Raw genomic sequence first — 57,671 nt, forward strand, 5'->3', positions numbered from 1 at the left:
ACACACAACACACCCCCCACAACCCCGGGCGCGTTACCTGCGCACCTAACCCCCCCCCCCCCCCCCCCACAACTGCGACCTACTTGGGTGCACGGGTGCTACTTCTGCGGTGGGAGAACCAGGGCGCCCGACTTGTCCGTGGACAAGGCAAGTGACGAGACATAGCGGGGTTCGCCGTCGGGCCCGTCCTGGGCCGACCGCAGCATGTCCGGACGCTCGAACTCGACGCCGGTGACGTGGCAGAGCAGCTTGTGGTCACTGGGGTTGCCGTCGGCGTCGAACATCGGGAGGTCGATGCCGTCATCAGTCCGGCGCAGGTAGTAGCGGCCCTTCGTCGCCAGGGCCAGGACAGGGGGCAGGACCAGCGCCAAACCCACCGCGAAGATCGGCGAGTACGGCTGGACGGCCGCACCGAAGGCCCCGAAGAACACAGCGATGGAGACGCCCGCTGAAACCAGCATGGACACGAAGCCCACGGGATTGACCGCGTGGAGCATGCCGCGGCGGAACTCGGGGACCTTGGGCGAAATCTTCAAGAGGTACTTGTTGATGGCAATGTCCGAGGCCACCGTGACCACCCAGGCCATGGCGCAGTTGGCGTAGAAGCCGAGGATGGTGTTGAGGAACTCGAACATGTTCGACTCCATGAGGATCAGTGCGATGACCAGGTTCACCACCACGAACACCATGCGGCCCGGGTACGTCTTGGTGATGCGGGTGAACGAGTTGGTCCACGCGAGTGATCCGGAGTAGGCGTTGGTCACGTTGATCTTGATCTGCGAAATGACCACCAACACCACCGCGAGCGTCATGGCCAGCCATGCGGGCATCATCTCCTGGTACACACCGAGGAACTGGTGAACGGGCTCGTTGGCGTGGACGGAGGCTGCAGGGTCCAGGGTGGCGATGAGGTAGATCGCGATAAACAAGCCAACGATCTGCTTGATGGCGCCAAACAGTACCCACCCTGGCCCGGCGAGGATCACGGCACGCCACCAGGCACCCTTGTTGTCAGCGGTCTTGGGCGGCATGAAGCGGAGGTAGTCGATCTGTTCGGCGATCTGTGCCATGAGGGACAGGCACACACCGGCGGCAAGCATCACGGAGGCGAGGTTGGGCCCGCCGTCGCCGGAAGCACCGGTGTAGGCAAAGAAGGAATCGATGCTCTCCGGGTGGGAGATAACAAGGTAGCCAACCGGGACCACCATCAGGAGCAGCCACAGGGGCGTGGTCCATACCTGGAGGGTGGCGAGCGTCTTCATCCCGTAGATCACCAGCGGAATGATGATGATGGTGGAAATGGCGTAGCCCAACCACTGCGGTACGCCCAGGCCGAGCTCCAGCCCCTGGGCCATGATGGAACCCTCAAGGGCGAAGAAAATAAAAGTGAAGGTCGCGAAAATAACGTTGGTCACCACGGAGCCGTAGTAGCCGAACCCGGATCCCCGGGTGATGAGGTCCAAGTCGATGTTGTACCGCGCTGCGTAGTACGCGAGCGGGAAACCCGTGGCGAAGATGATGACTGCCGCCACGATGATGCCGAGGATCGCGTTCACCGTGCCGTAGGCGATGCCGATGTTGGCGCCGATGGAGAAGTCGGCCAGGTAGGCGATGCCGCCCAGCGCACTCGTCGCCACCACTCCGGCGCTCCACTTGCGGTAGGAACGCGGGGCGAACCTCAGCGTGTAATCTTCCAGGCTCTCTTTGGCCGCGCTCATCGCGTCGGCGTTGGCCTCCGCGGTTCGCTGGCTGTGGGTCAGGACGTCGCTCATCCTTGCTCACTTTCTTCGTGGGGTCCCCGGGTGCGGGTGATGGAATGGACCGGACGCGATCCCGGGGGTCAATGTCCACGAATCTAGTCATGCAGCGGGTCAATTTGGTCACGTGCGTGTTTCACCGCTGTAACTTCTGCACCAGCTGTCACGGCCGTCCGGCACGTGCCATCACGGCCGTCCGGCACGTGCCATCCCGGCCGTCCGGCACCAGCCGCCACGCGCGACCAGCCCCACACCCGCTCCAAAAACCACCACACCGCTTTGTGAACACCCCACAAAATCGAGCTCCCGGGTGCCGGATACCGTCTAGACCATGACCACCGAAAAGACCACCGAAGCAGCCCGGGAATCCACTGATTACGCCATCCTTAACCTCGCGAGGGAGCAGGTCCTGGAACGCGGCGAGGGCCTGAGCGAGGACCAGCTTGTAGGGATCCTCCAACTCCCGGACGAGGCCATTCCCGCCGCCCTGCAGCTGGCCCACGAGGTTCGGCTCAAGCACTGCGGCGAGGACGTGGAGGTGGAGGGCATCATTTCCATCAAGACCGGCGGCTGCCCCGAGGATTGCCATTTCTGCAGCCAATCCGGCCTGTTCGACTCCCCCGTCCGTGGCGTGTGGCTGGACATCCCCGAGCTGGTCAAGGCCGCCAAGGAAACAGCTGCGACCGGAGCCACGGAGTTCTGCATCGTTGCGGCGGTCCGTGGTCCCGACATCAAGCTCATGAACCAGATCAAGTTCGCGATCGACCGCATCCACGAGGAAGTGGACATCAACATCGCCTGCTCACTGGGCATGCTCACCCAGCGCCAAGTGGAGCAGCTGGCCAGCTGGGGCGTACACCGCTACAACCACAACCTTGAAACGGCCCGCAGCTACTTTCCCGAGGTGGTCACCACGCACAGCTACGAGGAGCGCCTGGAAACCTGCGCCATGGTCAAGGCCGCGGGCATGGAACTGTGCTGCGGTGCCCTGATCGGCATGGGCGAATCCTTGGAACAGCGCGCGGAGTTGGCCGCCCAACTCGCCGCACTGGAACCGCACGAAGTCCCGCTGAACTTCCTCAACCCCCGCCCCGGCACTCCGCTGGAAAACCAAGGGATCATGGACGGCAAGGACGCCCTCCGGGCCATCGCGGCGTTCCGTCTGGCCATGCCCCGCACGGTCCTGCGGTACGCCGGTGGCCGCGAGCTCACCCTTGGCGACCTGGGCACCCGCGAAGGCCTGCTCGGCGGGATCAACGCGGTGATCGTGGGCAACTACCTCACCACCCTGGGCCGCCCGGCCAATGCCGACCTCAACCTCCTGGTGGAGCTCAACATGCCCATCAAGGAACTCCAGAAATCACTATGACCGCCCATGCCAGCTTTTGCGGCCACTGCGGCGGTGGGACGGGCACCCCGGGCGAGGGTCCGACGTCGGACGCGCACCACAGCTGCCAACAGCAGTTGGCGCTTGAACCGCCCAGGTACTGTGCCCACTGCCGCCGCCGCATGAAGGTCCAGGTGACGCCGTTGGGGTGGAGCGCCGAGTGCTCCCGGCACGGACTGGTGGCACAGTGAGTTCGCTGATTGAACGCGACCGGGCCAGCCTGTGGCATCCTTACGCGCCAGCCTCGGGGCAGTTGCCCTTGTGGGAGGTGGAGGCGGCCGACGGCGTGGCGCTGCGGCTCCGCGACGAGGACGGCCGCGTGCATGAGGTGCTTGATGCGATGTCCTCGTGGTGGTCCGTGATCCACGGATACCGGCACCCCGTATTGGATGAGGCCGTGCAACGCCAAACGTCGGCGTTCAGCCATGTGATGTTCGGCGGACTGACCCACCGGCCGGCAGTGGAATTGGCGGAGAAACTCGTCGCCATGGCGCCCGGCGAAGAACTCCAGCGCGTGTTCCTGGCCGATTCCGGCTCCATCTCGGTGGAAGTGGCTTTGAAGCTGGCGGTTCAGTTCCAGACGGCGTCGGGTCGCCCCCGCAGGCAACGGTTCCTGACCGTCCGCGGCGGATACCATGGCGACACGTTCGCGGCCATGGGGGTGTGCGATCCGGTGGACGGGATGCATTCAGCGTTCCCGGGACTGTTGGCGGCCAATATCTTCGCACCGCGACCACCCGCTGCGGCCACAGCCACGCCCGAGGATGTCGCGAACTGGCGGGCCTCGGTGGACGAGCTGGCCCGCCGGCATTCGGATGAACTAGCCGCGATCATCGTCGAGCCGGTCCTCCAAGGAGCCGGCGGCATGTTCGCCTACCCTCCGGAGTGCGTCCGGATCCTGCGCGAACTCGCTAGCCAGCACGGCCTCCTCCTCATCCTCGACGAGATCGCAACGGGCTTCGGGCGCACCGGCGAGTTGTTCGCGGCCGCACACGCCGGCGTGGTTCCGGACATCCTGTGCGTCGGGAAGGCCCTCACGGGCGGATACCTCACTTTGGCGGCGACCCTGTGTACGGGCGAGGTTGCCCGCACGGTTTCCCGAGGTGTTGCCGGCGCGCTCCTGCACGGCCCCACGTTCATGGCCAACCCGCTGGCCTGCGCAGTGGCCAACGCCAGCCTTGGCCTGCTGGATGACGGCCGGTGGCGCACGGACGTGGCCCGCGTTGGTGCGGGACTCGACGCTGGGCTGGCCCCTGCGTCAAAGCTCGACGCCGTCACGGACGTCCGCACCATCGGCGCCGTCGGTGTCATCGAATTGAGGGACGCGGTGGACGTCGCCGCCGTGACGCGGGCCGCCGTCGAGCGTGGCGTCTGGGTCCGGCCGTTCCGGAACCTTGTCTATGCGATGCCGCCCTACATCAGCTCCGCCTCCCAGGTAGCCACCATGGCCGCCGGGATGGTTGCAGCTGTGGCGGCCGCGGACCGGACGGTGGCGGCATGAGCACGTCCATGACCCGCTGGCTGGAGGAGCAGGCCCACGTCCGCGAGCGCAGGGGCGTGGTGCGGTCGCTGGCCGTTCGTGCGCCCGGCGGACGGGCCATCGACCTCGCAAGCAACGACTACCTGGGACTGGCCCGTGATCCGCGCTTGGTGGACGCCGCGTGTGAGGCTGCGCGCCGTTGGGGCACGGGAGCCACGTCTTCGCGGCTTGTTGCCGGCACCACGGAGCTGCATCAAGAGTTGGAGCACGCGTTGGCCGGGTTGGTTGGGGCTGAGGCCGCGTTGGTGTTTTCGTCCGGCTACCTCGCCAATGTCGGCGTGACCACGGCACTTGGTGGGCCTGGGACCCTGATTGTGGCGGACGAGCACTGCCATGCATCGCTGATCGACGGCTTCCGGCTGAGCCGCTCAGAGCTCGCGACCTTCAGGCACAACGACGTCGGCGATGCTGCCCGCGTGCTGCGTGGCCGCTCGCAGCCGCGGGCGCTGATCGCCGTCGAATCGGTCTACAGCGTGGGTGGCGACGCGGCTCCCCTGGCGGAACTGCTTGCCGTCGCGGAAGAGCAGGACGCCGTGCTGCTGGTCGACGAAGCCCACAGCCTGGGTGTGTCCGGAACGGCAGCCCACACGGGGCACGGTGCCATCGCCGGAACGCCCCTCGCAGGCCACGCCCATGTTGTGGTCACAGCCACCCTGTCCAAGGCGCTCGGCAGCCAGGGCGGGGCGGTGCTGGGTTCATCGTTGCTGCGGGAGCACCTGGTGAACCGGGCCCGAAGCTTCATTTTCGATACCGCGTTGGCCCCGCCTGCGGCGGCAGCGGCGCTGGCCGCCGTCGGAATCATCAGGCAGGAGCCTTGGCGCGCCGATGCCGTCCACCGGAACGCGGCGAGGCTCGCCACGGGCTTTGGCCCGGTCCGCGCCGCGGGTGCCGTGCAATCCCTGGCCATGCCGTCTCCGGAAGCGGCGCTCGCCGCGAGCCAAGCCGCGGCATCCGCTGGGGTTCGCGTTGGCTGTTTCCGTCCTCCTTCGGTCCCCGATGGCGTCTCCCGCCTGCGGCTGACGGCCCGCGCCAACCTCACGCCTGTTGACCTTGACCACGCTTGCGCAGTGCTGCGCGACCTCCTGGAGAGCACACCATGACCCTTCCAAGCATCATCCTCGTGACCGGCACGGATACCGGAGTCGGCAAGACCATGACGACGGCGGCACTCGCGTCAGCCTTGCAGGCGCAGGGACGCTCGGTGTCCGTGTACAAACCGTGCCAAAGCGGCAGTGCAGTGGGCGATTCGGACGTCGCCGAGGTAGTGCGGCTGGCCGGTCCGCTGACAGCCGAGGCGGGCGTGGTGTTGGGCGAACCCATGGCTCCCGTGCCGGCCGCAGCCGTGGATGGCGTGGCGCTGCCCCCGCTGGCGGAGCACGCCGAACGGATCCTGGGCCTGGCCTCCGGGCATGACCACGTCCTGGTGGAAGGCGCCGGCGGCTTGCTGGTGGAGTTGGACCACGACGGCGGGACCCTGCCTTCGCTTGGTACCGTCCTTGGCAGCGGGGCCGGCTATGTGGTGGTTGCCCGGCCGTCTTTGGGAACGTTGAACCACACGGCCCTCACGCTGGAGGCGCTGGAACGCCGCAAGCTGCAGGTGGCCGGAGTGGTCCTCGGGAGTTGGCCGGAGAAACCGGGCTCCGTTGAACTCAGCAACCGGGAAACCCTGGCTTCCTGGCCGGTCCCGTTCCTGGGTGCGCTGCAGGAAAACGCCGCTGCGCTGGATCCCGTGGAGTTCCGCGAGCGCGCAGGCTCATGGTTCGAAGGGACCGCGGCATGAGCCCGGTGGCCACCTGCCCGTACACGGTGGTGCGTGATCCAGACGCCGTCCGCGAGGTCCTCCACAGGCCGGACGATTTCAGCCCGGCCAACGCCTTGTTGGCTGCCACTCCCCTCAGCGGGCAAGCCCTGCGGGTCCTGCAGAAGGCCCGGTTCGCGTTGCCGCCCGTCCTGGCGAGCAATGCCACGGCCTCCCATGGTGGAATCCGGAAGCTGGTGGCCGGCTTCTTCACGCCCGCCAAGGTTTCTGCGATGGAGCCGCGTATCCGCGGGCTGGCACGGGAATCCGCCACCGCGGCTTCCCGTAGCCTCGCTGATCATGGCGCCGTGGACCTGGTACAGGCTGTGGCGGCACTCCCTCCCGCCATCGTCATGCTGGAGATGCTGGGGCTGCCCGTCCGTGACCTCCCCCGGCTGAAGGCGTGGAGCGTGGATTCACTGGAACTCTTCTGGGGCTGGCCGGACCCTGAGCGGCAACTGGAGCTGGCGCACAGTGCCGCAGAGTTCTACGCGTGGCTGCGTGAGTTGGTCCTGGAGGGCGTGGCCCAGCCCGGGCCATCGAACCTCTTCAAGGCGTTGGCTGATCACGGGCTCGGGACCGAGGAGATCTGCTCCCTTGGGTATTTCCTGCTCATCGCCGGCCAGGAAACCACCACGCAGCTGATCAGCACCACACTCTTTCGCCTCCTGGAGGGTTCCCGGGGCATGACGTGGGAGGAGGCGTCGTCCGGCATCAAAGCGCGGGACATGGTGCGCCACATCCTGGCCACGGAGTCCTCGGTGCCCACGTGGAGGCGTGTTGCCAGCCGGGACACGGAGCTTGGCGGCGAAGCCATCAGGGCAGGCGAAGAGATCCTGGTGGAACTGACCGGCAACCACGGGTTTCCGTGGGCCGGCGATCGTTCCGGCACCGGCGACAGCACGAGCGCCGGCGACGGCGGAGGGCGGCCCGGACCCACCCCGTACGGCTTGGCGTTTGGCTCCGGAATCCACCGCTGCCTTGGTGCGAAACTCGCTGAACTGGAGGCCGCCGTCGTCGTTCAGGAAACAGCAGCAGCGCTCAAGGGGGCCCGGCTGCATGACCCGGCCCCGGAGTGGCTCCGGCTGCTGTCCTTCCAGGCGCCCCGAACAGTGACAGTAGTAGGCGCACGAACAGCAGACGCTGCCTCACCGCCTGGGTAGGGTGGACTTATGGGCCAAAGCCGTGACCTGCTGACGCCCGAACAGCGCAGCCGCAACATGTCCAGGATCCGGGGCAAGAACACCAAACCGGAGCTGCTGGTCCGCAGCCTCCTGCATGCCAAGGGCTACCGGTACCGGCTCCATGGGCAGGCCGGCGCCGGCAAACTGCCGGGACGCCCTGACCTGGTGTTCGCCGCGCGCCACAAGGTCATTTTCGTCAACGGGTGCTTCTGGCATTTCCACAACTGCAAGGTGGGCCTTCATGCTCCCGCGGCCAACGCCGAGTTCTGGGAAGCCAAGCGCAGCCGCACGCGGGAGCGCGATTCCCTGCAACGGGAACAGTTGCATGCTGCCGGCTGGGAAGTCCTGACGGTGTGGGAATGCGAACTGAAGGACCGTTCAGCGCTCGAGGAGAGGCTGACGGAATTCCTGGAGAAGGGCTAGGGGGAAGGGGACGCCGAGCCGCCCTGATCTGATTGGGCGTGGGCGGACTGCTCCCACAGTGCGAAGGCGGACGTACCACCGATTCCCAGCAGCACGGTCAAGCAAAAGACGATGATGACCATCAGCCCCGGCGAAGGCCGAACACTGCTTTCCATGCTGTTTTCCTTCCCTGAGTCCATGCCCCGAATCCCCCTGGTCCGCGATCATTCGACTGGTGATTATTACTGTCCGGCAGTCCCATCAAGACTGCCTCTGGGTCCGCTCAAGATTGGATCAAGCTTTGGCGTTGCGGCACTTGCGCTGTTCCGGCGGTCCTACTGTTGAATCGTGAATCCATTGTTTGGAGGCGGGAGGAGTCTGGTGTCCGAGTACGACGAATGCACAGACTCGCTGGTGGACCGCACCGTCCTCACCGAACTCCAGGCTGAACTGGGCGGAGACCAGTCAATCGTCACCGCCTTCGTCCGCAATTACGTCGCCATGCTGCCGTGGAGGGTGGCCCGGCTCCACCATGCCTTGGACAACCTGGATCTGGACGACGCCATGGACGCGGTGCTGAGCCTGAAGACGTCCAGCCAGATGGTGGGGGCCGTCTGCCTGCAGAGGCTGGCCACGGAGTTTGAAGTCAGCGTGCGGCTCCTGCCCAACGGCGACCATCTGGGACAACTGAACCCCCTGGTGGAAGAGATCGATGCCTTCGTTTTCGGCACCATTTGCCAGTTGCAATCACCACTTTCCTAAAAATCTTCACCTTAGTGAAGAGAAAATCGTTGACTGCGTAAAAATCTTCACTATAGTTGTGTGAGTCAGCTCACCCAACGAAGGACGCGGCAATGACCACCGAGACTCCTGCTCCACCGGCCACCAGCGAACTGTTGGCGACCGTCGGGAACAAGGTGCGCACCATGCGCAAGGCAAAGGGCATGACCCTGGCCCAACTCTCGGACATCACCGGCCTTAGCCAAGCGATCGTCAGCCAAATCGAACGCGGCATGGCCAACCCTTCCTTCACCACGTTGGCGCAGTTGGCCCACGGTCTGGACATCCCCGTAGGGAGGTTCTTTATTGGCCAGGACGAGTCCAGGTCACCCGTGGTCAGAAGGTCCGAACGGCGCAACTTGAAAAACGTCACCCGGGAATCGGTGGGTGAGGCGGTCCACGAACTGCTCACCCCCAACCGGGACGGAAGCATCGAAGCCCAGTGGATCAGTACGCCCCCAGGGCACGACACCAGCGCGACCCCTTTTACCCACAGCGGTGAAGAGTTCTGCTACATCATCTCCGGCCGTAAGGACGTCTATTTGGACGGCGTCTGCTACAGCCTTGAAGAGGGCGACTCGATCACCTACTCCTCCGAAATTCCCCACTGGTACAAGAACAGCTACGAAGAGGTATGCGTAGCCATCTGGGTCAACGCACCACACGCGTGGTAACGCAGCCGCACTCCAGCGGCCCCAGCGTTTTCCCTTAACTGTCCGGACACGATCATCGTGGCCGCCGACACTCCTTGCCACTTTCGCATCAGACGCCTCCTTCAACGGGCGTTCCTGCGTCATACCCTTTCACGCCCTCCGGGGCGTCAGCGTAAGGAAAATCCCATGCTGGACATCCAAACGGACAACGCCGTCCCCTCATCAACAACCACCACTCCTGACCGCAGCAGGTTCAGCCCCGAAGTCCGCAAGGGCCTCCTGGGCCTGGGCCTCGGCAACGCGCTGGAATGGTACGACTGGATGGTCTTCGGCCTCCTCTCGGCCTTCATTGGACCTAACTTCTTTCCCAACACCGATCCCCTGTCCGCGACGCTGAACGCTTTGGCCGTGTTCGCCGTCGGATTCGCTTTCCGGCCGCTGGGCGGCATCCTGCTCGGAACGCTGGCAGACCGCATTGGCCGGCGCCGCGTGATGCTCCTGTCCATCATGCTCATGGCCGGAACCACACTGGTCATTGCGATCACACCGAGCTACGCCACCATCGGTCCCGCTGCCGGCATCATCCTGGTGGCCTGCCGCGTGGTGCAGGGCATCTCCACCGGCATCGAAGCCCCGCTTTCCACCTCCCACGCCGTTGAACTGGCACCCGAGGGCCGCGAGGGCTACGTAGCCGGCATCATGTCCTTCTACGTCAACATCGGCATCCTCATGGCCTCCCTGGTCAGCTTCCTCTGCAGCCTGGTCATCGGCGGCGCGGCCATGGGCGAATGGGGCTGGCGCGTTCCGTTCATCATCGGCGCACTGTTCGGCTTCGTGGTCCTCTACCTGCGGCGCTCCCTCCCGGAGACCCTCAAGGAAGAGGAAATGGCCACGAACACTCCCCGCGCCGTATGGAAGGGTGTCGGCAAGCACTGGCTCTCCGTCCTGGCGATCGTGTTCGTCGTGGGCGCGGCACAGGCCTACAACTACGCCTGGAACGTCGGACTCCCCAGCGCAGCCCGCAGCGGGTTCAAGGAAGACCCCACCGCCGTCTTCGCCCTCACCACGGTCCTCGGCGTCATCCTGGTAGTGGGCAGCTGGGTCATCGGCAAGCTCGCAGATGGCAAGGCAATGTCCCGCTGGTTCCTCGTGACCCGCATCCTGGCGATCCCGTCCGTCTTCCTCATGCTGCTCTACGTACAGCCAGGCATCGGCGGCTTCGCAGCGGTCCTCCTCGGCGGCTCAATCGTCCTGGTGCTCAACATGACCCTCTACAACGTGGTCAGCTCCTCCCTGATGCCCAAGAACATCCGCGGTACCGGCGTCGCCCTCGGTTACGGCATCGGCGTGGCTGTCTTCGGCGGCACCGCCTCCTACCTCCTGGTCTGGTTCCAATCCCTGAACCTCACCTGGATCTTCCCGGTCTACGTGGCCGTCCTGTCCATCCTCAGCATCGTTTTCTACCTCGCCGCACGCCGCTCCAACGGCATCTTCGTCGGCAAGTAAGGACTTCACCATGAACTCGCTTGAACTCAGCACCACGACGGCGGACCTCACCGCCCCGGTCATCTCCCGTTCCGATGTACTGGTGGTTGGCGGTGGCCCCGCAGGTGTGGCCGCAGCCGTCACCGCAGCCCGCTCCGGCGCGAAAGTCACCCTGCTGGAACGCTACTCATCCTTGGGTGGACTCGCCTCCGGCGGCATGGTCCTGGTGCTCGACGACATGATCAATGGCCAGGAAATCACCGTCACAGGCATCGTCTCCGAATACGTGGAACGCCTCCAGAAGCTCGGACTGGCCATCGTTCCGCCCGCCGATGACCGCAAGACCTCCGAGGAACTCTGGAACAAGTGGGGACGCTACGGCACCTTCGACTTCCACTCCCACACCACCCCCAAGCCCATCTGCTATGCCGCAGCCTTCGACCCCGATGGCTGGAAGCGTGTGTCCAACGACCTCGTCCGCGAAGCCGGAGTGGACCTCCGCCTCCACTCCTGGTTCTCCCGCCCCATCGTGGACAACGGCGTAATCAAGGGCGTCATCTGCGAAACGAAACTGGGCCCGCAGGCCTTCATGGCCGACGTCGTCATCGACACCACCGGCGACATCGACGTCGCCTCCCGTGCCGGCGCCAGTTACGCCAAGGACAACTACCTCACCACGCTGGTCTTCCGCCTGGGCAACGTGGACACCAACGCCGCCGAAGCGTTCGAACAGGCCAATCCCAAGGAAGCCCGTGCCATCAACCGCAAGATCAAGCGCATCCTCGGCGGCGCTTGGGAACTGTGGTGGCTCAAGACGCCCATCGAAGGCGTCGTGTGGTGCAACGCCCCGCACATGACCGGCTTCGACGGCGTGGACCCTGCTGACATGACCGCAGCCGAGTTCGCCGCCCGCGACCGGATCTCCGAGGCCGTGGACTACGTCCGGGCCAACCTCCCCGGCTTCGAAAACGCCTACATGCTGGACGTCGCCTCCCAGATGGGCGTCCGGCAGACCCGCCTCCTGCAGGGCGAGTACGTCATGACCAAGGACGACGTCACCCAGCGTCGCCATTTCGAAGACACTGTGGCCCGTGGCCGCGACTACTACTACCCGTACCGTTCGCTGTTGCCCAAGGAAGTGGACCAGCTCCTTGTCGCGGGCCGCCACTACTCGGCAACTCCGGAGGCCCAGAAGATGTCCCGCGAAATTCCGCCCTGCATGGCCATGGGCCAGGCCGTTGGCGTCGCCGCGGCCCTCGCCGTGGAGAACAACATCCTGGTCCGCGATGTAGCGGCAGCGGATATCCAGTTGGGCATGCGGCAGCATGGCGCCGACCCGGGCGACGTCCCGTCGTCGAACGCCACCATCGATTCCGACGCAGTGGTGCCGGCATGAGCATCGTTGTAGAAGAACGCACGACGGCGGCACTCGCCACCGCGGCTCCCGCAACGGTGCCGCTCCCGCTGGACGGCATCAAGATCGTGGACTTCACCCAGGTGTTCATGGGGCCGTCGGCCACCCAGCTGCTCGGTGACTACGGCGCGGACATCATCAAGGTGGAGCGTCCTGGGGCCGGCGACATCTCCCGCAATTCGTTCCCCGACCAGGACGGCCAGGACAACCCGATCTTCCTGTCCATCAACCGGAACAAGCGCAGCGTCTCCGTGGATACCCGAACCGACGAAGGCCGCGAAGTGCTGCACCGGCTCATGGCCGACGCGGACGTGGTGGTCAGCAACTTCCGTTCCGGCGTCATGGAACGGATGGGCTTCGGCTACGAGGACCTGCGCGCGAAGAACCCCGGCATCATCTGGGCCTCGGGCACCGGCTTCGGGCCGGAGGGTCCCTACTCGCACAAGGGCGGCCAGGACGCGATCGCGCAGGCCTACTCCGGCGTGATGTGGCGCCGCGAATCCGAAGACACCAAGCCCGCCATCTACCCCACCACCCTGTGCGACTACATCACGGGCATGCACCTCATGCAGGGCATCCTGCTGGCACTGCGCACCCGTGAGGCCACCGGGGTGGGCCAGAAGGTGGAAGTGACCATGTACGACTCCATGCTGCACCTGCAAATGCAGGAAGCGTGCATGCAGCTCAACCGCGGCTACGAGGTCAACTGGGGTGCCATGCCGTTGAGCGGTGTGTTCGAAACCACCGACGGCGCCGTGTGCATGGTGGGCGGATTCACGCCCGACCCCCTGGCACGGATCTCCGAGGCACTCGAGCTCGACGAGGACCTCACCGAGCGTCCGGGCTTCGCCACCTTGGAACAGCAGTTCAAGAACAAGCCCGCGCTGCAGGCCATTTTCCGTGAGCACTTCGCCACGCAGACAACGGAGCACTGGACGAGCAAGCTCGAAGAACAGGGGGTGCTCAACGCTCCCGTCCACACCCTGGAGCAGGCATTGGCCGACGCCCAAACCGAGGCCAACGGGATGATCGTGGAAGCCGAACACCCCTCCGTTGGGACCGTTCGGATGCTGAACGCACCCATCCGGCTCTCCGCCACTCCCCCCTCGATCCGTCGGGTGGCGCCGCGTCTGGGCGAGCACAATGTGGAGGTCCTACTGGAGAACGGCTTCGATGCTGAGACCATCGAGCGACTCCAGGAGCTTGGAGTGCTGCGATGAGCGTTGCCCTGGCAGAGCGGGTGGACCAGGTAACTCTGGACATCACCGATGGCGTGGCAACGATAACCATCGACCGCCAGCACGTCCTGAACGCCGTGGATGGTGCCACGCACGCCCGCCTCAATGAGATCTGGGACCAGCTGGAAGCCGATTCATCCGTGCGCGCTGTGGTAGTCACCGGCGCCGGCCCCCGTGCCTTCTGCGTTGGCGCGGACATGTCAGCCGATGCCGTGGACAAGACCGGCCTGGAATACTGGGCCGGCCTGGATCCCAACGGCTTCGGGGGCCTGAGCCTCCGGACCACCCTGGACGTTCCCGTGATCGCCCGCGTCAACGGCTACGCCCTGGGCGGCGGCATGGAAATTGTGCTTGGCGCCGACATCGTCGTGGCCGCTTCCAGCGCAAAATTCGGCCTGACGGAGCCCCGGGTTGGGCGGTTGGCGCTCGACGGCGGCATCCACCAGCTGGTGCGACGGATCCCGTACACGCAGGCCATGGGCATGTTGTTGACAGGGCGCAAAGCCGATGCCGCCGAGATGCAGTCCATGGGCTTGGTCAACGAGGTGGTTCCCGCCGAGGAACTCGATGCCGCGGTACAACGCTGGGTGGACCAGATCCTGGCCTGCGCCCCCACGTCCGTCCGGGCCGTCAAGCAAATGGTCACGCAGACATCGCATTTGACGGCCAAGGAAGCGCGCGGCCTTCGCCTGCCCGCCCTCATGGCCGCACTCGACAGCGAAGACTCCGCAGAAGGAGTCCGTGCCTTCCAGGAGAAACGCCAGCCCGAGTGGCCAGGGCGCTGACCGGGCCACCAGGCCGCGCCCTTAGCCCTGCACTTCCAGCACCTCAGCACTTCAGCACTTCAGCACTTCAGCACCGAAAGGAACCAACCATGCCGCAATCTTCTGCGCCCCAAAACGCTTCCCGGAACAGTTTGCCGGCCGGCGTCTGGGGCGTCGTGGCCACGCCGTTCCAAGGCAGCACCCTTGACGTGGACCTGGACAGCCTGGCCGAACTTGTTGAGCACTACCAAGCCATCGGAGCCACCGGGCTAACGGTCCTGGGAGTGTTCGGCGAAGCGGCCGCACTGACCGCGACCGAACGCGTGGACGTCCTTGAGACAGTTGTGGAGTCGACGTCCCTTCCTTTGGTGGTCGGCGTAACCGCACTGGCCACCAGGCCCGCCATCGACGAAGTCCTGGCCGCGCAGAAAGTGGTCGGGAGCCGTCTCGCAGCAGTGATGGTGCAGGCCAACTCGGCGCGGGCTGAAACAGTCATCGCGCACCTCGATGCCATCCACCGGGCCACCGGCGCCCCAGTGGTCCTGCAGGACTACCCCCTGGCCAGCGGCATCAGCATCTCTACGGCAGCGTTGGCATCAGTGGTAAACGCCTGCCACTACGTCATCGCCGTCAAGGCCGAAGCGCCGCCCACCAGCGTCGCGATCGCGGAGCTGAGTGCCGCCGTCGAGGTTTCCATCTTTGGCGGACTGGGGGGACAAGGCCTCCTGGACGAACTCATGGCCGGCGCCGCCGGTGCCATGACCGGATTCTCCTACCCCGAAGCACTCATTGCCTGCGTCCGGGCGTGGCAGCAGGACGGCTATGACGCCGCCGAACGCGAACTGCGGCCCTACCTGCCGCTGATCAACTTCGAACAGCAGGCCAAGGTAGCCCTCGCCATCCGCAAGGAATGCCTCCGCGAGCGCGGACTCATCAAGGACTCCGGGGTGCGTGCTCCAGCTGCCGGTTTCCCCGAAGTGCTCCGGGAATCCATGGGCACCCACCTGCGGGAGGCCGCCGCCGCACTGGACGCCAATGCCACCGTGGGGAGCCTCTGATGGACCTCGGCATCGCAGGGAAGACCGCGCTGGTCGCAGCATCCACGGGCGGCCTCGGCTTGGCCGTTGCCCGGGCGCTCGCCGCTGAAGGAGTCCGGGTGGCAGTCGTGGGCAGGCGGCGGGACCGGGCCAAGGAGATCGTGGCCGAACTGCAGGCAGCCTACGGAAGCGGAACTCTCGGTACACGCAGCTTCGACGCGGTGGCCATCGAAGCGGACCTGGGCACCCCCGAAGGCATCGAGTCGGCAGTGGACCAGACCGTGGCCAACCTCGGACCCATCGACATCCTGGTCCTCAACGGCCCAGGCCCCAAGCCCGGCGCAGCAGCAACACTCAGTTCGGACGAAATGGCCGCGGCCTTCGACCTCCTGGTCAAGCCGCACCATGCGTTGGTGTCCCGGGTCCTGTCCGGCATGCGAGAGCGCCGGTGGGGCCGCATCCTCGCGATCGGCTCCAGCGGTGTCACGGCTCCGCTGCCCAACCTGGCGGTCTCCAACACCGGGCGGGCAGCGTTGGCCGGCTACCTCAAGACCCTCGCGGCAGAGGTCGCCCTGGACGATGTCACCGTCAACCTGCTCCTGCCAGGCCGGATCGCCACGGATCGCGTTACCCAACTGGACCAGGCCGCCGCCAAACGCCGCGGCACCACCCTCGAGGACATCCAGCTCGAGTCCCGGAAAACCATCCCCGCCCGGCGGTATGGAGAACCCGCCGAATTCGGTGCCGCAGCCGCCTTCCTGTGCAGCGCCCCGGCGTCGTACATCACCGGAGTCGCACTCAGGTGCGACGGCGGACTGATCCGCAGCCTCTAACCCTTCTCTAAGGAACCCTCATGACTTCCACAGCTTTCGACACCACAGTCACCACCCTCACGGCCCAGCACCTCATCAACGGCCAATGGCTTGGCGAGGCCGGAACCGAACGGATGAATCCGGCCCGTCCCGGCGAGCTCGCGGCCCTGTCCCCCAGCGGCACCGTAGAGGACGTGGATTCGGCCATCACCGCTGCCGCCGCCGCACAGCCTGCGTGGGCCTCCCTCCCGGCCCCTTCCCGCGGAGCCATCCTCCTCGCTGCCGGGAACCTGCTGATCGAACGCCAGGCTGCCATCGCCGAGGACCTGGTCCGCGAGGAAGGCAAGACCCTGGCCGAGGCGAAGGGCGAGGTCAAGCGGGCCTCCGACGTGCTTCGCTTCTTCGGCTCGCTCGGCTGGGCGGCAACGGGCGAGGTCCTGCCAAGCGGCCTCCCGGACACCACCATCACCACCCGCCGCGAACCCTTGGGCGTGGTTGGCCTCATCACCCCGTGGAACTTCCCCATCGCCATCCCGGCCTGGAAGACCGCCCCGGCGCTGATCAGCGGCAACACCGTGGTGATCAAGCCGGCGGAGCTCACTCCCCTGTCCGCAACGCACCTTGCCCGTGCCCTGCAGGACGCCGGACTGCCCGCCGGCGTGTTCAACGTCGTCCACGGCAAGGGCCGCATTGTTGGCGACGCCCTGGCCCGCGATCCGCGTATCGCGGGCCTGTCCTTCACCGGTTCCACCAACGTGGGCCTCGCGCTGCAGGAAATCCTCAATGCCCGGCGTGCCCGCGTGCAACTCGAGATGGGCGGCAAGAACGGCGTCCTGGTGCTGGACGACGCCGATCCGCGCAAGGCAGCCCAGGTGGTGGCGGCCGGTGCTTTCGGACTCACCGGCCAGGCATGCACGGCGACGTCGCGTGTCTACGTCACCCCTGGGATCCGTTCGGCATTCCTGGATGCCCTCGTAGCAGAGGCCGCGACGTGCACCCCTGGCGATGGTCTCTCCGAAGCCCGGATGGGTGCCGTGGTGAGCAGGCAGCAATTCGAGCAGGACCAGGCAGCGGTGCGTACCGCCGTCGAACGCGGGGCGACGCTCCTGCACGGACAGTACGACGGCGACCCCACCGGCGCGCTCTTCTTCCCGGCCGCGGTGCTCACCGACCTGCCGTTCGACGACGCCGCCGTGACCGAAGAGATCTTTGGTCCCGTGCTGGCTGTGCTCGAAGTGCCCGATTACGAGGCCGGCCTGGCTGCCATCAACCACTCCCGCTACGGACTCACCGCGGGCATCTGCACGGATTCACTGGCCCTCGCCACGGACTTCGCCGCACGCGCGCAGGCTGGTGTTGTCAAAGTGAACCGGCCCACCGCAGGCCTGGACCTCAACGTCCCGTTCGGCGGTGTGAAGGACTCCTCCACCAACACGTTCCGCGAGCAGGGACGCTCGGCACTGGACTTCTTCACCTGGGGCAAAACCGTCTACACGGGCGTGTAGCAGGCCATGAGCTACGTGATCGCGCAGCCCTGCGTGGATGTGAAAGACAAGGCCTGCATCAACGAGTGCCCCGTCGATTGCATTTACGAGGGCGCGCGTTCCCTCTACATCCACCCGTCCGAATGCGTGGATTGCGGGGCATGCGATCCTGTGTGTCCCGTGGAGGCAATCTACTTCTCCGAGGATGTCCCGGATGAATGGGCCGACTACGTCAGGGCCAACGCGGAATTCTTCGACGACGGCCCTGGCCGCTCCCGGCCGGACACAGACCACCCCGTGAACGCCGCGGAGCCGGAGCGAACCCCCGCCACCATCCCGTAACTCCGCCCCTCACCCAAGTCCGTCTCTACCAGGGGTGGGCTTAGTTCGTGGATGCCGGTGCCAGGCGGTAGCCCACGCCGCGGACCGTTTCCAGCCAGCGGGGGCTCTGGATGCTGTCGCCCAACTTCTTGCGCAGGTTGCCCATGTGGACCTCGACGGCGCGCTCGTCGGCGTCGCTGACGTAACTGCCGACGTCGTACGGCTCGTTGCGGAGGCGACGGGCAAGGTCTGCCTTGGTCCGCACGATCCTGCCGGTCTCCAGCAAGGCAACCAGGAGGTCGAACTCCGTGCGCGTCAGCTTCAACTCAGTGCCGTTCAGGACGGCGGTCCGGGACCCTGCGGAAACAGCCAGTCCGTTGTGGCTCACCTCGGGATCCGCCTCTTCGGCAGCGGCCTTGGAGTCCGACGACGAACGCGGCCTCCGCATCATGGCCTCCACCCGTGCGCGCAATTCGCGGGGCCGGAACGGCTTGGTGAGGTAATCGTCGCCACCGGCCTCAAGGCCCATCAGGGTATCAAGCTCCTCGGCGCGGGCAGTGAGCATGATGATGTAGGCATCCGACGTCTTGCGGATCTGGCGGGCGACTTCGAAACCGTCAATGTCGGGAAGTCCGAGATCCAACGTAATGACGTCAGGGTTGAGTTCGCGTGCGGAGGAAACACCGGCCGAGCCAGTGGAGGCTACATGGACGTCAAACCCGGCCTGGGAAAGAACCACCCGCACCAATTCCCGAATATCCTGGTCGTCCTCGATAACCAGCCCCACACGCACTTCACTCATCGCTGCCCCTCAGCCCCCTAGATAACCCTTCGAAGTATAACCATTATGGTTAGGCTGATCTCATGAACAGACTTTCTTCCACCTCCCCGCGGGTTGCGCCATGACCAACCCGAGCATCTGGGACCTCGGCGGGAAGAAGAAACTGCTCGTCTTTCGACGCTCTTTCCACGAGCACACACTGCGCATGCGCGTTGTACTGAGCCAGCTGCCGTTGTCCGTTTGTGTCTGCCTTTCGGCCATCCTCGTGTGGCTGTTCTTCCCGGACACCTTGGAAAATCCGCTCTTCCTGATCTTCCTGCTCAGCCAGGCACTCCTGCTGGCGTTCTGCATCCTTGTACCGTGGCACCGCCTGCCGTTCCCGACTTTCCTGGCCATCCCCATCCTGGACATGGTCTCCATCGCCTTCGGCCGCGAAGGAGGGCAGGAAGCCCTCACAGGCCTCAGCGTCCTGGTGGTCCTGCCGGTCATCTGGCTTTGTGCCTCAGGTTTGTACCCCCGCCTGGCTATCGCCCTTTCCTTTATTGGGCCTCTAGGCATCGTGTGGGTGCCGCTCTTTCTTCGTGGCGCCGTCACCGAGCAGAGCCTCACAAAACCTCTCCTGTTCCCCATCCTGATTGTGGGAATCGGCGTCTCCGTCAGCGTCCTTACACTGAGCATGATGCGGCAGCAACGGGCCATGGAGGAAAAGGACGAGGCACTCAAACAGGCGCTGGAGGCAAGTACCAAGCAGGAACGGCTCCTCAACACCGTCATGGAGGCCCTCCCGCTCGGCGTCGTAGCCGTCGACGGAGACGGCCATGACATTCTCATGAACCGGCGCCAGCGCCAAAGCCACAGCCTGGCAACGCCGCCGGGCAACCCCGACCCCAACGAATCCGAACTGCTGGTCTTCGACACGGACCGCAGCACGCCCTTGCCGGCCGACCGGCGTCCCGTGCGCCGCGCCGTCCTGGGCGAACGCTTCACGGACCAGCTCGTGTGGCTTGGCAGTGGGCCGGATCAGCGCGCCTTCACCGCGAGCGCCAGGCCAATGGTGGACGACGCCGGAAAATTCGCGGGCTCGGTGGTGGTGTTCAACGACGTCACCGAACTGGTCAACGCCTTGGCGGCCAAGGACGACTTCGTGGCCAACGTGTCCCACGAATTCCGCACGCCGTTGACGTCCATCCTCGGCTACGTGGAACTGATCCTGGACGATCCCCACGGCCTCGATCCGAAGTACCGGATGCAGCTGGACATCGTGCGCCGCAACGCCGAACGACTGCTCACCTTGGTCTCCGACCTGCTGTCCGTGCGGTCCGGCCAGATCGCCATCCAGCCCCACGCCGTCGACGTGGTGGAACTGGTACGCAGCAGCGTCACCTCGGCCGAACCCCGCGCCGCGAAGGCGGGCATCCGGTTGTCCATCGACGTACCGTCCGCACTGGAAGCACGGGTGGATTCCTCCCGGATGTCCCAGGTGCTGGATAACCTCGTCTCGAACGCCATCAAGTACTCCCCCGACGGCGGCGATGTGGTGGTGGCGGCGTGGGAGGACGCGGATTACGTCTTCTGCCGGGTTTCGGACACGGGCATGGGCATGACCGAAGAAGAGCAGTCCGAAGTGTTCACCAAGTTCTTCCGGGCCGGCGGTGTCCGCAACAGCGCCATCCCGGGCGTGGGCCTGGGGCTTCCCATCAGCAAGGCAATCGTGGAAGCCCACGGGGGAACCATCGAACTGGAAAGCGAACCGGGTCGCGGAACTACGTTTACCGTCAAAGTTCCGGCGTAGCCGCTCCTAGCGTTTGGTGGTCACCACGCCGGCATCACGACGGCGGCCAAAGAGGAAGTAGCTCACGGGACCAAAGAAGTTGATGAACGACGCAGCACGCCAGACGACCTTATTGCCCCGGATTTGCTCCTCCGGTGTCCTGGCCAGACTCCGCTGCGCGGCGATCAACAACGCCAGGTTCACCGCACCACTGATCATCACCATGACGCGTTGGCCTGTGCTCATATCGCGCCAAGTTTTCTTACGGGCCATCATGCCTCCATCCGCCGAACGTGTACTTCTCAGGCTAGTCTTCGGTTCCGCGGCCCGCCACGGCCTGCCGTACCACTTCGCCCCAGGATTGCTCGGCCAAGTCCCTGACGGCGGCCAGGATGTCCTGCGGCGGCAAGGACAGGTCCAGGGGGTATTCCACGATGTCGATGTCCGTATTGAGTATCCGCCGCAGCTTCATCTCCCCTTGCCCGGCATACACGAGCCACGCCGTGGGAACCCGCAGTGCGGTGCAGTACGCCAGCAATTGGTAGTGGTCGGCGTTGAGCGAGGCACCCGCATCCCCCGCCGCAGTGTACTTGGAGTCGTACACCACTACGGGACGCCCGCCAAGGAAATGCGCGGCATCCGGTCTGACAGTCAAGCGATCCGTGTCCCGGACGGCCTCGTTGAGCAAGGCTCCGTATTGCAGGCGCATTTCTCCCGGGTGGGCGCTCATGGCCTGGCGCAGGGCGGTGCCCACGAAGTTCTCGAACACCTCGGCCATGTCCACCACGAAGGACGCCGTTTGTTGCTTGCCCTCGCCGGCCTCGGCGGAAGCGTTGCGCAGGATCACCTCCGCCAGGCGCAGCACAGCGTGGTATCTCAGGTTCATCCTGCTTGCTTTCCACTGCGGCAGGGGCGCCCCGGACTGAAGGCGGGTAACGGCGTCGAACTTTCCCTTGAGCTGCCGCAGGCGGCTCAAGACATCCGCGCGGACGCCGGGAACCTTCCCCATGCGCTCCAGGGCAGCGCGGAGGATCCGGTTCTCGGCAATGTCCTCGGTGAACTCGTCATAGGACACTTCCAGCGGCACCAACATGCCCGGGCGACGCGAGATCTGGTCCGAGATCCGGATTCGGCCCTTCACGGTCCGTAGTGACTCGTCCACGGTGAGGTATCCCTGGAGGACCCCCCGGCTGAGCGCACGGTCGGCCAACTGTGCCAGGGACTCGGCGAGCGCGCTCCACAAATCCGGGTGTTCCACGGCTTCCACGGAATGGTTGCCGAAGCCCTGGTCGCCCGCGTAGCTCAGTAGGAACAGGAGCCGGTTCAGGCCCAGGCGGTCCTTCGGCCGCACCTCGAGCTGCACAGTTGCCGTCCGCAAGGAGCCGACCTTGCCTGCCGGTTCGATCCGGTAGAGGCCCATGCCCATAGGGGAAGTCTTGGCCAGTCCACTGGCATTGATAAACGCCGCGGACTCGGGGTCGAGTTTGTCCACCACGCCGCGGGAGAGCTCGTCCATGACGATGTGGCGTGTGCCGGCAGTCTTTCCGGCCGCCCGGCCCGGCGTCGACGGACCGGCGTTGGAAGGCGGCCGCCCCGGGCGGGGCGGGATGGCCTTAGCGGGCCGCAAGTCGTCCCAGCAACTGGTCCAGGCCGAAGCGTTCTTCCAACTGCGCACGGTTCAGCTGGCCGTGGTAGTGCTCCTCCAGGAGAGGCATGAGCTCGTACTTCCAGATCCGGCGCAGGCCCGTCGGGTTCTGGGCGGCGTTCTTCATGAAATACGACGGACCGATCATGAGGTCCCGGTCCCAATCGTCGATGGCCGCGTTGAGGGCGTCCAGGAGGTCCGCGTTGAGGGTATCCAGTCCCCGGGCTTCGAGGAAGCGTCGCAGCGATCCGCGCACCGGCTCTACGTTGGGGTGGAGCTCAATGAACGCAAAGCGGCGGCGGATGGCGGCGTCCATCATGGCGATGGAGCGGTCAGCGGTGTTCATGGTGCCGATGATGAACAGGTTGTCCGGCAGGCTGAAGGGCTCGTTGGGACTGTACTGCAGGTAGATGCGGTCATCCCGGTATTCGAGCAGGAAGTACAGCTCACCGAAGACCTTGGCCAAGTTGGCGCGGTTCATTTCATCGATGATCAGGAAGTACGGCTTGTGCGCGTTTTCGGGCTTGGCAGCTTCCTCGGCGAGCCTGCGCAGCGGTCCGGCGACGAGCTTGAACGAGACTTGGCCGTCGTCGGTCTTGTCCGGACGGTAGCCCTCGAAGAAATCCTCGTAGGCGTATGAGGGATGGAACTGGACCAGCTTCACGCGTTCGTCCGTGCTGTCTCCCGCGAGCTCGGCGGCGAGGTGCTTGGCAAGGTAGGTCTTGCCGGTTCCGGGCGGCCCATAGAGGACCAGCTGCCGGTTCTCCTCAAGGAGTTCGGCGATTTCCTTGAGCGGTTCAAGGTCCATGTGCAGCGAGGCCGCGAACTCTTCCGTCAGGGGGCGGAATCCTTGCTGGACAATCTCGACGGCGACAGTGGGCGGCGCTTCATCCTCGCCATCGGTTTCGGCTTCCACCGGGAGCAGTTCCTGCAGCGCCTGGATGACCCGGGTCACGTCAACGATGATGCCCGGCGTGGACAGCTGACGCTGTGCGTGGCGGGGCAGCTCGGTGATGGCATAGCTGTCGTCGAACCAGCGCACCTTGCGGCGGATACGGCGGTTATCTTCATCGGGCTCACCGAGGACCACACCGACGCGCACGCGTCCACCGTTCTGGTACAGCGTGAGGTCTCCGGGCTTCATGACCGTGAGGAAGGCGAAGACAGCGGTCTTGGTGTCCTCGCGCTCCACGTAGCCCAGGTGCTTGCAATCCTCGTCCACGGCATGCTGGACCACGCCCGCGGTGACTCCTGCGGCCAGCGGACGCAAGTGCTCTACGTCCAGCGTGGCCTTCTCCTCGCCCAGCCATCCGGCCAGCAGATCGGCATTGTCATGATGGGTACGCAGCAGCCAGGACCGGCGGCCGGGATCTCCCACCTTCCGCCACTGGCTCACCAATTGGCGCGCGTACCAGTCAATCCGCTGGCCCGCCTGCTCATCCAGGTGGAGCCGGATCCGGTGGATATCCGCGGTGATGTCTTCCTCGGTATCGCCGTTGGCGCCGCCCACCAATGAGGCGAACGCGTCACGGATTTCCCGCCGCTCCACATCGGCCACCACAGGTTCGAAGTAGCTGGGCCATACCAAGTACTCGATGCTGCGGCGGAGGGCGGGCTGGTCCTCCGGCGTTCCGACCGCCAACTCGTGGAACTTCAAGGGGCTGGATAAGGCTTCGCCGATGGTTGCCGTGCTTTGGCTGTCCACGTGCTCCACGAAGCGGCACAGCCAACCCAGGTGGTCCCAAATGGTCCAGTTGAATTCCGCCGTGCGGTCCCGGATCACGCCGTGGTCCGTCATGCCTTCGTAGAGCTCTTCCGGCAACTCAACTGCCGGCTCAACCCACGAGGCAGCCTCGGCAACGCGGGCGCGCTTGACCCGGAGCGACTTGACCTCGTGGGCCAGCGGAAGCGATTGCAGGAACAGCAGTTCAACGGCCAGCAGCTTGGCCTCGCGCGAGGCACCCTCGAGGTTCTGCCGAAGGTTGGTCATCATGGGCGCCTTGGAATCCGCCACGCCCCGTTCCAGCCGTTCCAGCAGCTCGCGCGCTGCGTCCGCCGTCCACGTCAGCGTCCTCCCATCCAGGGCCGACGGCTTGCCGTGGAGGGCCGGACTGAGCACATACCACGCCGCGTCCTCGATCTCCTTGGAGATTCCGGGGGCGCGGTCAATGGCAGGCATCACGGAGGGGGTCACCATGCCAACTTACCTTGTTTGCTTTAAGTCGGCATCTGGATTTCCACAGGCTTTGTTCAGCTTTTAATGCATCCCAAACTGGTAGGCCGCCGGTACCGCCTCGCCAGGGCACACCTCCTCCCACAGCTCTGCAATGGCGTCCTCGCCTTCCCGCAAATCCGGGATCTCAACGCCCTCGCGGAGGATCGCCGCGGCCTCGGCTCCGTGCCCTCCGCGGGCGAGCGCGAGCGCCCTGAGAAACGTCAAACGTCCGACGGCGGCTCCGTCCTTGGGTGCCGACTCCGCCAAATCCAGCGCCATGGTGGGATCACCGTGCCGGATGCTCAGGGTCACGGCTTCGACGAGCAGTGCGGCAGCAGTTGAGTCCGTTTCAACACCGTTCCGCAGCTCGGCGAGACCTTCCTCGTCCTTTCCCTCCGCGAGCAAAGCCAAGCCCAAACCCCGGTGCGCCAGGGCTTTGGTGCGCCTGTGGACGCCCTCGGCAGCAAGCGTCCGCTTGTACCAATCCTTGGCGGCCGCCAGGTCCTGCCGGGCATGCCGCATGGTGGCCAGATGGAATCCAGCCTCAGGATTCTCTGCCGCCTCAAGCACCTCTTCCCAGTCGGTGCCGGCAACAAAGGAGGGTGCGCCGTCGAACGGTTGTCCCTTCAGCAGCCCGAGCCACGGTTCGTGGTCGGCCGTGACGCTCTCACTGACGAACGGAGTTCCGCTTTCGTCAACCCATTGCCGCCCCGAATGACGCCGCCGGGCGCGTTCCAACACTCCCCAGCCGCTGCCGGTCAGCAGCATTTTCGACGGCGGAACGTCGGCATTGCTGACCGCGGCGGGAAGCATCGCCTCCAGGTCCTCGTGCGGCAGCAGGGTCTCCAGCCGCTGGCCAGCGTGCTCCACGGCTGCGTCCCAGTCTTGGCCGTGCGAAATGCCCGGGTCAAGGTGACCATTGCCGTAGGCCTCAACCCAAGACCACACGGCACCGGCCGGCATCACCAGGTGTTCGAACTGGGTCTGTGCCAGGCCGGCTTGGATTTCCGCGTAGGGCCCCGCACCCGGGCTCAGCCACTCCTGCCACCGTTTGCCGCCCTGCCCTTGGCCCCAGACGAAAAGCTTCTTCCCCCGCAAGAGGCCTGTGGAGAGCATCGCCAGCCCGTCGCCGTCGTTGTCAGCCGCCACCACCCAACGGCGCTCGGCCGGATCGATGTCGAAGAAGAAGTCGGCCGCGTGCGGGCTGTTGACCAGCCACGTGCCGTCGTAGCCTTCGTGCGCCGTGGGCCGGACGCGGGTGATGTCAGTGGCGTAGTCGCTGCCGAAAGCCTCGTCGGCGGGCGCGATCACGCGGGTCCTTGCCGTCTCCGGGATCGCGGCGTTGCTCCACCAATACATGGGAACGTCGTGGTCATTGGGGTTCCGGATCCGGACGGCGGCGAACAATACCGCCGAATCCTCCGGCAGCCAGATGTCCACTTGGAACACCACTTCACGGAGCCGTTCGAACTCCCACATACGCAGGACGTGCTTGCCGTCCGGCGTGTGGACGATCGCTGTGTGGAGCGGATCGCAGCTGGTAGGCGAATGGCCGCGTGTGCCGATGTTCCACTCCAGACCGCCCGCAAACCATGCCTTGCGCAACGCAATGTTGGCAAGCTGCGGCGACCCATGCGTGTGCAGCAGTTGCTTGCCGGTGGCCTTGTCGAACAACTCCCAGATCCTGCCGCCCAGCGACGGCAGCACCGTGGCGCGCAGCTTGCTGTTTTCAAGCACGACGGCGGGCAGCTCTTGGGGTGCCGCCTCCCGGCTATAGCCGTCCTGCATGAGGTACGGATACACGGTGGGCACCAGGCCGTATCTGGCGGACGCCTGCAGTTCCTCGGGGATGCCCTCGCCCACGGTGTACGGCTGGTCCAGTTCAGACGCCACCACAGGCAAGGGGTTCAGCGAGCCCAGGTCGGCCATGGTCAGAGTCAGGGTGGTCACTGTGAGGTTGGATGGTGTTGCCACGTCAGTATCCAATCGTGAGGAGGAGCCCGCGGTTCGGCTCAACGGTGATGGTGGCGCCGGGCTGGTGGCTGGCGGCGGATTGGAAGCCGTCAATGACCGGCGCTTCCACGGCTGCGGACGCAAGGTGGGCAAGTCCGGCGTCGAAAATCAACTGCACGTCCACAGTCTCCTCGGCCCAGGAAGCCAGCGCCACCACTGCCCTGTCATCCTTCAACCAGGTGGTGGCAAGGATGTCCGGATGGCTTGTCCGCACTGGGGCCTTCGGGTCCCAATGGCCCACCATTTCCATGTGCTCAAGGTCGGTCCGGCCCCAGATATCCCACAACGGGCGGTTGTCCACCCTCGGGGCCCGTCCGGTCATGCCGAACACCATGCCGCGCCAAGGATTGCCGCCGCCTTCCAGCATCTCGCCCATGAGGCCGAACGGTATGCCGGAAAGCTCCACCAACCAGTAGTCGGGGTCGGTTCCTTCATAGTCGAAGTACTCACCGAGCCAGAGCCTGTCCACATAGGGCAACTGCTCCATGTACAAGTTGGCGGAGGACGCGTACCCGTCATGGGCAGTGAACTGGTTGGCCGAATGCAGGTCGATCTCCGGGCCATCCACTCCCCGGTCCCGGCAGCCCCGCTCCAGCACCTTCCGCACCCGCAGCATCGCGTGCCGGTCATAGGCGATGTCATCCAGGTAGATCCCGTCGATGCCATCCCCGCCCTTGGACAATTCGGCAAGGCTACGGACGTAGAAGTTCTCCAACCGCGAGCCACCCGTGGTGACAACTGCGATGTCCTCCACGTTCGGAGCGAACCATGCGGACACATACCCGCATCCGGCGTGCTCCTGCAGCCAGATGTGGCCTTTGCCTGGTCCGTCGCTGAAGACCTCATGGTCCAGCTGGAGCATCGGCAACAACTCGGGGCTGTGGAACGTCAGCTCGCGGACGGTGTTGTAGATCTTGGCTTTGAGGCCGTGCTGGTGGCATGCGGCAATGTAGCTGCGCAGGGTACTTTCGGTCAGGAGGGGATCGTTGATGTACGGGCCCGGAGCGGTGGCATGGTGGATGTTCACCACGGTGGCACCCGCCCCCTTTATCAGCACCGGGTCTGCCGGCTCGTGGAAGTACCTCTTGGACAAGTGCTTGCCGGGTTCGATCGGTTTGAACGGAGTCAGGAGCAGGAGGAAGTCGAAGTCCAGGGTTTGCCCGGCGTGCAGGGTACGGGGACCGCTAGAGGCCTTCAGGGTCACGGCCTCGTCTGCTGTTCGGAGCGTCACTCCCCCGGTTCCCCAGGAACTGGGCTCCCGCAGCGGCTTCTCGAGGTAGAAGTTCGTGTTCAGCGGCCGCTCGTAGTTCGAATCCCGGAGGGCCAATTGAATGCCCGCGTTGACGCCGCCAAGCCACAGCGAATCCTGGTTCTTCAACGCAACGTCCCACGACCAATTGAGTTCCGTGGGTCGCCGACCACCCGGGACGCCCAAACCCATGGCGAGCGGAACCGCAGCCTCCTCGAACCCCAGGTGCAGCCCGACGTCGGGCACGTCCACCGTCTTCAACGGCGTGAGCCGCAGCGAGTACGAAACTGCCCCATCGGCGTCGAGCACGCCCTTCAACTCCAGCGTCGACACCGTGTTTCCCTTGGCGTGGCCGGCCCACTGGCACGTCCACGCGACCCTCCCCGGGCCTTCCACTGTGTAGTCGATCGGGCCGTAGGTCCAGTCCGTGTTTTCCATCTGGAACCTCATCGGCTGGTTGAAAAGCCCGACGGCGGGACCGTCAGTTCCGGTCACGGCTGCGGTGAACGTGGACGTCACCTGCTCCGGCAGGCCTGAGTCGGCCAATTGCACCATGCGGCCCAGGATGCCGAGAGTGTTGCCGTGTTCATCGACGGTGACCGCAGTGAAGGGCGCCACGAGTTCGGCGTCCTGGGCGATGGTTGAGTCGAGCCAGGCAAGCCGCCGGAGCAAACGTGGATCGTTGCTTGCCTCAGATGGCTCTTTGACGTCCAGCACCAAGTTCACCCCTTGGGTTGCGCCGTCGCCCGTTCGGACCGTGATATCCGCCGTGACCTTGGTCCGCGCTGCGTGGGCCGGAACCGGAAGCACCACGTAGAGAGCCTGCACCGTGCCCGCGCTGATGCTCAAGGTCTTCCGCAGGGGCTTGCCCAGACGGTCCGTTCCTTGCGTGTTGATGCAATGGCCGTTGGCTACCTCAACCGTGACGTCGCTGAGGTCTTGCAGGGCGTACACACCGACTTGGACCACGTAGTCCTCGCCCGGCTCTGCTGTTCCGCGGAATCCGCCCGCCGGGCCGTTGATGGCCCAATGCGCCGGCAACGTCTCCCGCAAGGAGATGGGATTGAGCCGGTCCTCGGGAAACAGGAGGAATGTCTCGCCGGGGTGATCGGCGTGAAGTCGGTCCAGTTCCGCTGACGTTGCAGTGAAGTTCATGGGTGCGAACGAGTCGCGCTCGCTGGCCGCCTCATAGCGGAGAACCCGCGCGCCGGGCGGCTGTCCTTGCTCGCTCGCCCACGGCGAGTCCACGACGGCGGCAGCCCACGCCGGTTCCGCAGCCGGCCTGCGCGGGAGGTACTGCGCCTGCGGATAGTGGGCCTTGCCCAGCATCGCGTACGGCAGGTAGTAGATGAAGTAGGTTCCGGGGCCGTCGATGGCCTCGAAAATCAGCGCGCCGGACTCCTGTGTGGCTTCCTCGACGATGACGTTCGCGGTTCTCCCGCCGGATGCGTCAGAGACGACGATGACTTCGACGCCGGCGGGGTCCTGGTCTTGCCGACGCCACGGAATGGTCACACGCCTGTTCTTGCCCAGGCCATCGTGCGGCACCTCCACAACGAAGCGATGGTTGCCGTAAAGGAGTTTGTCCCATGTTCCGATTCGACACTCGACGTCAGGGTGTCCTGTGGCGGCTTTTGTTTCTTGGGGCTGCTCGCTTGGTGGCTCTTGTCCGGCGCGGCCGGATCGTGTGTTTTGGGTGGTTGTTCCGGGGTGGGCAGAACGTGTGATGGCCGGTGTGAGCGGCTCGGGCAGCGGCATCGCTGAGGCTCCTGAGGGTAGCTTTCGGGGCGGATTCACCGAGCTGGTGAATCCTTACATCATCGCGGCATTTCTCGGAGACTGTAAAGGGTATTGCGATACGCGATGAGTGGGATTGAGCAGTTCTGTCAGTGGATAAATCTGGTCTGCGGACCGTCACTTCCCACGGTGTGCCCACACGTACAAAGCGAACAAGCCGTACCTGCCACCCACACCTGTGTCCGACTAATCCCAGAAAGTGCATGAGTATGACACTCACACGCATGCTGTACGTAGACGATTCCGGCTCAGTCGAGTCTGGACTTATCGTGTACGGGTGGATTGAATGCAATCCCGTGCGTTGGCGGAACGCTTTGCAGACCCTCTTGGATTTGCGCAAGGTTCTATACCGTCAGCACCTGGTTCCGCCATCTCAGGAACTCCATGCCACTAAGTTTGTGAATGGAAGATCCCGGATCTCCACGCAGTCAGGGAACGAAAACAAGACCCTAGGCCGGACCGTCGCAATCGAGTGTCTCCGCACACTTCAACAGTGCAATGACGTAAGCGTAGGAGCCGTCTATCGTCGGACCGCAGCCAGGGGCGCGCCTACTTTCAGGAACGCGGAGCTGTCTATCAGCAACTCCTTGAGATGTGGAACGCCCATCATTTGGAAACCGGGACCTATGCTTTTGTCAGCATGGACGGAAATGGTACAGACCCGAGCTACGTCGACGCGCACAGACGTCTTCCGCTCACAAGTCGGCATGTCATTGAGGACCCGATGTTTCACGATTCAAGACGATCCCAGTGGATCCAGATGGCCGATTTGGTTGCCTATTCAGCATTCACTCACCTAAACCGTCACTCCGGCAACGAATTTGGGTGGGAATGGTACAACCGATTTCTGTCCGCGAAAGACCATGAAGAGGCGCCGCGGGCTATCTAGTCGTTAAACAGCAAGACCCGCCGATCCACGTGTGTGGGGCAGGTCCGCCTTGTTAGGCTAGCAGAGTTGCCAGACTTCAGTCCACCGCCAGAAGGAATCGTTAGATCCTCGACCGCAGATTCACAGCATTCACCGCAGCCCTCGCTGCGCGAACAGTCTCACGGTCAGTCACCGTATACGCCGTGGGGTCTTCGCCGTCCTGGCTGCCGAGGGAAACCGTCTGATCGGCAACTGTGGACACAGTCCTCTTGGCGGACAGATGAACAGCGGAGAGCCCTGCGGCGTGCATGGCCGGGATGTCGGAGAGCTTCAGTCCTCCCCCGGCCATGATCTGGATCTTCCCGGCTGAGCGCTCAACCAGCCGGGACAGCGTGGCCAGGCCTGCTCCGGCTGTTGCTTCGTGGCCGGAGGTGAGGACGCGGGTGAAACCGAGCTCCAGAAGTTGTTCAAGCGCCCGCAGGGGGTCCTGAGACTGATCGATGGCACGATGGAACGTCACGTGCGCATCCGGACGGGTCTGCCTGGCACTGTCCACGAGCCGCCGAATGACCGGCACATCCACTTCGCCGTCATGGGTCAGGGCTCCCACCACCACCCCATCGGCTCCCAGCGCCAGCACATGGCGGATCTCGTGAACCATCGTGTCCACATCCGAGGCCGAATAGTGGAAGTCGCCGGGGCGGCACCGGACCAGGGCGTGGATGCCCAAGCGGCCGTCAACGTGCTCCATGCTCGCTTCAAGGAGGCCTTGGCTGGGTGTGATGCCGCCGAGCTCCAAAGCACCGCAGAGTTCGATCCTGTTGGCACCCTCCGCAGCAGAGGTTCCGGCGCCCGCAGCGCTCGTTACGGCGATCTCGAGGTCCATGGTGAAACTCTACTGGGCAGGGGTTCGGGGCACACGTACGGCCTCCGGGAAGCACTTCCCAGAGGCCGTACGTGCAGACAAATGGTGGCGCTCAGGCCTGGTATGCGACGAGCTTTTCCTTCTGCTCCGGAGTGAGGCGCAAAACCCGTCCCGTTTCCTCGGCAACGAAAGCAAGGTGGGTGCTTGCCTTGACGCAGTCTTCCCGGGTCACCGGATCCTTGATGACGTAGTGGAGGTCGAAGCTGGCACCCTTGATGGCGCCCACCCAAATCTCAACGACGGCGGGGATGTTGCGGTAGTCAAGGGTTCGCACATACCGGACTTTGTGCTCCACAACGAGGGTCATGACGCCCTCGCCAACATCATTGAACAATGCGGCAGGTGGCTCCGTGCCAGGCAATCCTGCTCCGGCCGGAGGGCCAAACGCAGCGATACGTGCTTCCTCCAACATGCGCACGATCTGAACGTTGTTGATGTGGCCATAGGCATCCATGTCACCCCAGCGCATAGGTACCAGGACCTCAATGCGCTGGGGTGCGTCGATGCTCAGGAGTGCACCGCCGTCGAGTCGTCCACCGCGGATTCCCCGGCATCCTCACCAGCGAACTGCGACATGTACAGGCGGTAGTAGGCGCCTTGGAGTGCCAGCAACTGGGTGTGGTTGCCCTGCTCCACGATCTGGCCGTTCTCCATCACCAGGATGGTGTCGGCATCGCGAATTGTGGAGAGGCGGTGGGCGATCACGAAGCTGGTGCGGTCCGTACGGAGGGCAGCCATGGCCTTCTGCAGCAACAGTTCGGTACGGGTGTCCACGGAGCTGGTGGCTTCGTCGAGGATCAGCAACGAAGGATCGGAAACGAATGCGCGAGCGATGGTGATGAGCTGCTTCTCACCGGCGCTGACGTTGTTTCCTTCCTCATCGATGATCGTCTGGTACCCGTCCGGGAGTGCACGGACAAACCGGTCCACGTAGGTGGCCTTGGCGGCCTCCATGACCTGTTCTTCCGTGGCGTCCAGGTTGCCGTACTTGATGTTGTCGTAAATGGTGCCTCCGAAGAGCCACGCATCCTGCAGCACCATGCCCACCTTGGAGCGGAGTTCGGCCCGGCTGAGGTCCTTGATGTCCACGCCGTCGAGCGTGATTCGGCCGGCGTTGAGCTCGTAGAAGCGCATCACGAGGTTCACCAAGGTGGTCTTGCCCGCGCCGGTTGGCCCCACGATAGCGACCGTGTGGCCAGGCTCCGCACTGAAGGAGAGGTCCTCGATCAGCGGCTTGTCCTCGACGTAGCTGAACGAGACGTGATCGAACTCGACGTGTCCGTCAGTCTTGGCCGGCAGGTGCTTGGTGCCGGTTTCCTGGACTTCCTCGTCGGCATCCAGGAACTCGAAGACGCGTTCCGCAGAGGCCACGCCGGATTGCAGCATGTTGGCCATGCCGGCGATCTGGCCCAGGGGCTGGGTGAATTCGCGCGAGTACTGGATGAACGCCGTGGCATCGCCGAGGCTCATCGAGCCCGAGGCAACACGCAGACCGCCAACAACGGCGATGCCGACGTAGGCCAGGTAGGAGACGAAGTTCATCGCCGGGAAGATGATGCCGGAAACGAACTGAGCCCCGAAGGATGCCTTGTACAGTTCCTCGTTCTTTTCATCGAAGCGGACCAGCATGTCGGCGTCCCGGCCGAAGACCTTCACTAGGTCATGGCCGGAGAAGGACTCTTCGATCTGGCCGTTAAGGGCGCCGGTGTTCTTCCACTGCGCGGCGAAAAGCTTCTGGCTCCTGGCACCGATGACGCCGGCCATGACACCGGAAAGCGGCAGCGCGATCAAGGCAATCAGCGCAAGCTCCCAGGACACGATGAACATCATGACGATGATGCCCAGCACAGTCAGGACAGAGCTGACGAGCTGCGCGAACGCCTGCTGGAGCCCTTGCTGAACGTTGTCGACGTCGTTGGTGACGCGCGACAGGATGTCGCCACGCTGGCGGGTGTCGAAGTAGTTCAGCGGAAGACGGTTGAGTTTGGCCTGGACTTCGTCACGCAGGTTCTTGATGACGCGCATGACGATCCGGTTCAGCAACCACCCCTGCGCCCACAGGAAGATGTTGGCCACGAAGTACATCAACAGGACGATCGAAATCAGGAACGTCAGCTTCTGGAAGTCGATGCCGTTGGTCAGGGTCATCTTGGAAACCATGTCCGCGAAGTTTTCCTGGCCCTGCTGGCGCATGAGATCCGCGAATTGCTCCGGAGTCACACCCGGCGGGAGTTGCTTGCCAATGACGCCACCGAAGATGACGTCCATGGCGCTGCCGAGGACCTTCGGCGCGATCACGTTGAGGACTACTGAAACAACCACCAGGCCGATCACGATGATGACCCCGGCGCGCTCTGGCTTGAGCAGGCCCATCAGTCGCTTGGCCGAGGGCAGGAAGGCCTTTGCCTTCTTGGCCGGCATATCGCCGAACATGCCGCCGTCGGCCTCAGAGGGGACATACTCCTCTTCGACAAAATCCTCGTCGTCAAGGGCCTCGGTAGCTACGTTCGCCGCAGCCTCTGCTTTTGCGGCCTTCGCGGCTTCTGCCTTGGCAGCCCAGCCGCGCTTCTTTTGCTGGTTCTGCTCGCTCATGCCACTTCCTCCACGCTCAGCTGGGATTCAACGATTTCCTGGTAGGTGGGTGAGGTTTCCAGGAGTTCGTCGTGGGTTCCGCGGTCAACGATGCGGCCATTGTCCAGAACCAGGATTTCGTCTGCGTCCTGGATGGTGGAAACGCGCTGGGCAACAATGATCACCGTGGCGTCGCGCGTCTTGGCCTTCAGTGCCTTGCGCAGCCGCGCATCCGTGGCGACATCCAGTGCCGAGAACGAGTCATCGAAAACATACACGTTTGGCTTGGTCACCAGGGCGCGGGCGATACAGAGACGTTGGCGCTGGCCGCCGGAGACGTTGGTGCCGCCCTGGGCAATGCGACGGTTGAGGCCCGCGGACTTCTCCTCCACGAATCCCTTGGCCTGCGCCGTTTCCAGCGCGTCCCAGAGTTCTTCGTCCGTGGCTTCAGTCTTGCCGAAGCGAAGGTTGTGCTCGATGGTTCCGGAGAACAGATATGGCTTCTGCGGGACCGCGGCTACCCGGCTGCTGATCTCCGACGCGTCCAACTGGGTGACAGGAACGCCGTCGAGCAGGACGTCACCGGAGGCGACGTCGTAGAGCCGCGGCAGGAGCGAAACCAGGGTGGTCTTGCCTGCGCCGGTGGAACCGATGATGGCGAGCGTCTTGCCCGGCTCCGCGGTGAAGGAAATGTTGCTCAGCACCGGCGCCTCGGCTCCCGGGTACTTGAAGGTGACGTCTCGGAACTCGACGCGGCCCGTCTTCTGGGCCGGAACCACGGGGTTGGCGGGGTTGTGGATGGAAGGTTCGACGTCGAGCACCTCGCCGATGCGGTCCGCACACACCGAAGCGCGGGGAATCATCATGGCCATGAAGGTGCCCATCATGACGGCGATCAGAATCTGCAGGAGGTACTGCAGGAACGCGGTCAGGGCTCCCACCTGCATGTCGCCCGAGTCGACGCGCTGGCCACCGAACCAAAGCACCGCCGCCGTGGACAGGTGCAGGATCATGCCGATGGCCGGGAACATCAGGACGAACAGGTTGCCGATTTTCACGGACACTGCAGTGAGGTCTTGGTTGGCGGCTCCGAAGCGCTTGGCCTCGTACGGTTCGCGGACGAAAGCCCGGACCACACGGATGCCAATGATCTGCTCCCGCAGGACGCCATTGATGGCATCGATCTTGGCCTGCATGGAACGGAACAAGGGCATGAGCCGGACTACGAGGTAGCCGACCACGGCCACCAGGACAGGAACCGAGACCCAGACAAGCCACGAAAGGCTGAGGTCTTCACGGACTGCCATGATAATGCCGCCCACGCACATGATCGGCGTGGAAACCATGAAGTTCAGGCCCATCAGCACGAGCATCTGGACTTGCTGGACATCGTTGGTACCGCGCGTGATCAGGGTTGGGGCGCCAAACTTGTTGACGTCCTGGGCAGAGAAGCTGCTGACCTGGCGGAAGACGCTGCGGCGCAGGTCGCGGCCAATGGCCATGGCCGTTCGTGCACCAAAGTAGACCGCCGCGATGGCGGTGAGTACCTGTGCGAGGGCGACGGCGAGCATGAGCGCGCCGGTTCGCCAGATGAAGTCGGTATCGCCGCGGGAAACTCCCTCGTCAATGATTTTGGCGTTGAGGCTGGGAAGGTAGAGCGTGGCAATGGTGGACGCCAACTGGAATATGAGGACGGCCACTATCTGCGGCAAATACGGCTTGGAGTAGCGCCGTATAAGGGTGACAAGCATGCCCACGGATCCTTAAGGAGAGTGCGTGAATGAGGTAAGAAAAGTTCTAGCAGCAGGCGCTGACAGTATTAGCCTCCCCACTCTACGAAATCCGTTGCCCCGGCGAAACAACCTCGGGAAAAGATCATCCCAGCGGAGTATCCAACGTGTCCGCCCTGCGCTCACGGGAGCAGGCCTGGCGCTCCCGGGCCTGGCTTCACACGGGCCCATCAGGGGACGTGTCCACCGGATCTCCCGCGCTCATCGAACCCGGCCCGCCTAGCCCACCCACGCGAATGCCATTGTCCGCGAGGAACTCACGGGATCGGCCTATCTGGCGGTCGGCAGAGAAGGCATACCACCGTTCGAGCAGGTTCTCACTGCGGACTATGTCGCGGAACCGGAAGAAGGCGCCTTTTCCTTGTATCGCCCGCTCCAGCCGCTCCCGAAGGGCCCCATCACGCTGCCGTTCCGTGAAAGCCGCCATGTCCTGCCAGCCGTCCCGCGAACCGGTGGTGTCGAGCCGAAGCCAACGATCCGGTTCCCCATCCACGTCAATGACGGCGTCGTCGCCGACCAACAGCGGGTCGGCGGCGCCGTCGTCGTACACCTGCCCCGTGTACAGATCGAGGTAACCACCGCTCGACAGCTCGGGATCCCCTTCCAAGACGCTCGTAACCATTTCCAGGTCGACCGGCACCATCCTGCCAGTCAGCGGCACGCGGCGCAGAGCGCACGTCAGGTCATCAGCGAGGAGCCCATCACCATCGCCGCCACGCCACCTCAGCCGGTTGATGACCTGGAGTGCAACCGGTTCAGCCTTGTGACGCCGCTGCTCGAGAGCCAGCGGTATGCCAAGCCCCACTTGTTGCAGCTCGTCATCGATGTCGTGTCCCATCACCTCAGTGAGGAAGCGATCAGCGTCCCCGGCCGCGATAGCTTGCCGTAGCCGGGGAAGGTCCAGGCCAGGCACCTGCATTTGCTCGGGCCATAGGCCACGCAGCATCGGGTGCGGATGACTCGGTTTACCCGGCACCCGGCCCTCTCCGTCGTCGGCAGCCCACCGGCGCCCATACTGGTCCGGTATACCGCCCCAGCCCCAGTAGGGCAGTGGAACTTCAGGGCGGATGCCCAGTACCTCCAGGGGGTCGACTTTCTCTTCCCCGACCACACATCGGTGTGTCCACATGTCACCGAAGTCGAAAGTGAACTGGAACTCAGAGCCGGCACCCACCGATTTTGCGACTTTGGCAACCGTGATGTCGATTGGCGCCGTGATCGCCCCGCCGATCGATCCGGCTATCTCAGCTCCCGTCTCTACATCGGAGATGACCCGGCCGTCCGCCAGGGTGAACATTGAAAGATGGGAGCGGTCCCATCTGGCGAAGGAACTATTGATGGCGTTGGCGAGATCCATGAAAGTGTGCGACGGCCCTACTGCGAAGATGCGGCCTGGCCACGGCCAAAGCTCTTCGCGACGACCCCCGAGTAGTTCCACCGTCACCGACAACCACGTACGTGCCATATCTACAGGATGGCACGGGCCGAGCGCGAGCACCTCAATCGCTCCGGGGCGATCCGCGGCGCCCTGACGACTTGGTCCCACACGGTGTGGACGTCCGCCGTTCCGAACAAACTTGGAGGTGCTCGTCCATCACGGCAAAGCGCCGGCTGGAATCCCAACCGGCGCCTTGGTCATGCCCTTGGTCGCCTCGCCCCGCCGAGTTCGGAGGCGCAAACCCGCAAGGGAACTGTTGGCAGTTCTACCCTGCGTGCTTGCCGTGGTCGACCCGGGACTCGACGCCCTGCAGGAGCAGCAAGGCCATGCGCTCCTGCTCGCGGCGTTCGCGCTTGAGTTCCTTGCGCAGCGCCTTCAACTCATCGGCAGTGCGGGCCTGCTGCTCCGCAACGGACTGCTGGTCACGGAGACGCGCCTGGAGCTCAACATTGGCCCGGCTGAGCTGGAGCTGCTGTTCAGCCAGGACATACTGCGTCCTGGACAGTTGTTCCTGGAGTTCCTTGACGTCGGACGCGGCGTGGGGCCGTTCCTGCGTGAGGATCCTGGCGAATTCGAGGTCGAGGTCCTCGGACGACCGCTCGGCAGGACGCTGCCTGCCCGCATCCAGGGGAGCTCCGGCACCCAGCCGCGTTCCGGCGTCGTGCGCCTGGTCCGGACCGGACGGGACCGGCACCGCGTCCAGGGACGTCGTGTCCAGCGACATCGCGGCCTCCCCCGAGGCGGTGGCGATGAGTTCTTTCTCCGGTGCCGCATCAACGGTCCGGCGAAGCGGGCGTTCCTTGATGAGCAGCACTGCAAGGAGCGCGACCACGCTGATCACGGCAGAGATCATGAAGATCTGGGCAGTAGCGTCACCGTAGGCGGCGCGCATGATGTCGCGGATCGGTGCGGGCATGTCTCCGAGGTCCATGCTGGCGCCGGAGGATCCCCCCTGAACGGGAATCCCGGCCGCTGCCAGGCCTTCCACAGCGAGGTCCTTGACGTGGTTGGACATGATGGCGCCGAGGACGGAAACGCCGATCGCGCCACCCACCGAGCGGAAGAACGCCACGGAGGCGCTGGCCGTTCCGATGTCCTTTGCCTGCACGGTGTTCTGCACTGCGAGAACCAGGTTCTGCATCAGCATGCCCAGGCCGAGGCCGAACACGCCGGTGTAAATGGCCACGACCCACAGTTCGGTGGTGTGGTCCATGGTGCCTGCGAAGGCGAGTCCGCCGATCAGCAGGACCGAACCCGCGATCAGGAACCTCTTCCACTTGCCGAAGCGGCTGATCAGGACACCAGAGGCGACAGAGCCAACCAGGTTTCCAGCAATCATCGGCAGCGTCAGCAGGCCGGCCTCGGTAGGCGAGGCACCCCGGGAGACCTGGAAGTACTGGCCGAGGAAGGTGGAGGAACCGAACATCGCGATACCAACGGCAACGGAAGCCAGGATGGCCAATGCCGTGGTGCGCTCCGAGATGATCTTCAGGGGAATGATCGGCTGGGAAACCTTGGTCTCGACGAACACCAGGAGCGCCAGGAGGGCCACACCGCCGCCCACCATGAGGGCGGACTGCCAGGACACCCAGTCGTAGTACTCGGGGTTGCCGGCGAAGGAAACCCAGATCAGGAGCAAGCTGACGCCCGAGGTCAGCAGGATGGAACCGAGCCAGTCGATCTTGGCCGGACGCTTGATGTGCTGGATCTTCAGGGTGATCTGGAGCAGGATGAGCGCGATCACGGCCAACGGAACGCAAACGAAGAACGTCCAGCGCCAGCCAAGCGGGCTGTCCACGATGAAGCCACCCAGCAACGGGCCACCTGCGGTACCAACGGCCATGACAGCACCCATGTAACCGGAGTACTTACCGCGGTCCCGCGGCGGAATCATGGAGCCGATGATGGCCTGTGCCAGCGCGGTGAGCCCACCCATGGCCACGCCTTGGATCACGCGGGCGGTCAGCAGCAGCGGAATCGATTCGGAGAGGCCGGCCATGACCGAGCCTGCGACGAAGATGATGATGCTGAGCTGGACAAGGAGCTTCTTGTCGAACAGGTCCGCAAGCTTGCCCCAGATGGGGGTAGTGGCAGCATTGGCGAGCAGCGCCGCGGTGATGACCCAGGCGAAGTCGGTCTGCGTGCCCTTGAGCTCGGACATGATGGTGGGGAGCGCGTTCGCCACGATGGTGCTGCTCAGGATCGCAGTGAAGAACGCTGCGAGGAGCCCGGTCAGGGCTTCCATGATTTGGCGGTGGGTCATGGGCGCTGCGGCGCCCACCTGCCCTGCCGCCGGGGTCTGGACTGCTGGTTTGGCCATGCGTGGCTCCTAAACTGTGAGTTTCGTCGTTGTGGAACCGGCCGCCGTTGCCCGGATTGAGTCTTTGAGGGATGCGCTGAGTTTCTGCAGCACGTGCGATGCTTCCAAGGCATCTTCTTCGCTCCAGTCAGCGAGGTAATCCCGCAACCGGACACTCCGCTGCTCTTCGAATTCGCGCAGCTTGGCGGCACCGCTCTCAGTCAACGCGAGGAGCTGGGCCCTGCCATCCGCGGGATCGGGCCGCCGCATCACGAAGCCCAAGTCCTCCAACTCCGCGACGTGGCGGCTCAGGACCGGCGCGCTCACGCCGAGCTTGGCCGCCAGATGCGTAGCGCGGGTCTCCCCCTCGCCAATAAACCGCATCACGCCCTGGACGGCCATTCCGACGTCGGGAACGCGGGCCAGGTGGGCGGTCACCACACAGCGCAGAGTCCGCTGCAGGTCAAAAATTTGATGCACAAGATCAGTCGCCGTGGCTGAACCAACGGACATGGAAAACACCCCTTTTTTGTTTGCCTAAAGCAACCATACAGCAAAATGATTGCTTTGGGAAACTAAAGAAGGTTCCTAGGCTGTCTCCCGGGTCAGCTCCCGGGCCACCGAAATCACCTCGTCCACGCGCCGAGGCCTGCTGACACCCGGCGGAACCACGGCCACGAGCTTGTTCTCCGGCAACTTGTCCTCGATAGGAACCAGCGCCACACGGGCTCCCGTATAGAGGGACTCAATGCCAGGCCACACATTCGTCACCGAGTAGGCGCGGCCGCTCGCCACGATGCCGCGGATGGTCTGGGCCACCACGCTCCTCCACCGCACCTTGGGCTCGATGCCGGCGGAATGGAACATGGCAATCACCCGCTCCGCACTGGGCGGGACATCGAACAGGACCACATCCTCCTCGGCGAGGTCGGCGAAGCTCAGCGATTTCCTGTTTGCCAGCGGGTGGTCCGCAGCCAGCATGAACTGCGGGCGGGATGCCGCTACGTTCAGGATTTCGACGCCGGGAACCGCCTGCAGCGAGTAGATGAAGGCAACGTCCAACTCGCCCTCGCCCACCGCGCGCTGCAGGTCTTCGGCGTTGCCTTCCACGAAGTCGAGTTCCACCTCGGGCCACGTGGCGGCGAAAACCCGAATGAGCTCTGGAATCAACCGCGGCGAGATCGCGATCATGCAACCGATGGACACGCGCCCGCGCATGTCCTCATGCGATCCCTGGAGGGCACCCCGCAATTCCGCCGTCTCCCGCAGGATGCGCCGGGCGCGGACACCCAGTTCCACGCCGGCCGGAGTGGGTTCAACGCGTTTGGCCCGGGTGCGGATCAGGAGATCCAGGCCGAGGCTCTTCTCCAGCTGGGCAATGGCCATGGAGGCCGCTGCCTGTGAAATGTTGCTCTCGCTCGCGGCGCGTGTCAACGATCCATGGTCCAGGACCGCAACGAAGTATTCCAGCTGCCGAAGCGTGAACTCACCCATCAGTTCTCCTTATGAACTTCTTAGAATTGATTGATTATACAAGTGACGTGGCGCGGACCACACTGGAAGAAAGCCAATCCGAACGAGGAGAACCATGACGCCGACGTCATCCCTGAAGCCGCACATCGTCACGCTGGGAACAGCAGGCGGACCACGGTGGTGGGCCGCTGCCGACTCCGGCGAGCGCACGGGAATCGCCACGGCAGTGGTGGTTGGGGATGCCTTCTACCTGGTGGACTTTGGACAGGGCGCGGGTCGTCGACTCAGCCAGTCGGGCCTGCAACTGAAGGACCTGCGTGCACTCTTCATCACGCACCTCCACTCGGACCACGTCTACGATCTCGCCGGACTCGGCATCTTCGGGCTCTACGCTTTGACCGAGCGCACGGAGAACCCGGTCCGCATCATTGGACCCGGCAACCGGGGCGAGCTTCCCGCGGTGTCGCCGCGCGCCGTCGTCGAACCCCAACCGCTCGCGCCGGAGAACCCGACGCCGGGCACGCGCCAGATGTTCGAGCAGCTCATGAAAGCCCACGCGACGGACCTCAACGACCGCATCCTGGACAGCCTCCGGCCCAGCCCGCTGGACATCTTCCACGCTGAGGACATCCAGATTCCGGCGGAGTCCGGCTACCACCCGAACAACAACCCGACGCCGGACATGGAACCGTTCGAGGTATACCGCGACGAGCTGGTGACCGTGACGGCAATCCTGGTGGAACACCCTCCCGTAGCGCCCGCATTCGCTTTCCGCTTCGATACCGCCGAGGGCTCCGTAACGATCTCCGGTGACACGGCCTACACGCAGAACATGATCACTCTGGCCCAGGACACAGACCTTTTGCTCCACGAAGCCATCGACTTCGCCTGGGTGGAGTCCCTCTACGCGGATAAGACGGATGAGTCCAGCAGGGCCTCCCGGGACCATCACTACAAGTCCCACACCAGCGTCCGTGAGGCCGCCAAACTGGCGGAAGTGGCCGGCGTCGGGCATCTGGCCCTGCACCACCTGGTGCCCGGTTCTGCCTCGGAATCCGTGTGGCAGGAAGCCGGGGAGCACTTCAGCGGCATCTTCACCGTTCCCAACGACCTCGACACCATTCCGTTCGCCCGTCAGCGCTGACGAGCCAGAACCCAACCTGAGGAAGCACATGAGCACAGCACCAACAGCCCCGGAAACCGGCGCTGTCACCACGGCGGGCACGTCCCTGAACACCAAGGACATGCGACGCATCCTGGCCTCCAGCTTTGTTGGCAGCGCTATTGAGTACTACGACTTCGTCCTCTACGCCACGGCGGCAAGCCTGGTCTTCAACAAGGTCTTTTTCGCCAACCTTGGCCCGGGCTTCGACCTGTTCGCCTCGTTCGTGACGCTCGCGGTGGGATACATTGCCCGCCCGCTGGGTGGCCTGATCTTCGGGCACTTCGGCGACCGCCTGGGCCGGAAGAAAATGCTGGTCCTGTCCATGCTGATCATGGGCCTTGGCACCACGGCCATCGGCCTGCTTCCCGCAACTGCACAGATAGGCATGGCTGCGCCCTTGGCCCTGGTTATCCTCCGGCTGGTCCAGGGCGTCGCGGTTGGCGGCGAGTGGGGCGGAGCTGCCCTCATGGCCATCGAGCACGCTCCCAAGAAGCACCGCGGATTCGCTGCCGCTTTCGCGAACGCCGGCGGACCGGCAGGTGCCATCCTCGGAACGCTGGCACTGTCACTCTTCGCTGCGGTCTCCGGAAAGGATTTCCTCGTTTGGGGTTGGCGCGTGCCGTTCCTGCTGAGTGCGTTGCTGATTGTGGTGGGCCTGGTGATCCGGCTGAAGGTGGCCGAGACACCCGCATTCCAGCGCCTCGAAGCTGCCGGAGAGAAACGCCGCGTGCCGCTGCTGGATGTCCTCAAGAACAACCCCAGGGCTGTCGTGCTGGGCCTCCTGGCCACCACCTCGTTCTATGTGTGCCAGTCGATGACCACGGTGTGGGGTGTTTCGGTGGCCGTTGAGAGCGGTGCCGACAAGAATGGCGTCCTGAACATCAAGGCCGTCGCTGCGCTCCTGACCCTGGTGATCTGCTTCTACTCGGCCCGCCTCAGCGACCGCATCGGCCGGCGTCGTGTCCTCATCGGCGCATCGCTCATGGGTGCCGTGCTCGTCTACCCGATCCTGGTACTGATGACCAATGGTGAACTGTGGGGCTTCGCCCTGGCGATCATCCTGGGCAACGGGCTGGTGCAAGGCTTCCTCTACGGACCGATCGCCGCTTATGTAGCCGAGCAGTTCCCCACCCGCAACCGCTACACCGGCGCGTCCTTGGCTTACCAGGGAGCGTCGATGATCGGCGCAGGATTCACCCCCATGATCGTTGCCGGCCTGAGCCTCGCCGCCGGCGGTGGCCTGTGGCTGATCGCCATCTTCTGGATCGTGGCGCTCCTGGCCTCGGCCGTTGCCGTGAAGGCCACGCCGGAAGGTACCCGGCGCGACCTCGACTGACTTGTGTGGCCCGCTGAACGCCCTGTTTCCCCCTTCTGAGGCGTAGAGCGGGCCCCGCAACGCAGAACAGCCCCCGCATGGTGCTCCATGCGGGGGCTGTCTTGCGTGGTGTTAGTCGTCCAAGTGCGTGGGACCGAACATCTTAAGCAGCGTTTCAACCACGACGACGTTGGGGCCGTCCGCGGCGAAGGACGCCTTGAGCGCGTCCCCCACTTCCTCCGGGTCGACTCGAACGGCCGGGACGCCGAAGGACTCGGCGAGCTTGACGAAGTCCGGACGCGCGAGCTCGGTGGCCGTGGCCTTGCCGAAGGCACCCACCATGTATTCGCGAAGGATGCCATAGCCGCCGTCGTCCACGATCAGCCAGGTGACCGGAATGTTGTGCTGCTTGGCGGTGGCAAGTTCCGAGATGGAGTACATGGAGGAACCGTCACCGGAAACTGCCAGCACGCGTCCGGGCTTTCCGGTGGTTTCCAGGCCCACGGCGCCGCCGATCGCTGCCGGGAAACCATAGCCAAGGCCACCCGCGCCCTGGGCGGAGTGGAACTGGCCGTCACGGGCGTCCCAGCAGCTCCAACCCCAGTACGCGGAAATGGTCATGTCCCAGAAGGTCTGCATATCCGCCGGAACGGCCTCGCGGATGTCCGCCATGAACTTGAGTTCCTTGCCCAGGTCCTGCGATTCCAGGCGGGCCTTGACCTTTGCCAGCGAATCCTTGACCAAGGCCTCGGGGCTGGTGCCATGCCAGTCACGCTGTGTTGCGTCAGCGGCTCCGGCTTCGGTGAGGGCCTCGTCCAGTGCCGCGAGAGCCTGCCCGGCGTCGGCACGGATGCCCAGGCCGGGTCGGTTGGACTCCAAGACCCGGGGCTCGGCGTCGATCTGGATGATCCGGCCGCGGGGTGCGAACGTGAAGTAGTTGGAGGTCACTTCACCCAGGGACGAGCCGATGACGATCAGGACGTCCGCGTCCTCGAGGACATCGGTCATGTACCTGTCCTCGATCCAGGACTGCAGGGCCAGCTCATGGTTCCACGGGAACGCACCGTTGCCGCCCGGCGTGCAGATGACCGGAGCCCGCAGCTGCTCGGCGATGGAGAGCAGCGACTTCTCTGCCCGGCCACGACGCGTACCGCCGCCTGCGATGATCGCCGGACGCTCCGCCGTCGAGAGCCACTTCACGGCCTCGCGGATCAATTCCACGCGCGGCGGGTTGTCGAAAGCCTCGGCGAGGGCGTCTTCAACGGGAGGGACCACGATCGGATCCAGCAGCACGTTCTGCGGAATCTCGATCCAGACCGGGCCCTGCGGGGAGGAAATCGCTTCCGTCCAGGCATCCTGGATGGCCGACGGAATGCCCGAGGCATGCTGGATCAGCCGCTGGCTCTTGGTGACGTTCGCGGCCGAAGCTTTCTGGTCATCGAGCTGGTGGAGCATGCCCTTTCGGCGTGCGCCCAGGCCCTCCAGAGGGATCTGGCTCGCCACAACCACCATCGGGACACCCGTGGCGTAGGCCTCCTGCAAACCGGCCAGCGATGTCAACGCACCCGGGCCAGTGGACAAGAAGAGGACACCGACTTCGCCCGTGGCACGCGAATAGCCATCAGCTGCAAAAGCCGAGTTGTTCTCCACGCGCGAGGAAACGAAGTGCAGGTTGCCGCGGCCCATCGCATCGAACAGGCCAAGGGCGTGTTGGCCAGGAATACCAAAAACCGTCTTGGCACCGAGCGCTTCAAGGGTTTCGACCACGAGGTCCCCGCCGTTACGCTGGCCGGTCTCCTTGGTGGGAGCAGCCGTGCCCGGATCAAAGTCGATCATCGCCGCGTGGCCTTCGCGAGTTCTTCCATGCGTGCCCCGAGCGCCTGCTGGGCGTAGCCGTTCGGAGCACCGTGACGGTCCCCTTCCACGGCGTTGTCCGCCATGAGGGTCACCAGCTCGTAGGCGACGTGGCTGCCGGCAACACCGGTGATTTCGGCGTGGTCGTAGGCCGGAGCAACTTCCACAACATCGGCACCCACGAGGTTCATGCCACGGAATCCACGGATGATTTCCAGCAGTTCACGGCTGGTGATGCCGCCGGCCTCCGGCGTTCCCGTGCCCGGTGCGTGCGCCGGATCCAGAACGTCGATGTCCACGGAGATGTACAGCGGGCGGTTGCCGATACGGTCCCGGATCTTGGCCACGGTCTCAAGCACGCCCTGGTAGTAAACGTCCGCAGAGGTGACGATGCCGAATCCGAAACGGTGGTCGTCGTCGAGGTCCTTCTTGCCGTACAGCGGACCGCGTGTACCCACGTGGCTGATGGCCTCGGTGTCCAGGATTCCTTCTTCGACGGCCCGGCGGAACGGGGTTCCGTGCGTGTATTCGGCGCCGAAGTACGTGTCCCAGGTGTCAAGGTGTGCGTCGAAGTGCAACATGGCGATGGGCTCGCCGGCACGTTCGGCGGCAGCCCGCAACAGCGGAAGCGCGATCGTGTGGTCACCACCGAGGGTAACCAGCTTGCTGCCGTTGGCAGTGAGGTCCAGGGCGTTCTGCTGAATGGTTTCGATGGCCTCGTTGATGTTGAACGGGTTCACGGCCATGTCGCCAGCGTCGGCAACTTGGATGTTCTCGAACGGGCTAACGTCCCACGCGGGGTTGTACGGGCGCAGCAAACGGCTGGCCTCACGCACATGGTTGGCGCCGAAGCGCGCGCCGGGACGGTAGGAAACACCGGAGTCGAAAGGCACGCCGACAACAGTGACGTCGGCCTTGGACACCTGGTCGAGGCGGGGCAGGCGGGCGTAAGTGGCCGCACCGGCATAGCGCGGGATGCGGGAGGAATCGATGGGGCCGAGGTTGCCGTTGGCCTCGATGCGGAGCTCTTCCAAAGTTGCGCAACTCCTTAAGTAGATGGCTGCTGTGACACCCATCATACACTCAAAGTTGCCTAATAAGCATCACCTGTTTACAACTCAACCATGAGGATCGCGGCTGACTGAGATGCCGATCACACGAGGCGTAAAGATTCCATAAAAACCGGTCTTAACAGGCAATTCCCAGCAATACGCTCCATCTCGGGAGCAGCACGGTGCTGCGCGAAAGGACCACGTGACGACGCTGACCAGGCCACCGGCCGATCCCGCCGACCGGCGCAAGGAAGCCTTCCACCTCAAGTCCTGGCTGCTTGAAGGCATGCCGGACACGTCGGGCAAACGGCAGGGTCCGCACGGCCAGCCCGCCGAGTCGCACAAGCCGCAGGCCTGGTGGAAGGTCATGTGCCTTACGGGCCTGGACTACTTCTCCACTCTCGGATACCAGCCCGCCATCGCCGCCCTGGCCGCTGGCCTGCTCTCACCCCTGGCTACCCTTCTCCTGGTCGTTGCCACGCTTGCCGGTGCCTTGCCTGTCTACCGCCGCGTGGCCAAGGAAAGCCCTCGCGGCGAAGGCTCAATCGCCATGCTGGAACGCCTGCTCCCCCGCTGGGGCGGCAAGCTCTTTGTCCTCGCGCTCCTCGGATTTGCCGCGACGGACTTCATGATCACCATTACGTTGTCCGCCGCGGACGCCACGGCACACCTCATCGAGAACCCGTTTGCTCCGGAGTTCCTTGAGGGCCAGCACGTGGTGATCACGCTGGCGCTCATCGCCGGACTGGGCATCGTGTTCCTCCGCGGATTCCGCGAAGCCATCAACGTTGCCGTCGTGCTCGTGGCTGCCTTTTTGGCGTTGAACCTGGTGGTGGTCTTCGTTTCCATCAGCCATCTGTTCACCGAATCCCACGTGGTCACCGATTGGTGGAGCGCCCTGACCACCTCCCACGGGGATCCATTAATGATGATCGGGCTGGCCCTGCTGGTCTTCCCGCGTTTGGCGTTGGGCCTGTCCGGTTTCGAAACCGGCGTGGCCGTCATGCCGCAGATCAAGGGCCGTTCCACGGACACCGATGCCAACCCTGCGGGCAGGATCAAGGGCGCCCACCGCCTGCTGACCACGGCCGCGATCATCATGAGTTCGTTCCTGATCACTTCCAGTTTCACCACGGTGATGCTGATTCCCGCAGCCGAATTCGAGTCCGGCGGCAAGGCCGAGGGGCGCGCTTTGGCCTACCTGGCCCACAAGTTCCTTGGCGACGGCTTCGGAACCATCTATGACATCAGCACTATTGCCATCCTCTGGTTCGCCGGCGCCTCAGCCATGGCCGGGCTGCTGAACCTCGTCCCGCGCTACCTTCCGCGTTACGGCATGGCTCCCGCCTGGGCCCGGGCACTGCGCCCCTTGGTCCTCGTCTTCACCGTCATCGCCTTCGCAGTGACCGTCATTTTCCAAGCCGACGTCAATGCCCAGGGCGGCGCCTATGCCACGGGCGTGCTGGTGTTGATTACCTCAGCCTCCATCGCCGTAACCCTGTCCGCGCGGGGCAAGAAGCAACGTGCACAGTTCATTGGCTTCGGCATCGTGTCGCTCGTCTTCGTGTACACCACGGTGGTCAACTCGATCGAGCGCCCGGACGGCCTCAAGATCGCTGCCTTGTTCATCCTGGGCATCATGGTGGTCAGCTTCATTTCCCGTATCCGCCGCGCGTTCGAGCTGCGCGCCACCCACATCAAGATGGATGAGAAGGCACTCGAATTCACCGCCAACAACACCGATGGCCCCGTGCGCATCATCGCCCACGAGCCCAAGCGCCTCAGCGCAGACCGGTACCAGGAGAAACTCGAACACGCCCAGCAAGCGAACCACTTGCCCAAGGACTGCGGCGCCCTTTTCATCGAGATCATCGTGGACGACAGCTCGGACTTCGAACAGGAACTACAGGTAGTGGGCAAGGAACGCCACGGCTTCAAGATCCTGGAAGTCCACAGCAACAACGTGCCCAACACCCTGGCCGCGGTACTGCTCCATATCCGCGATGTCACGGGCTTCATGCCGCACATCTACTTCCGCTGGACCGAGGGCAACCCGATCTCAAACCTGAGCAAGTTCCTGTTCTTCGGCGAGGGTGAAATCGCGCCCGTGACCCGCGAGGTCCTGCGGGAAGCCGAACCGGACATCACCAGGCGCCCCTGGGTCCACGTGGGCTAACCCGCGGAAAACTACCGGCTCGCCGCGGGCACCAGGACCCACAGCACCTCGACCGTCTCATCGGTGGGGTTGATCCAGGTATGGGGCTCGCGGCCCGGGAAGGAAAGCGTGTCCCCTTCCTCAAGGTCGTACTCCTCATTGGTCAGGATCAGTTTGATCCTGCCCTTCACCACGTGGAGCACATCAACGTCGCAGTCCACCGCGTAGAGCTCGTTCTCGCCACGCCCCCGGGGCTCAATGGTCGCCTGCAGGATCTGGAGCCTTCGCTCGGAACGCGCCGTGAGCAGCCGCTCCACAATGCCCTGGCCGCCCAGGGAAATGCGCGGCCCGTCATCGCGTCGGGTCAGGTGGGTCTCCGGCGCCGCGAAGAGATCCCCGACAGACACCGAGAGCACTTGGCACAGCGTCACGAGCGAGGCCACCGATGGTGAAGTAAGGTCCCGCTCCACCCTGCTGAGGAAGCCCTTGGTCAGTCCCGTAGCGTCTGCAACCTGCTCAATGGTGAGCCGCTGCGCCTGCCGGGCTGCGCGGATTCTGGAACCGATGGCAACAGGAACATTGCTGGGTTCAACGGGTAGAGCCTTCATTCACAAAACCTTTCAGGCCCGTCCGTGAGGCCCTGTCATTGGAGCCAATAGTAGCCGGACAGCAACGGCAAAGAGTCAGAATCCGCGGAACCATGACCAAAGCACCTTGACTGTTACTCCCATCACAACATATCCTCATAGGCAACAAGTGTTGTCTGTGAGGCACACAACACACGTCCAAACCTCCGTTCGTCAGCACAGAGACTTCGACGCCCTGCAGGAGTATCGTCGAATACCCCAACCTCCGTGCATCAGCTCCAAGGAGCCACTCATGGACTCTTCGTTCATCAACATCGCCATTGTGGTGGTGTATTTGCTTGCCATGCTGGCGTTCGGTTGGTGGGGCAAGTCCCGCACCAAGAACAACAGCGACTTCCTGGTGGCCGGCCGCCGCCTGGGACCGTTCCTCTACACCGGCACCATGGCCGCAGTCGTCCTGGGTGGCGCATCCACCGTCGGCGGCGTCGGCCTGGGCTACAAATTCGGTATCTCCGGCATGTGGCTCGTGGTGGCCATCGGTTCGGGTGTGTTGCTGCTTAGCCTCCTGTTTGCCGGAACCATCCAGAAGCTCAAGATCTACACCGTGTCCCAGATGCTGACCCTGCGCTACGGCAGCAAGGCGACCCAGACTTCCGGCATCGTCATGCTCGCCTACACGCTGATGCTCTGCGCCACCTCCACCGGTGCCTACGCAACGATTTTCGTGGTCCTCTTCGGCTGGGAGCGCTGGCTGGCAATCGCCATCGGCGGCGCAATCGTCCTCGTGTACTCGACCATCGGCGGGATGTGGTCAATCACCCTGGCTGACCAGGTGCAGTTCGTCATCAAGACGGTGGGCATCTTCTTCCTCATGCTGCCCTTCGCCATGAATGCCGCTGGTGGCCTGGATGGAATCCGCGAGCGCGTCGACGCCAGCTTCTTCCAGATCGATGGCATCGGAATCCAGACGATCATCACCTACTTCGTGGTCTACACACTCGGCCTGCTGATCGGCCAGGACATCTGGCAGCGCGTCTTCACGGCCAAAACCCCCACGGTTGCACGCTGGGGCGGTGCCACGGCCGGCGTCTACTGCATCCTCTACGGTCTGGCCGGCGCCTTGATCGGCATGGCCGCAAGCGTTGCCCTGTCCGGCATTGAGATCAAGGCCAAGGACGACGTATACGCCGAAGTTGCCACGCACTTGCTCCCGATCGGCATCGGTGGCCTGGTCCTGGCCGCAGCCGTCGCAGCCATGATGTCCACCGCATCGGGCGCCCTGATCGCTGCGGCAACGGTTGCCCGTGCAGACGTTGTGCCGTTCGTGGCCAGCTGGTTCGGCAAGACCATCAACACCGACGACACCGAGAACCCGGAGCACGACGTCAAGGCCAACCGCTACTGGGTCCTGGGACTCGGCATCGTGGCGATCATCATCGCGATCAGCACCAAGGACGTCGTGGCCGCGCTGACCATTGCCTACGACATCCTGGTGGGCGGCCTCCTGGTAGCCATCATTGGCGGCTTGGTGTGGAAGCGCGGTACGGGTGTGGCAGCAGCGGCATCCATGGCCGTGGGTTCGGTAGTGACCCTCGGCACCATGATCGTCCTGGAGATCAATGCCAAGGCTCCGTTGGACGGAATCTACGCCAACGAACCGATCTACTACGGCCTGATCGCCTCTGCTGTGGTCTACGTGCTGGTCTCGCTGTTCAGCAAGCCCACCGACCCCGCAGTGATGAAAGCCTGGACGGACCGTGTTGCGGGAACCCGGGTGGCCGACCAGGAACTCACCACTCCTGCCGCCTAGGCGGTTGCAACCCAAAGCAATTCACGACGGCGGCATCACCCTTCGCGGGTGGTGCCGCCGTTTGTTTCGTCCCCAGTCACGCGTTGCGGGGCCGGGTCTGCGTGCTAAAACCGGCGCGAAGCGCGTTGAGCGGGCCACACAACGGAACAGAGCGGGCCCGCAGCGGCAAGGGCTTAGGATAGGACCCAGCTTCAAGAGATGTGGCGCCAAGCTCCGACTGGCCACGCACCAACCCCATGTTCACGGGTGGTTCGGATGAGGAAGCGGCCCGTACCGGACCAGAGACAACCGGGCGGGCAAGAGCACTCCACCAAGGAGAAGTCCGTGCCGTACCAAGCTGAACCCGGCCTCCCGATCCCGAGCCTCACCGCAGCCGAAACTGTTCCGGTGATTCCCGCCGTCGACCTCGTCGGAGGGGCGGTGACTTTGTTTGTTGGCGGCGAAGCACTGAGCTTTCACCATCCTGAGCCAAGGATCCTCGCAGACGCGTTGGCACGGTCCGTCCGCACCGCACAGTGGTGTTCCACATCGCGGACGCTGATGGTGACTGTGGCCGCCGTCGGACGTATCGCCGGGCGCGAACGGCGATTCAGTCTGCGCTCCCTCAACGAGGCCTAAAGCTCGTCGCCGTCCCCGCGGAATTCTTCCTCGGGCCCGTCGAGCGGCACCACGCGTTCGTCGTCGTCGGCCACTTCGTCGTCCTCGGTCCAGGCCTCATCCACTTCCTGGTCCTCGTTGTAGTCGTAGGCCGGATCCGATTCGATGGTGGCCCGTTCCGGGTGGTGCGGATGTGATTCGGTGCTCATGTTTCAACCTCCGTCCCATGGGCCGCGCCAAGCGGTCCACTGACCGAAATGCGGGAAATGCCCCGCCCCTGTCTATCCATCTGAGCACCGCCTTTGGGAGGGGTCAAGGCAGGGTTCCGCAGCGCCGGAGCTCCGGTGCCAAAAGGGCCGGAATTAAGGCATGCCGAACATTCCTGTTGAGGAATACCAGCCGAAAATCCGCGGAAATAAGCGGTACAGTGGGCGGTGCAAAGGGGCCGTAACCGTCCCACCGAGCACAGGAGAAGCAGTGCAACAGCACCAGGAATCCCATGGTCCGTCGAGCCCCGCTCCGGATTCCCGCCCCGAAGAAGAAATCCCTCGAACGCCCACGCAGTCGGACATCCGCCGCTGGCGTCAGTACCTGGCGGACGAACGGGCCGAGGCTGCCGTCTACCGCGAACTCGCGCAACGCCGGGACGGCGAGGAACGCCAGATCCTCCTTGCCCTGGCCGAAGCTGAGGGCCGGCACGAAGCCCACTGGCTCAAGCTCCTCGGGGAACACGCAGGGATGCCCAAGGCAGCCTCCGCACGCAGCCGGCTCCTTGGTTTCCTGGCACGGCATTTCGGTTCAGTCTTCGTCCTGGCCCTTGCCCAACGCGCTGAGGGGCGCTCCCCCTACGGCACGGACCCCTACGCAACCCCGGCCATGGTGGCCGACGAACAAATCCACGAGGAAGTTGTCCGGGGCCTTGCAACCCGCGGCCGCAACAGGTTGTCCGGTACGTTCCGCGCAGCCGTTTTCGGCGCCAACGACGGCCTGGTGAGCAACCTCTCACTGGTCATGGGCATGGCCGCCACGGGTGTTTCCAGCGCCGTGGTCCTGATGAGTGGCGTGGCCGGACTCCTGGCGGGTGCGCTCTCCATGGGTGCCGGCGAGTACGTCTCCGTCCGGTCACAACGGGAGCTGCTCAACGCCACCCTTCCCACGCAGGCCACGCTGGCCGCGGCGCCATCGCTGGACGTGGAACACAACGAACTCGTCCTGGTCTACCTCGCCCGCGGCATGACCCGGGAGGCAGCTGAACACCGCGCTGCAGAACGCCTGGGGCTCTTCAGCTGCGACTGTGATCCAAGCCTGTCCCTCCAACCCGAAAAGGAAGAGGTAGCCGACGAGCACGAAACCGTCGGTTCGGCATGGGGCGCAGCGATGTCCAGTTTCTGCTTCTTCGCCTCGGGTGCCATCGTGCCCATCCTGCCGTTCGTTTTCGGCATGGTCGGCTGGAACGCGCTGATCCTTGCCGGCGCTTTGGTGGGCGTCGCGCTGCTGGCGACGGGCGCCGTCGTCGGTCTGCTCTCTGGAACGTCCCCGCTGAGCCGTGGCCTCCGCCAGCTGGCCATCGGCCTCGGTGCCGCAGCTGCCACTTACGGACTGGGGCTCCTGTTCGGCGCGGTGATCGTCTAAGCAACACATGTGAATGGACGCTGCACGGCCCGTCCCGTAATGTTGGTGCGTCCTCTGCGCTTCCGGCGTGAACGGGGCTTGAGGAATGGAGAACCGTGGACACCGAGCCTGGGGCGTCGCACGCGGGCGAACCCCGCCGTGCCGGCAAGGCACTGCGGTTGCTCCTCGGCTTGGTCATGGCGGTGGTCGCTGCCGTGGTGGCGGTCCTGGTCAGCGGTTTCCTGCATGGCGATCCCCGCATCACTGCCTTGGTCCCGGGGCTCCCGCTTCCCCACGCGCAACCTGACGGGCAGGGCACACACAACCCGGCGAAGGCCCTCAATGCTCCCCCGCCCGGACTGGAAGAGGCAGATGCCCCGCTCGCCTCACCGCTGGCGCCTGCCGTCACCAATGATTCCTACAAGTTCCTGGCAACGAACGACGACGGCACTCCGGTTGGCTATTCCCCTTGCCGTCCGCTGCACTACGTCGTGAATGATGCCGCGGCACCCGCGGGCACGGACGAGCTGCTCCAGACCGCGCTCTCCAACGTCTCCGCCGCAACCGGAATCACATTCGTCAATGACGGCACCACCGATGAACTGCCCACCGAAAAACGTGAACCGTACCAGCCGGCAAAGTACGGCGAGCGCTGGGCGCCACTGCTGATTTCCTGGACCACCCCGGAGGCCGCGCCTGCCTTGGCGGACAAGGTGATCGGGACCGGCGGAAGCACCATGTACTCGCTGAACAAGGGACCAAAGAGCTACATCACGGGCAGCCTGGAGTTGGACACACCGCAAATCTCGGAGCTACTGGCCGAGGAAGGCGGGTCGGACTACGTCCTGGCCGTCATGCAGCATGAGCTGAGCCACGTGATGGGCCTGGACCATGTCGATGACCCGGTGCAGCTGATGTACCCGGAAATCGGCGCGCCCGATGGCTTGGCCGACGGTGACCTGACCGGCCTGCACCTGCTGGCCTCTGCCCCCTGCCGCAAGGATATCTAAGCCCCTTTTTGGCTGGAGCCGGGCCATGGACTTCCCGGCGGGCGTGGTCCTATGCTGTCCCAAACGGCCGACGGCGGCGCCCCACCGCGCGTTTAGGGCCGTCGCGTCAGGGGGTTCGATGGAACCTGATGGGTCGCCACAAGGGCCAGACCCCTATCCCCCGCCGCGTCATCTCCCGCCCGCCCAGGGACCCCTTCAGCAACCGACTCCACAGATCAAGCACCGGACGGTAGCTGCGATATTCTTCTTTTTCGGCGTCTTGGGGCTGGTCTGCGCAGGAGCCTACTTCGGCGGAGACCTTCAGCCGTTGTGGGGTTCCGCCGCTACAGAGAGCCAATCCCCGAGGCCGGGGGTGTTGCCGTTCGGGCAACGTGAGGACCCCGTTCCGGGGCGGGAGGAAGCCGATGCTCCGCTGGGCACGCCCGCGCCCCTGCTGCGGACCAGTACGGCCTACAAGTTCCTGGCCGTCAAGCCGGACGGCACGCCTGTGGCTTACTCTCCCTGCCGTCCCATCCATTACGTGGTGAACTCCACGCTGGCTCCCGCGTCCTGGCAGCCCCTCGTGGAGGAAGCTGTCCGGCAAGCCAGCCTGGCGACGGGTCTCCACTTCATCTACGACGGCCCTACCTCGGAGCTTCCCACCGCCAACAGGGCCGGCTACCAGCCGGAGACGTACGGTGACCGCTGGGTTCCGGTCCTGATTGCCTGGACCACACCCGAGCAGGTCCCGCGCCTCACCGGCCAGACCGTCGGGTTGGGTGGCAGTTCGTCGATCGGCCTGAGCAACGGCTACAAAGCTTACGTGACCGGCTCGGTGTCCTTGGACGCACCCCAGTTCGCCGGAATCATGGGTTCGTCCCAGGGCCGGGAGATCGGCGTGGCCGTGATCATGCACGAGTTGGGGCACGTCCTGGGCCTTGACCACGTGGATGACCCACGCCAGCTCATGTACGACCAAGCCTCCTGGGTGCGGCAATACGCTGCCGGTGATCTCACGGGCCTTGCCAAGCTTGGCCAGGGTCCGTGCAGCAAGGACTTCTAGGCATTTCCAACCGGGCGCCGGGAGCTTCCCACTACCACGTCCATTGCTTCCTCAACGGTGTCCACCAGGAAGATGCGTTCCGCCATGGGCTTCCCCGCGGCCAGGCTTTGCAGCATGGGCCAGGCAGGGAAGGTCCGTTCCCAGTGCTCATGGCCAACCAGCACCATGGGAGTGATGGTTTCGGGTGCACCATAGAAGTTCTCGCACGCATCCTGGAAGATCTCCTGCACGGTGCCAGCCGAGCCAGGGAGGAAGACGATTCCGCCGTTGCACAGCTCCAGCAGGATGGCCTCCCTGATGGCGTTCGCGAAGTACTTGGCGATGTGCGTGGCGAACAGGTTGGGTGGCTCATGACCGTAGAACCACGTGGGAATCCCCAGTGTGGCGGTCCCTTCCGGATGATGTTCGACGACGACGGCGGCCTGGCGCGCCCAAGCCGTCACCGACGGCCGGAACCCCGGTACGCCGGCGAGCGTCTCCAGCGCAGCGCGGAAGTCGTCGTCGTGCGTTCCGCTGAGGTACGCACCCATGTTGGCCGCCTCCATGGCACCGGGACCACCGCCGGTGGCGACGGTGAGACCGGCCTGCGCGAGGAGGCGTCCCAGTCTGGCCGCGTCGGCGAATTCCCGGCTGCCGCGCTGGGCCGCGTGGCCGCCCATGACGCCCACCAGTTTGGACCCCGAGAAGGCGCCGTTATGGAGGGCTTCGTCCAGGGCATCTCCGATGGCGTGGTCGTGCAGGGCCGCGGCGAGCGTTGCGTCGAGGCTGGACCGTTGGCCGGGCAGGATGCTCCATTGGTAGACCTTGGCATCCAGGGTGGACTCGTACTCCGTGGCGGAGATGTCCTGGTACAGCTCCTGCGCCGTGTAGAGGCTGCCGCGGTAGGGGTTGAACGGCACTCCCCTGAGTTTGGGGAAGATCAAGGCACCCCGGCTGCGCAAGGTGTCCTCCACGCCGTCGTCAAAAGTGCACCCCAGGAAAATGGCGCCTTGCGGATTGAGCGAGAGCAGTTCCCGCGAGCGTCCGCGCAGGTCCAGGGACTGCGCGTGCCAGCCATGCATGGAGGCCGCCCCGGCGCCAACCAGCCTGTCGAAGTGAACCACGCTTTCGACGTCGAGGGTCCGCGGGCTGGGGTTCAAGGCGCCGGATGGATTCATGGCTTCAGACTAGTTGGCCGGAAGGTTACACAGCCGTTTGGGGCCCGGGACAGCATCCGTGCATCATGAAGCATGACCAACAGTCCCCGGATTGGCGTACCCGTCCGCCTCAGCAGTTCCGACGCCCCCGACGCCCGGGTGGGCGAGGCCAATGAACTGTTCGTGTTCATTGTGGAGTTGCTTCGCGAGGCCGGCGCCGAGCCGGTGTTGCTGACCCCGGAATCCGTGTTGGGAACCGAACTCGCCACGCTGGACGGAGTACTCCTGCCGGGCGGCGGCGACCTTGACCCACGGCTGTACGGTCAGGAACCGGTGGAGGCCGTGTACGACGTCAACCCCGGGCAGGACGCGCTGGACTTGGCCGTCGCCCGTGCGACGCTCGACGCCGGGCTGCCGCTGTTGGGCATTTGCCGCGGGCACCAACTCCTCAACGTGCTCTACGGCGGGACGCTCATCCAGGACATGCTTCCGTCCACAGTGGTGCACAGCGGCCTGGACCCGGATGACGCTGCGGCCAGCGAATGGGCCTGGCATGAGGTGGTGCTGGCGGCGGGCTCCCGGACCGCCGCACTCTATGGCTCCACCGAAGGCAGCACGGTGAAGATCGCCTCCGGCCACCACCAGGCCGTGGCTGCCGTGGGAGACGGCCTGGTGGTCACGGCAATCGCCGACGACGGCACCATCGAAGCGCTGGAAGACCCCACCCGGTGGGTGACATCCGTGCAGTGGCATCCCGAGGCCTCGCAACTTCCCGATGCCGAGCGCCTACGGCCCTTCAGCGCCTTCGTGGAAGTGTGCCGGAAAGCTACCCAGGACAGGTCCGGAGGAGTACAGTAACGCTCACTGCATCAGGGCCCTTACTTTTTGGGACCGTGGAGTGCATAATTTCATTCGAATGACGTCGCAAGGGCGTCTTAAGTTAGCCGGCTGGGGGGCCCAACGTCTGCTCAAAGGAGCATTGTTGTGGTCCGTCCAAATCCCGCCAAGCCCCTAAGTCATCCGAACGGTTCCTCTTCCCGCACCCGCAGAATCCTCGGTTTCCTGCTGGCTCCAGTTCTGGCTTTCGGCGGGCTGGTGCTGGCCGGCGCCGCACCTGCCGCCGCGGCTGTGCCACCCTGCGCAGGAACCGGCGGTGCCATGCAGATCGTGGCCCACACCGATGACGACCTGCTGTTCCTCAGCCCGGACTTCATGCGGGACATCCAGGCCAAGCGCTGCGTGCAGACTGTCTTCACCACTGCCGGAGAAGCCGGAGAAGGTGCGTCGTACTGGCGCGGCCTGGAGGCCGGCATCCGGGCCAGCTACTCCAAGATGGCCGGTGTCGCGGACTCCTGGACCACCTCCGACGCCGGTGTCCCCAACAGGCCGCTGACCATGCAGACCCTCAACGGCGCACCCAACATCTCCGTGGTGTTCATGCGGCTC

At 64.5% G+C, this 57,671-nt stretch carries 49 protein-coding genes and 1 riboswitch (1 of these 50 running past the window's edge); of the genes, 28 read left to right on the forward strand and 21 right to left on the reverse strand.

From position 1 onward, the window contains the following. Positions 1–98 precede the first annotated feature (98 nt). Entirely contained in the window at positions 99–1,772 is a 1,674-nt protein-coding gene (locus tag ACFVSJ_RS16030; protein WP_387437905.1) for a purine-cytosine permease family protein, read from the reverse strand. A gap of 316 nt (positions 1,773–2,088) precedes the next feature. Between ACFVSJ_RS16030 and bioB the strand changes: the two genes are divergently transcribed. The 6 genes from bioB (at position 2,089) to ACFVSJ_RS16060 (ending at position 8,089) form a co-directional block, all read left to right on the forward strand. Continuing rightward, positions 2,089–3,126 carry a biotin synthase BioB gene (gene bioB, locus ACFVSJ_RS16035; protein ID WP_387437907.1) on the forward strand — a complete coding sequence of 346 codons (1,038 nt, stop codon included), beginning with the start codon at positions 2,089–2,091 and terminating at the stop codon, positions 3,124–3,126. Between the two features lie 205 nt (positions 3,127–3,331). Then, positions 3,332–4,645 carry an adenosylmethionine--8-amino-7-oxononanoate transaminase gene (gene bioA / locus ACFVSJ_RS16040; protein WP_387437908.1) on the forward strand — a complete coding sequence of 438 codons (1,314 nt, stop codon included), beginning with the start codon at positions 3,332–3,334 and terminating at the stop codon, positions 4,643–4,645. A gap of 8 nt (positions 4,646–4,653) precedes the next feature. Continuing rightward, positions 4,654–5,784 carry an 8-amino-7-oxononanoate synthase gene (locus ACFVSJ_RS16045; RefSeq protein WP_387438119.1) on the forward strand — a complete coding sequence of 377 codons (1,131 nt, stop codon included), beginning with the start codon at positions 4,654–4,656 and terminating at the stop codon, positions 5,782–5,784. After that, entirely contained in the window at positions 5,781–6,464 is a 684-nt protein-coding gene (gene bioD, locus ACFVSJ_RS16050) for a dethiobiotin synthase (protein WP_387437909.1), read from the forward strand. The genes ACFVSJ_RS16045 and bioD overlap by 4 nt, the downstream gene beginning before the upstream one ends. Next, complete coding sequence (locus tag ACFVSJ_RS16055; RefSeq protein WP_387437910.1) at positions 6,461–7,645, forward strand: cytochrome P450; 1,185 nt, start codon at positions 6,461–6,463, stop codon at positions 7,643–7,645. Before bioD ends, ACFVSJ_RS16055 begins: the two co-directional genes overlap by 4 nt. Positions 7,646–7,654: 9 nt before the next feature. Continuing rightward, positions 7,655–8,089, forward strand: coding sequence for a very short patch repair endonuclease (locus ACFVSJ_RS16060; RefSeq protein ID WP_387437911.1), 435 nt, complete (start codon positions 7,655–7,657; stop codon positions 8,087–8,089). On the opposite strand, the gene ACFVSJ_RS16065 is transcribed toward ACFVSJ_RS16060, so the two are convergent. Beyond that, complete coding sequence (locus ACFVSJ_RS16065; RefSeq protein WP_387437912.1) at positions 8,086–8,244, reverse strand: hypothetical protein; 159 nt, start codon at positions 8,242–8,244, stop codon at positions 8,086–8,088. The two genes, ACFVSJ_RS16060 and ACFVSJ_RS16065, sit on opposite strands and share 4 nt — an antisense overlap. Before the next feature lie 205 nt (positions 8,245–8,449). On the opposite strand from ACFVSJ_RS16065, the gene ACFVSJ_RS16070 reads away from it, so the two are divergent. The 10 genes from ACFVSJ_RS16070 to fdxA all read left to right on the forward strand — a co-directional run bounded on the left by ACFVSJ_RS16070 (position 8,450) and on the right by fdxA (position 18,077). Continuing rightward, positions 8,450–8,830: an Hpt domain-containing protein gene (locus ACFVSJ_RS16070; RefSeq protein WP_387437914.1), complete on the forward strand. Its 381-nt coding sequence runs from the start codon at positions 8,450–8,452 to the stop codon at positions 8,828–8,830. A gap of 92 nt (positions 8,831–8,922) precedes the next feature. Next, positions 8,923–9,522, forward strand: a complete 600-nt coding sequence (locus ACFVSJ_RS16075) for a helix-turn-helix domain-containing protein (RefSeq protein WP_387437916.1) — start codon at positions 8,923–8,925, stop codon at positions 9,520–9,522. Between the two features lie 165 nt (positions 9,523–9,687). After that, positions 9,688–11,007, forward strand: coding sequence for an MFS transporter (locus tag ACFVSJ_RS16080; RefSeq protein WP_387437917.1), 1,320 nt, complete (start codon positions 9,688–9,690; stop codon positions 11,005–11,007). Positions 11,008–11,017: 10 nt separating this feature from the next. Beyond that, positions 11,018–12,382, forward strand: a complete 1,365-nt coding sequence (locus ACFVSJ_RS16085) for an FAD-dependent oxidoreductase (protein ID WP_387437918.1) — start codon at positions 11,018–11,020, stop codon at positions 12,380–12,382. Further along, entirely contained in the window at positions 12,379–13,620 is a 1,242-nt protein-coding gene (locus tag ACFVSJ_RS16090) for a CaiB/BaiF CoA transferase family protein (RefSeq protein WP_387437920.1), read from the forward strand. The genes ACFVSJ_RS16085 and ACFVSJ_RS16090 overlap by 4 nt, the downstream gene beginning before the upstream one ends. Beyond that, complete coding sequence (locus ACFVSJ_RS16095; RefSeq protein ID WP_387437921.1) at positions 13,617–14,423, forward strand: enoyl-CoA hydratase-related protein; 807 nt, start codon at positions 13,617–13,619, stop codon at positions 14,421–14,423. Before ACFVSJ_RS16090 ends, ACFVSJ_RS16095 begins: the two co-directional genes overlap by 4 nt. A gap of 89 nt (positions 14,424–14,512) precedes the next feature. Beyond that, positions 14,513–15,460, forward strand: coding sequence for a dihydrodipicolinate synthase family protein (locus ACFVSJ_RS16100; RefSeq protein WP_387437923.1), 948 nt, complete (start codon positions 14,513–14,515; stop codon positions 15,458–15,460). Beyond that, positions 15,460–16,272 carry an SDR family oxidoreductase gene (locus ACFVSJ_RS16105; RefSeq protein WP_387437924.1) on the forward strand — a complete coding sequence of 271 codons (813 nt, stop codon included), beginning with the start codon at positions 15,460–15,462 and terminating at the stop codon, positions 16,270–16,272. The genes ACFVSJ_RS16100 and ACFVSJ_RS16105 overlap by 1 nt, the downstream gene beginning before the upstream one ends. Positions 16,273–16,292: 20 nt before the next feature. Further along, positions 16,293–17,756 carry an aldehyde dehydrogenase family protein gene (locus ACFVSJ_RS16110; RefSeq protein ID WP_387437925.1) on the forward strand — a complete coding sequence of 488 codons (1,464 nt, stop codon included), beginning with the start codon at positions 16,293–16,295 and terminating at the stop codon, positions 17,754–17,756. Between the two features lie 6 nt (positions 17,757–17,762). Continuing rightward, positions 17,763–18,077, forward strand: a complete 315-nt coding sequence (fdxA, locus tag ACFVSJ_RS16115) for a ferredoxin (protein WP_387437927.1) — start codon at positions 17,763–17,765, stop codon at positions 18,075–18,077. Positions 18,078–18,117: 40 nt separating this feature from the next. Here fdxA and ACFVSJ_RS16120 read toward each other — a convergent pair whose 3' ends face one another. Further along, positions 18,118–18,858 carry a response regulator transcription factor gene (locus tag ACFVSJ_RS16120; RefSeq protein ID WP_387437929.1) on the reverse strand — a complete coding sequence of 247 codons (741 nt, stop codon included), beginning with the start codon at positions 18,856–18,858 and terminating at the stop codon, positions 18,118–18,120. A 100-nt stretch (positions 18,859–18,958) separates the two neighbouring features. On the opposite strand from ACFVSJ_RS16120, the gene ACFVSJ_RS16125 reads away from it, so the two are divergent. Beyond that, entirely contained in the window at positions 18,959–20,629 is a 1,671-nt protein-coding gene (locus ACFVSJ_RS16125; RefSeq protein ID WP_387437930.1) for a sensor histidine kinase, read from the forward strand. Between the two features lie 6 nt (positions 20,630–20,635). Here ACFVSJ_RS16125 and ACFVSJ_RS16130 read toward each other — a convergent pair whose 3' ends face one another. From ACFVSJ_RS16130 to ACFVSJ_RS16150, 5 genes are all read right to left on the reverse strand, one after another. Further along, a complete protein-coding gene (locus ACFVSJ_RS16130) occupies positions 20,636–20,881 on the reverse strand; it encodes a PLDc N-terminal domain-containing protein (protein WP_387437932.1) in 246 nt (81 codons plus the stop codon). A 34-nt stretch (positions 20,882–20,915) separates the two neighbouring features. Then, positions 20,916–22,124, reverse strand: coding sequence for a restriction endonuclease (locus ACFVSJ_RS16135; RefSeq protein ID WP_387438120.1), 1,209 nt, complete (start codon positions 22,122–22,124; stop codon positions 20,916–20,918). Between the two features lie 97 nt (positions 22,125–22,221). Next, on the reverse strand, positions 22,222–24,450 hold the full coding sequence (locus tag ACFVSJ_RS16140) for an McrB family protein (protein WP_387437933.1): 2,229 nt from the start codon (positions 24,448–24,450) through the stop codon (positions 22,222–22,224). 60 nt (positions 24,451–24,510) lie between these two features. Continuing rightward, positions 24,511–26,442 carry a DUF5107 domain-containing protein gene (locus tag ACFVSJ_RS16145; protein ID WP_387437934.1) on the reverse strand — a complete coding sequence of 644 codons (1,932 nt, stop codon included), beginning with the start codon at positions 26,440–26,442 and terminating at the stop codon, positions 24,511–24,513. 1 nt (position 26,443) lies between these two features. Continuing rightward, positions 26,444–29,488, reverse strand: a complete 3,045-nt coding sequence (locus tag ACFVSJ_RS16150) for a glycoside hydrolase domain-containing protein (RefSeq protein ID WP_387437935.1) — start codon at positions 29,486–29,488, stop codon at positions 26,444–26,446. A 631-nt stretch (positions 29,489–30,119) separates the two neighbouring features. Between ACFVSJ_RS16150 and ACFVSJ_RS16155 the strand changes: the two genes are divergently transcribed. Beyond that, on the forward strand, positions 30,120–30,416 hold the full coding sequence (locus ACFVSJ_RS16155; RefSeq protein WP_387437936.1) for a DUF3800 domain-containing protein: 297 nt from the start codon (positions 30,120–30,122) through the stop codon (positions 30,414–30,416). 100 nt (positions 30,417–30,516) lie between these two features. Here ACFVSJ_RS16155 and ACFVSJ_RS16160 read toward each other — a convergent pair whose 3' ends face one another. The 8 genes from ACFVSJ_RS16160 to ACFVSJ_RS16195 all read right to left on the reverse strand — a co-directional run bounded on the left by ACFVSJ_RS16160 (position 30,517) and on the right by ACFVSJ_RS16195 (position 40,912). Then, positions 30,517–31,281 carry a copper homeostasis protein CutC gene (locus ACFVSJ_RS16160; protein ID WP_387437937.1) on the reverse strand — a complete coding sequence of 255 codons (765 nt, stop codon included), beginning with the start codon at positions 31,279–31,281 and terminating at the stop codon, positions 30,517–30,519. 91 nt (positions 31,282–31,372) lie between these two features. Beyond that, positions 31,373–31,789 carry an acyl-CoA thioesterase gene (locus ACFVSJ_RS16165; protein WP_387437938.1) on the reverse strand — a complete coding sequence of 139 codons (417 nt, stop codon included), beginning with the start codon at positions 31,787–31,789 and terminating at the stop codon, positions 31,373–31,375. A gap of 38 nt (positions 31,790–31,827) precedes the next feature. Beyond that, positions 31,828–33,912, reverse strand: coding sequence for an ABC transporter ATP-binding protein (locus ACFVSJ_RS16170; RefSeq protein ID WP_387437939.1), 2,085 nt, complete (start codon positions 33,910–33,912; stop codon positions 31,828–31,830). Beyond that, a complete protein-coding gene (locus tag ACFVSJ_RS16175) occupies positions 33,909–35,642 on the reverse strand; it encodes an ABC transporter ATP-binding protein (RefSeq protein WP_387437940.1) in 1,734 nt (577 codons plus the stop codon). The genes ACFVSJ_RS16170 and ACFVSJ_RS16175 overlap by 4 nt, the downstream gene beginning before the upstream one ends. A gap of 196 nt (positions 35,643–35,838) precedes the next feature. Then, a complete protein-coding gene (locus ACFVSJ_RS16180; protein WP_387437941.1) occupies positions 35,839–37,146 on the reverse strand; it encodes a UPF0158 family protein in 1,308 nt (435 codons plus the stop codon). Positions 37,147–37,384: 238 nt separating this feature from the next. Continuing rightward, positions 37,385–39,439: an MFS transporter gene (locus ACFVSJ_RS16185; RefSeq protein ID WP_387437943.1), complete on the reverse strand. Its 2,055-nt coding sequence runs from the start codon at positions 39,437–39,439 to the stop codon at positions 37,385–37,387. 9 nt (positions 39,440–39,448) lie between these two features. Then, positions 39,449–39,931 (reverse strand): MarR family winged helix-turn-helix transcriptional regulator, encoded by a 483-nt coding sequence (locus tag ACFVSJ_RS16190; RefSeq protein ID WP_387437944.1) that lies wholly within the window; start codon positions 39,929–39,931, stop codon positions 39,449–39,451. Between the two features lie 75 nt (positions 39,932–40,006). Beyond that, positions 40,007–40,912 (reverse strand): LysR family transcriptional regulator, encoded by a 906-nt coding sequence (locus tag ACFVSJ_RS16195; RefSeq protein ID WP_387437946.1) that lies wholly within the window; start codon positions 40,910–40,912, stop codon positions 40,007–40,009. 94 nt (positions 40,913–41,006) lie between these two features. Between ACFVSJ_RS16195 and ACFVSJ_RS16200 the strand changes: the two genes are divergently transcribed. Next, positions 41,007–42,035: an MBL fold metallo-hydrolase gene (locus ACFVSJ_RS16200; RefSeq protein WP_387437947.1), complete on the forward strand. Its 1,029-nt coding sequence runs from the start codon at positions 41,007–41,009 to the stop codon at positions 42,033–42,035. Positions 42,036–42,063: 28 nt separating this feature from the next. Further along, a complete protein-coding gene (locus ACFVSJ_RS16205; protein ID WP_387437948.1) occupies positions 42,064–43,392 on the forward strand; it encodes an MFS transporter in 1,329 nt (442 codons plus the stop codon). Between the two features lie 111 nt (positions 43,393–43,503). Here the strand turns inward: ACFVSJ_RS16205 and ACFVSJ_RS16210 are convergent, their stop codons facing one another. After that, positions 43,504–45,207 (reverse strand): thiamine pyrophosphate-binding protein, encoded by a 1,704-nt coding sequence (locus ACFVSJ_RS16210; RefSeq protein WP_387437950.1) that lies wholly within the window; start codon positions 45,205–45,207, stop codon positions 43,504–43,506. Further along, positions 45,204–46,259, reverse strand: coding sequence for an agmatinase (gene speB / locus ACFVSJ_RS16215; protein ID WP_387437951.1), 1,056 nt, complete (start codon positions 46,257–46,259; stop codon positions 45,204–45,206). The genes ACFVSJ_RS16210 and speB overlap by 4 nt, the downstream gene beginning before the upstream one ends. Positions 46,260–46,479: 220 nt before the next feature. Here speB and ACFVSJ_RS16220 point away from each other — a divergent pair, with 220 nt between their 5' ends. Beyond that, complete coding sequence (locus ACFVSJ_RS16220; protein ID WP_387437952.1) at positions 46,480–48,453, forward strand: APC family permease; 1,974 nt, start codon at positions 46,480–46,482, stop codon at positions 48,451–48,453. 11 nt (positions 48,454–48,464) lie between these two features. On the opposite strand, the gene ACFVSJ_RS16225 is transcribed toward ACFVSJ_RS16220, so the two are convergent. Beyond that, complete coding sequence (locus ACFVSJ_RS16225) at positions 48,465–49,040, reverse strand: helix-turn-helix domain-containing protein (RefSeq protein ID WP_018777077.1); 576 nt, start codon at positions 49,038–49,040, stop codon at positions 48,465–48,467. A gap of 271 nt (positions 49,041–49,311) precedes the next feature. Here ACFVSJ_RS16225 and ACFVSJ_RS16230 point away from each other — a divergent pair, with 271 nt between their 5' ends. Together ACFVSJ_RS16230 and ACFVSJ_RS16235 are read left to right on the forward strand one after the other, a co-directional pair. Beyond that, on the forward strand, positions 49,312–50,829 hold the full coding sequence (locus ACFVSJ_RS16230) for a sodium:solute symporter (RefSeq protein WP_387437955.1): 1,518 nt from the start codon (positions 49,312–49,314) through the stop codon (positions 50,827–50,829). Positions 50,830–51,018: 189 nt separating this feature from the next. Continuing rightward, positions 51,019–51,138, forward strand: a riboswitch (SAM riboswitch). Positions 51,139–51,153: 15 nt separating this feature from the next. Further along, the gene (locus tag ACFVSJ_RS16235; RefSeq protein ID WP_387437957.1) at positions 51,154–51,447 is read left to right on the forward strand and encodes a hypothetical protein; all 294 of its coding nucleotides are present in this window, start codon (positions 51,154–51,156) and stop codon (positions 51,445–51,447) included. Here ACFVSJ_RS16235 and ACFVSJ_RS16240 read toward each other — a convergent pair. Then, the gene (locus ACFVSJ_RS16240) at positions 51,444–51,635 is read right to left on the reverse strand and encodes a hypothetical protein (RefSeq protein WP_387437958.1); all 192 of its coding nucleotides are present in this window, start codon (positions 51,633–51,635) and stop codon (positions 51,444–51,446) included. The two genes, ACFVSJ_RS16235 and ACFVSJ_RS16240, sit on opposite strands and share 4 nt — an antisense overlap. A gap of 268 nt (positions 51,636–51,903) precedes the next feature. Between ACFVSJ_RS16240 and ACFVSJ_RS16245 the strand changes: the two genes are divergently transcribed. From ACFVSJ_RS16245 to ACFVSJ_RS16255, 3 genes are all read left to right on the forward strand, one after another. Continuing rightward, positions 51,904–53,058, forward strand: coding sequence for a VIT1/CCC1 transporter family protein (locus ACFVSJ_RS16245; RefSeq protein WP_387437959.1), 1,155 nt, complete (start codon positions 51,904–51,906; stop codon positions 53,056–53,058). A 152-nt stretch (positions 53,059–53,210) separates the two neighbouring features. Continuing rightward, positions 53,211–54,047, forward strand: a complete 837-nt coding sequence (locus ACFVSJ_RS16250; protein ID WP_387438121.1) for a matrixin family metalloprotease — start codon at positions 53,211–53,213, stop codon at positions 54,045–54,047. Positions 54,048–54,402: 355 nt separating this feature from the next. Next, positions 54,403–55,089, forward strand: coding sequence for a matrixin family metalloprotease (locus tag ACFVSJ_RS16255; RefSeq protein ID WP_387437960.1), 687 nt, complete (start codon positions 54,403–54,405; stop codon positions 55,087–55,089). Here ACFVSJ_RS16255 and ACFVSJ_RS16260 read toward each other — a convergent pair. Next, the gene (locus ACFVSJ_RS16260; protein ID WP_387437961.1) at positions 55,086–56,246 is read right to left on the reverse strand and encodes an LOG family protein; all 1,161 of its coding nucleotides are present in this window, start codon (positions 56,244–56,246) and stop codon (positions 55,086–55,088) included. The two genes, ACFVSJ_RS16255 and ACFVSJ_RS16260, sit on opposite strands and share 4 nt — an antisense overlap. A gap of 72 nt (positions 56,247–56,318) precedes the next feature. Here ACFVSJ_RS16260 and ACFVSJ_RS16265 point away from each other — a divergent pair, with 72 nt between their 5' ends. Together ACFVSJ_RS16265 and ACFVSJ_RS16270 are read left to right on the forward strand one after the other, a co-directional pair. Continuing rightward, positions 56,319–57,083: a gamma-glutamyl-gamma-aminobutyrate hydrolase family protein gene (locus tag ACFVSJ_RS16265; RefSeq protein WP_387437963.1), complete on the forward strand. Its 765-nt coding sequence runs from the start codon at positions 56,319–56,321 to the stop codon at positions 57,081–57,083. Between the two features lie 126 nt (positions 57,084–57,209). Further along, positions 57,210–57,671: the start of a chitobiase/beta-hexosaminidase C-terminal domain-containing protein gene (locus tag ACFVSJ_RS16270; RefSeq protein ID WP_387437964.1), read on the forward strand. It continues 2,436 nt past the right edge of the window; 462 of the gene's 2,898 nt are visible here — the first part of the coding sequence; its start codon is at positions 57,210–57,212; its stop codon lies off the right edge, out of view.

This window comes from Paenarthrobacter sp. NPDC058040, from assembly GCF_042885775.1.
Lineage (GTDB): Bacteria > Actinomycetota > Actinomycetes > Actinomycetales > Micrococcaceae > Arthrobacter.

Coding starts and splice junctions, on each gene's coding strand:
- ACFVSJ_RS16030 (WP_387437905.1), bottom strand. CDS start 1,772: ATGAGCGACGTCCTGACCCACAGCCAGCGAACCGCGGAGGCCAACGCC.
- bioB (WP_387437907.1), top strand. CDS start 2,089: ATGACCACCGAAAAGACCACCGAAGCAGCCCGGGAATCCACTGATTAC.
- ACFVSJ_RS16045 (WP_387438119.1), top strand. CDS start 4,654: ATGACCCGCTGGCTGGAGGAGCAGGCCCACGTCCGCGAGCGCAGGGGC.
- bioD (WP_387437909.1), top strand. CDS start 5,781: ATGACCCTTCCAAGCATCATCCTCGTGACCGGCACGGATACCGGAGTC.
- ACFVSJ_RS16055 (WP_387437910.1), top strand. CDS start 6,461: ATGAGCCCGGTGGCCACCTGCCCGTACACGGTGGTGCGTGATCCAGAC.
- ACFVSJ_RS16060 (WP_387437911.1), top strand. CDS start 7,655: ATGGGCCAAAGCCGTGACCTGCTGACGCCCGAACAGCGCAGCCGCAAC.
- ACFVSJ_RS16065 (WP_387437912.1), bottom strand. CDS start 8,244: ATGGAAAGCAGTGTTCGGCCTTCGCCGGGGCTGATGGTCATCATCGTC.
- ACFVSJ_RS16075 (WP_387437916.1), top strand. CDS start 8,923: ATGACCACCGAGACTCCTGCTCCACCGGCCACCAGCGAACTGTTGGCG.
- ACFVSJ_RS16080 (WP_387437917.1), top strand. CDS start 9,688: ATGCTGGACATCCAAACGGACAACGCCGTCCCCTCATCAACAACCACC.
- ACFVSJ_RS16085 (WP_387437918.1), top strand. CDS start 11,018: ATGAACTCGCTTGAACTCAGCACCACGACGGCGGACCTCACCGCCCCG.
- ACFVSJ_RS16090 (WP_387437920.1), top strand. CDS start 12,379: ATGAGCATCGTTGTAGAAGAACGCACGACGGCGGCACTCGCCACCGCG.
- ACFVSJ_RS16095 (WP_387437921.1), top strand. CDS start 13,617: ATGAGCGTTGCCCTGGCAGAGCGGGTGGACCAGGTAACTCTGGACATC.
- ACFVSJ_RS16100 (WP_387437923.1), top strand. CDS start 14,513: ATGCCGCAATCTTCTGCGCCCCAAAACGCTTCCCGGAACAGTTTGCCG.
- ACFVSJ_RS16105 (WP_387437924.1), top strand. CDS start 15,460: ATGGACCTCGGCATCGCAGGGAAGACCGCGCTGGTCGCAGCATCCACG.
- ACFVSJ_RS16110 (WP_387437925.1), top strand. CDS start 16,293: ATGACTTCCACAGCTTTCGACACCACAGTCACCACCCTCACGGCCCAG.
- fdxA (WP_387437927.1), top strand. CDS start 17,763: ATGAGCTACGTGATCGCGCAGCCCTGCGTGGATGTGAAAGACAAGGCC.
- ACFVSJ_RS16120 (WP_387437929.1), bottom strand. CDS start 18,858: ATGAGTGAAGTGCGTGTGGGGCTGGTTATCGAGGACGACCAGGATATT.
- ACFVSJ_RS16125 (WP_387437930.1), top strand. CDS start 18,959: ATGACCAACCCGAGCATCTGGGACCTCGGCGGGAAGAAGAAACTGCTC.
- ACFVSJ_RS16130 (WP_387437932.1), bottom strand. CDS start 20,881: ATGGCCCGTAAGAAAACTTGGCGCGATATGAGCACAGGCCAACGCGTC.
- ACFVSJ_RS16135 (WP_387438120.1), bottom strand. CDS start 22,124: ATGGACGAGCTCTCCCGCGGCGTGGTGGACAAACTCGACCCCGAGTCC.
- ACFVSJ_RS16140 (WP_387437933.1), bottom strand. CDS start 24,450: ATGGTGACCCCCTCCGTGATGCCTGCCATTGACCGCGCCCCCGGAATC.
- ACFVSJ_RS16150 (WP_387437935.1), bottom strand. CDS start 29,488: ATGCCGCTGCCCGAGCCGCTCACACCGGCCATCACACGTTCTGCCCAC.
- ACFVSJ_RS16155 (WP_387437936.1), top strand. CDS start 30,120: ATGTGGAACGCCCATCATTTGGAAACCGGGACCTATGCTTTTGTCAGC.
- ACFVSJ_RS16160 (WP_387437937.1), bottom strand. CDS start 31,281: ATGGACCTCGAGATCGCCGTAACGAGCGCTGCGGGCGCCGGAACCTCT.
- ACFVSJ_RS16165 (WP_387437938.1), bottom strand. CDS start 31,789: ATGCGCTGGGGTGACATGGATGCCTATGGCCACATCAACAACGTTCAG.
- ACFVSJ_RS16170 (WP_387437939.1), bottom strand. CDS start 33,912: ATGAGCGAGCAGAACCAGCAAAAGAAGCGCGGCTGGGCTGCCAAGGCA.
- ACFVSJ_RS16175 (WP_387437940.1), bottom strand. CDS start 35,642: ATGCTTGTCACCCTTATACGGCGCTACTCCAAGCCGTATTTGCCGCAG.
- ACFVSJ_RS16180 (WP_387437941.1), bottom strand. CDS start 37,146: ATGGCACGTACGTGGTTGTCGGTGACGGTGGAACTACTCGGGGGTCGT.
- ACFVSJ_RS16185 (WP_387437943.1), bottom strand. CDS start 39,439: ATGGCCAAACCAGCAGTCCAGACCCCGGCGGCAGGGCAGGTGGGCGCC.
- ACFVSJ_RS16190 (WP_387437944.1), bottom strand. CDS start 39,931: ATGTCCGTTGGTTCAGCCACGGCGACTGATCTTGTGCATCAAATTTTT.
- ACFVSJ_RS16195 (WP_387437946.1), bottom strand. CDS start 40,912: ATGGGTGAGTTCACGCTTCGGCAGCTGGAATACTTCGTTGCGGTCCTG.
- ACFVSJ_RS16200 (WP_387437947.1), top strand. CDS start 41,007: ATGACGCCGACGTCATCCCTGAAGCCGCACATCGTCACGCTGGGAACA.
- ACFVSJ_RS16205 (WP_387437948.1), top strand. CDS start 42,064: ATGAGCACAGCACCAACAGCCCCGGAAACCGGCGCTGTCACCACGGCG.
- ACFVSJ_RS16210 (WP_387437950.1), bottom strand. CDS start 45,207: ATGATCGACTTTGATCCGGGCACGGCTGCTCCCACCAAGGAGACCGGC.
- ACFVSJ_RS16225 (WP_018777077.1), bottom strand. CDS start 49,040: ATGAAGGCTCTACCCGTTGAACCCAGCAATGTTCCTGTTGCCATCGGT.
- ACFVSJ_RS16230 (WP_387437955.1), top strand. CDS start 49,312: ATGGACTCTTCGTTCATCAACATCGCCATTGTGGTGGTGTATTTGCTT.
- ACFVSJ_RS16240 (WP_387437958.1), bottom strand. CDS start 51,635: ATGAGCACCGAATCACATCCGCACCACCCGGAACGGGCCACCATCGAA.
- ACFVSJ_RS16260 (WP_387437961.1), bottom strand. CDS start 56,246: ATGAATCCATCCGGCGCCTTGAACCCCAGCCCGCGGACCCTCGACGTC.
- ACFVSJ_RS16265 (WP_387437963.1), top strand. CDS start 56,319: ATGACCAACAGTCCCCGGATTGGCGTACCCGTCCGCCTCAGCAGTTCC.